The sequence below is a fragment of the Pseudomonas sp. 5P_3.1_Bac2 genome (assembly GCF_025465995.1).
Lineage (GTDB): Bacteria > Pseudomonadota > Gammaproteobacteria > Pseudomonadales > Pseudomonadaceae > Aquipseudomonas.
The window spans coordinates 508,506-565,326 of sequence record NZ_JANLNY010000006.1; the positions used below are offsets into that span (position 1 = coordinate 508,506).

The 56,821-nt window shown below is 60.6% G+C and carries 50 protein-coding genes (1 of these 50 running past the window's edge); 20 read left to right on the top strand and 30 right to left on the bottom strand.

The window, feature by feature from the left end:
• Positions 1-576 precede the first annotated feature (576 nt).
• A complete protein-coding gene (gene gltP, locus NTD81_RS06710; protein WP_262180785.1) occupies positions 577-1,905 on the top strand; it encodes a glutamate/aspartate:proton symporter GltP in 1,329 nt (442 codons plus the stop codon).
• 36 nt (positions 1,906-1,941) lie between these two features.
• Here the strand turns inward: gltP and NTD81_RS06715 are convergent, their stop codons facing one another.
• Positions 1,942-2,721, bottom strand: a complete 780-nt coding sequence (locus tag NTD81_RS06715; RefSeq protein ID WP_262180787.1) for a DeoR/GlpR family DNA-binding transcription regulator — start codon at positions 2,719-2,721, stop codon at positions 1,942-1,944.
• 449 nt (positions 2,722-3,170) lie between these two features.
• On the opposite strand from NTD81_RS06715, the gene eutH reads away from it, so the two are divergent.
• Both eutH and NTD81_RS06725 read left to right on the top strand, forming a co-directional pair.
• Complete coding sequence (gene eutH, locus NTD81_RS06720; RefSeq protein WP_262180789.1) at positions 3,171-4,403, top strand: ethanolamine utilization protein EutH; 1,233 nt, start codon at positions 3,171-3,173, stop codon at positions 4,401-4,403.
• A 46-nt stretch (positions 4,404-4,449) separates the two neighbouring features.
• Positions 4,450-4,806 carry a DUF1937 family protein gene (locus tag NTD81_RS06725; protein WP_262180791.1) on the top strand — a complete coding sequence of 119 codons (357 nt, stop codon included), beginning with the start codon at positions 4,450-4,452 and terminating at the stop codon, positions 4,804-4,806.
• 312 nt (positions 4,807-5,118) lie between these two features.
• Here NTD81_RS06725 and NTD81_RS06730 read toward each other — a convergent pair whose 3' ends face one another.
• Positions 5,119-6,468, bottom strand: a complete 1,350-nt coding sequence (locus NTD81_RS06730) for an MFS transporter (protein ID WP_262180793.1) — start codon at positions 6,466-6,468, stop codon at positions 5,119-5,121.
• Positions 6,469-6,813: 345 nt separating this feature from the next.
• Here NTD81_RS06730 and pqqF point away from each other — a divergent pair, with 345 nt between their 5' ends.
• From pqqF to nahK, 5 genes are all read left to right on the top strand, one after another.
• Positions 6,814-9,303 carry a pyrroloquinoline quinone biosynthesis protein PqqF gene (gene pqqF, locus NTD81_RS06735; protein ID WP_262180795.1) on the top strand — a complete coding sequence of 830 codons (2,490 nt, stop codon included), beginning with the start codon at positions 6,814-6,816 and terminating at the stop codon, positions 9,301-9,303.
• Positions 9,304-9,877: 574 nt separating this feature from the next.
• Positions 9,878-11,059 (top strand): porin, encoded by a 1,182-nt coding sequence (locus tag NTD81_RS06740; RefSeq protein ID WP_262180797.1) that lies wholly within the window; start codon positions 9,878-9,880, stop codon positions 11,057-11,059.
• A gap of 159 nt (positions 11,060-11,218) precedes the next feature.
• Positions 11,219-11,611 carry a hypothetical protein gene (locus NTD81_RS06745; protein ID WP_262180799.1) on the top strand — a complete coding sequence of 131 codons (393 nt, stop codon included), beginning with the start codon at positions 11,219-11,221 and terminating at the stop codon, positions 11,609-11,611.
• Positions 11,612-11,708: 97 nt separating this feature from the next.
• Positions 11,709-12,863 carry a nitric oxide-sensing protein NosP gene (gene nosP, locus NTD81_RS06750; RefSeq protein ID WP_410017119.1) on the top strand — a complete coding sequence of 385 codons (1,155 nt, stop codon included), beginning with the start codon at positions 11,709-11,711 and terminating at the stop codon, positions 12,861-12,863.
• Positions 12,802-15,441: a hybrid sensor histidine kinase/response regulator NahK/ErcS' gene (gene nahK / locus NTD81_RS06755; RefSeq protein WP_262180802.1), complete on the top strand. Its 2,640-nt coding sequence runs from the start codon at positions 12,802-12,804 to the stop codon at positions 15,439-15,441. The genes nosP and nahK overlap by 62 nt, the downstream gene beginning before the upstream one ends.
• Before the next feature lie 75 nt (positions 15,442-15,516).
• On the opposite strand, the gene NTD81_RS06760 is transcribed toward nahK, so the two are convergent.
• From NTD81_RS06760 to NTD81_RS06785, 6 genes are all read right to left on the bottom strand, one after another.
• Positions 15,517-16,182 (bottom strand): response regulator transcription factor, encoded by a 666-nt coding sequence (locus NTD81_RS06760; protein WP_262180804.1) that lies wholly within the window; start codon positions 16,180-16,182, stop codon positions 15,517-15,519.
• A gap of 95 nt (positions 16,183-16,277) precedes the next feature.
• Entirely contained in the window at positions 16,278-16,781 is a 504-nt protein-coding gene (locus NTD81_RS06765; RefSeq protein WP_262182065.1) for a PQQ-dependent catabolism-associated CXXCW motif protein, read from the bottom strand.
• 193 nt (positions 16,782-16,974) lie between these two features.
• The gene (locus NTD81_RS06770; protein ID WP_262180806.1) at positions 16,975-17,769 is read right to left on the bottom strand and encodes an ABC transporter permease; all 795 of its coding nucleotides are present in this window, start codon (positions 17,767-17,769) and stop codon (positions 16,975-16,977) included.
• A 5-nt stretch (positions 17,770-17,774) separates the two neighbouring features.
• Positions 17,775-18,512, bottom strand: coding sequence for an ABC transporter ATP-binding protein (locus NTD81_RS06775; protein ID WP_262180809.1), 738 nt, complete (start codon positions 18,510-18,512; stop codon positions 17,775-17,777).
• Positions 18,509-19,474, bottom strand: coding sequence for a YVTN family beta-propeller repeat protein (locus NTD81_RS06780; protein WP_262180811.1), 966 nt, complete (start codon positions 19,472-19,474; stop codon positions 18,509-18,511). The genes NTD81_RS06775 and NTD81_RS06780 overlap by 4 nt, the downstream gene beginning before the upstream one ends.
• A 69-nt stretch (positions 19,475-19,543) precedes the next feature.
• Positions 19,544-20,665, bottom strand: a complete 1,122-nt coding sequence (locus tag NTD81_RS06785) for an ABC transporter substrate-binding protein (protein WP_410017133.1) — start codon at positions 20,663-20,665, stop codon at positions 19,544-19,546.
• A gap of 666 nt (positions 20,666-21,331) precedes the next feature.
• Between NTD81_RS06785 and NTD81_RS06790 the strand changes: the two genes are divergently transcribed.
• Genes NTD81_RS06790 through NTD81_RS06800 form a run of 3 tightly spaced genes read left to right on the top strand, consistent with a single transcriptional unit; the run spans position 21,332 to position 23,693 of the window.
• Positions 21,332-21,769 (top strand): copper-binding protein, encoded by a 438-nt coding sequence (locus NTD81_RS06790; RefSeq protein ID WP_262180815.1) that lies wholly within the window; start codon positions 21,332-21,334, stop codon positions 21,767-21,769.
• Positions 21,770-23,029, top strand: coding sequence for a histidine kinase (locus NTD81_RS06795; protein ID WP_262180817.1), 1,260 nt, complete (start codon positions 21,770-21,772; stop codon positions 23,027-23,029).
• A 13-nt stretch (positions 23,030-23,042) separates the two neighbouring features.
• Positions 23,043-23,693: a response regulator transcription factor gene (locus NTD81_RS06800; protein WP_262180818.1), complete on the top strand. Its 651-nt coding sequence runs from the start codon at positions 23,043-23,045 to the stop codon at positions 23,691-23,693.
• Positions 23,694-23,702: 9 nt separating this feature from the next.
• Here the strand turns inward: NTD81_RS06800 and zapE are convergent, their stop codons facing one another.
• The gene (zapE, locus tag NTD81_RS06805) at positions 23,703-24,818 is read right to left on the bottom strand and encodes a cell division protein ZapE (RefSeq protein WP_262180820.1); all 1,116 of its coding nucleotides are present in this window, start codon (positions 24,816-24,818) and stop codon (positions 23,703-23,705) included.
• A 392-nt stretch (positions 24,819-25,210) separates the two neighbouring features.
• Here zapE and NTD81_RS06810 point away from each other — a divergent pair, with 392 nt between their 5' ends.
• Both NTD81_RS06810 and NTD81_RS06815 read left to right on the top strand, forming a co-directional pair.
• Positions 25,211-25,600 (top strand): helix-turn-helix transcriptional regulator, encoded by a 390-nt coding sequence (locus NTD81_RS06810; RefSeq protein WP_262180822.1) that lies wholly within the window; start codon positions 25,211-25,213, stop codon positions 25,598-25,600.
• A 1-nt stretch (position 25,601) separates the two neighbouring features.
• Positions 25,602-26,921 carry a type II toxin-antitoxin system HipA family toxin gene (locus tag NTD81_RS06815; RefSeq protein WP_262180823.1) on the top strand — a complete coding sequence of 440 codons (1,320 nt, stop codon included), beginning with the start codon at positions 25,602-25,604 and terminating at the stop codon, positions 26,919-26,921.
• A 172-nt stretch (positions 26,922-27,093) separates the two neighbouring features.
• On the opposite strand, the gene NTD81_RS06820 is transcribed toward NTD81_RS06815, so the two are convergent.
• The 6 genes from NTD81_RS06820 to NTD81_RS06845 form a co-directional block, all read right to left on the bottom strand.
• Positions 27,094-27,747, bottom strand: coding sequence for an HAD family hydrolase (locus tag NTD81_RS06820; protein WP_262180825.1), 654 nt, complete (start codon positions 27,745-27,747; stop codon positions 27,094-27,096).
• Positions 27,747-28,736 carry an ABC transporter ATP-binding protein gene (locus tag NTD81_RS06825; RefSeq protein ID WP_262180826.1) on the bottom strand — a complete coding sequence of 330 codons (990 nt, stop codon included), beginning with the start codon at positions 28,734-28,736 and terminating at the stop codon, positions 27,747-27,749. The genes NTD81_RS06820 and NTD81_RS06825 overlap by 1 nt, the downstream gene beginning before the upstream one ends.
• A 27-nt stretch (positions 28,737-28,763) precedes the next feature.
• Positions 28,764-29,558 carry an ABC transporter permease gene (locus NTD81_RS06830; protein WP_262180828.1) on the bottom strand — a complete coding sequence of 265 codons (795 nt, stop codon included), beginning with the start codon at positions 29,556-29,558 and terminating at the stop codon, positions 28,764-28,766.
• Positions 29,545-30,384: an ABC transporter permease gene (locus NTD81_RS06835; protein ID WP_262182066.1), complete on the bottom strand. Its 840-nt coding sequence runs from the start codon at positions 30,382-30,384 to the stop codon at positions 29,545-29,547. The genes NTD81_RS06830 and NTD81_RS06835 overlap by 14 nt, the downstream gene beginning before the upstream one ends.
• Positions 30,384-31,190 carry an alkaline phosphatase family protein gene (locus tag NTD81_RS06840; protein WP_262180830.1) on the bottom strand — a complete coding sequence of 269 codons (807 nt, stop codon included), beginning with the start codon at positions 31,188-31,190 and terminating at the stop codon, positions 30,384-30,386. Before NTD81_RS06840 ends, NTD81_RS06835 begins: the two co-directional genes overlap by 1 nt.
• A 70-nt stretch (positions 31,191-31,260) precedes the next feature.
• Positions 31,261-32,319 (bottom strand): ABC transporter substrate-binding protein, encoded by a 1,059-nt coding sequence (locus tag NTD81_RS06845; protein ID WP_262180831.1) that lies wholly within the window; start codon positions 32,317-32,319, stop codon positions 31,261-31,263.
• Positions 32,320-32,634: 315 nt separating this feature from the next.
• On the opposite strand from NTD81_RS06845, the gene NTD81_RS06850 reads away from it, so the two are divergent.
• Positions 32,635-33,351, top strand: coding sequence for a UTRA domain-containing protein (locus NTD81_RS06850; RefSeq protein ID WP_262180833.1), 717 nt, complete (start codon positions 32,635-32,637; stop codon positions 33,349-33,351).
• 60 nt (positions 33,352-33,411) lie between these two features.
• Here the strand turns inward: NTD81_RS06850 and NTD81_RS06855 are convergent, their stop codons facing one another.
• Together NTD81_RS06855 and NTD81_RS06860 are read right to left on the bottom strand one after the other, a co-directional pair.
• The gene (locus NTD81_RS06855; protein ID WP_262180835.1) at positions 33,412-34,701 is read right to left on the bottom strand and encodes a M18 family aminopeptidase; all 1,290 of its coding nucleotides are present in this window, start codon (positions 34,699-34,701) and stop codon (positions 33,412-33,414) included.
• Positions 34,702-34,744: 43 nt separating this feature from the next.
• Positions 34,745-35,467, bottom strand: coding sequence for a 4'-phosphopantetheinyl transferase (locus NTD81_RS06860; protein WP_262180836.1), 723 nt, complete (start codon positions 35,465-35,467; stop codon positions 34,745-34,747).
• A gap of 116 nt (positions 35,468-35,583) precedes the next feature.
• Between NTD81_RS06860 and NTD81_RS06865 the strand changes: the two genes are divergently transcribed.
• From NTD81_RS06865 to NTD81_RS06880, 4 genes are all read left to right on the top strand, one after another.
• Positions 35,584-36,762, top strand: coding sequence for an MFS transporter (locus NTD81_RS06865; protein WP_262180839.1), 1,179 nt, complete (start codon positions 35,584-35,586; stop codon positions 36,760-36,762).
• A gap of 109 nt (positions 36,763-36,871) precedes the next feature.
• Positions 36,872-37,477, top strand: coding sequence for a hypothetical protein (locus tag NTD81_RS06870; RefSeq protein ID WP_262180841.1), 606 nt, complete (start codon positions 36,872-36,874; stop codon positions 37,475-37,477).
• Between the two features lie 60 nt (positions 37,478-37,537).
• A complete protein-coding gene (locus NTD81_RS06875; RefSeq protein WP_262180844.1) occupies positions 37,538-38,215 on the top strand; it encodes a response regulator in 678 nt (225 codons plus the stop codon).
• Positions 38,212-39,576: an ATP-binding protein gene (locus tag NTD81_RS06880; protein ID WP_262180846.1), complete on the top strand. Its 1,365-nt coding sequence runs from the start codon at positions 38,212-38,214 to the stop codon at positions 39,574-39,576. The genes NTD81_RS06875 and NTD81_RS06880 overlap by 4 nt, the downstream gene beginning before the upstream one ends.
• A 65-nt stretch (positions 39,577-39,641) precedes the next feature.
• Here the strand turns inward: NTD81_RS06880 and NTD81_RS06885 are convergent, their stop codons facing one another.
• Positions 39,642-40,640: an AraC family transcriptional regulator gene (locus NTD81_RS06885; RefSeq protein WP_262180848.1), complete on the bottom strand. Its 999-nt coding sequence runs from the start codon at positions 40,638-40,640 to the stop codon at positions 39,642-39,644.
• Between the two features lie 333 nt (positions 40,641-40,973).
• On the opposite strand from NTD81_RS06885, the gene NTD81_RS06890 reads away from it, so the two are divergent.
• On the top strand, positions 40,974-42,287 hold the full coding sequence (locus NTD81_RS06890; RefSeq protein ID WP_262180851.1) for a dicarboxylate/amino acid:cation symporter: 1,314 nt from the start codon (positions 40,974-40,976) through the stop codon (positions 42,285-42,287).
• 79 nt (positions 42,288-42,366) lie between these two features.
• On the opposite strand, the gene NTD81_RS06895 is transcribed toward NTD81_RS06890, so the two are convergent.
• From NTD81_RS06895 to NTD81_RS06940, 10 genes are all read right to left on the bottom strand, one after another.
• Positions 42,367-43,686 (bottom strand): LLM class flavin-dependent oxidoreductase, encoded by a 1,320-nt coding sequence (locus tag NTD81_RS06895; protein WP_262180853.1) that lies wholly within the window; start codon positions 43,684-43,686, stop codon positions 42,367-42,369.
• Positions 43,687-43,721: 35 nt separating this feature from the next.
• Positions 43,722-45,146 (bottom strand): NAD-dependent succinate-semialdehyde dehydrogenase, encoded by a 1,425-nt coding sequence (locus NTD81_RS06900; RefSeq protein ID WP_262180855.1) that lies wholly within the window; start codon positions 45,144-45,146, stop codon positions 43,722-43,724.
• 51 nt (positions 45,147-45,197) lie between these two features.
• On the bottom strand, positions 45,198-47,687 hold the full coding sequence (locus NTD81_RS06905) for a TonB-dependent receptor plug domain-containing protein (RefSeq protein WP_262180858.1): 2,490 nt from the start codon (positions 47,685-47,687) through the stop codon (positions 45,198-45,200).
• A gap of 312 nt (positions 47,688-47,999) precedes the next feature.
• Positions 48,000-49,589 (bottom strand): ABC transporter substrate-binding protein, encoded by a 1,590-nt coding sequence (locus NTD81_RS06910; RefSeq protein ID WP_262180860.1) that lies wholly within the window; start codon positions 49,587-49,589, stop codon positions 48,000-48,002.
• 81 nt (positions 49,590-49,670) lie between these two features.
• Positions 49,671-50,432 carry an ABC transporter ATP-binding protein gene (locus NTD81_RS06915; RefSeq protein ID WP_262180863.1) on the bottom strand — a complete coding sequence of 254 codons (762 nt, stop codon included), beginning with the start codon at positions 50,430-50,432 and terminating at the stop codon, positions 49,671-49,673.
• Positions 50,420-51,253 (bottom strand): ABC transporter ATP-binding protein, encoded by an 834-nt coding sequence (locus tag NTD81_RS06920; RefSeq protein ID WP_410017134.1) that lies wholly within the window; start codon positions 51,251-51,253, stop codon positions 50,420-50,422. The genes NTD81_RS06915 and NTD81_RS06920 overlap by 13 nt, the downstream gene beginning before the upstream one ends.
• A 20-nt stretch (positions 51,254-51,273) precedes the next feature.
• On the bottom strand, positions 51,274-52,179 hold the full coding sequence (locus NTD81_RS06925) for an ABC transporter permease (RefSeq protein WP_262180867.1): 906 nt from the start codon (positions 52,177-52,179) through the stop codon (positions 51,274-51,276).
• Positions 52,176-53,258 carry an ABC transporter permease gene (locus tag NTD81_RS06930; protein ID WP_262180869.1) on the bottom strand — a complete coding sequence of 361 codons (1,083 nt, stop codon included), beginning with the start codon at positions 53,256-53,258 and terminating at the stop codon, positions 52,176-52,178. Before NTD81_RS06930 ends, NTD81_RS06925 begins: the two co-directional genes overlap by 4 nt.
• A 10-nt stretch (positions 53,259-53,268) precedes the next feature.
• A complete protein-coding gene (locus tag NTD81_RS06935) occupies positions 53,269-54,657 on the bottom strand; it encodes an aminotransferase (RefSeq protein ID WP_262180871.1) in 1,389 nt (462 codons plus the stop codon).
• 468 nt (positions 54,658-55,125) lie between these two features.
• Complete coding sequence (locus NTD81_RS06940; RefSeq protein WP_262180874.1) at positions 55,126-55,671, bottom strand: DUF3087 domain-containing protein; 546 nt, start codon at positions 55,669-55,671, stop codon at positions 55,126-55,128.
• 134 nt (positions 55,672-55,805) lie between these two features.
• Here NTD81_RS06940 and NTD81_RS06945 point away from each other — a divergent pair, with 134 nt between their 5' ends.
• The gene (locus tag NTD81_RS06945; RefSeq protein ID WP_262180876.1) at positions 55,806-56,375 is read left to right on the top strand and encodes a hypothetical protein; all 570 of its coding nucleotides are present in this window, start codon (positions 55,806-55,808) and stop codon (positions 56,373-56,375) included.
• Positions 56,376-56,378: 3 nt separating this feature from the next.
• Here NTD81_RS06945 and NTD81_RS06950 read toward each other — a convergent pair whose 3' ends face one another.
• Together NTD81_RS06950 and NTD81_RS06955 are read right to left on the bottom strand one after the other, a co-directional pair.
• Complete coding sequence (locus tag NTD81_RS06950; RefSeq protein WP_262180877.1) at positions 56,379-56,723, bottom strand: YdbL family protein; 345 nt, start codon at positions 56,721-56,723, stop codon at positions 56,379-56,381.
• A 29-nt stretch (positions 56,724-56,752) separates the two neighbouring features.
• Positions 56,753-56,821 carry the final stretch of a YnbE family lipoprotein gene (locus tag NTD81_RS06955; protein WP_262180879.1) on the bottom strand. Its footprint extends 123 nt past the window's final position, so the window shows 69 of its 192 coding nt (coding positions 124-192); its start codon lies beyond the right edge, outside the window; the stop codon is at positions 56,753-56,755.

Genomic DNA, 56,821 nt, shown 5'->3' on the forward strand with positions numbered 1-56,821 from the left:
TGGACTGCTTTCACCCTGACGCAGGCCCGGGTGACACACAGGCAAGTTTTTGCCTTATTGCTGGACAATACACGGATTCAGCCTTTCTTGGACCAGTGTGGCGTCCATTTCAAGCCGTGCCTGAGTCTTGTTCGTCAATGACTCTGTTGTTGCGACCGTGCTGCTGGTAACCGTACGTCTTATTTTCCGGGCAAGGTCGCAAGCTCAGTTGGGGCCGCAAAACCATTCGGAATCTCGAACGATTAGGTTGGGCCGCGCCGTGGCTGCCGCTACAACGGCTTAAATGCGCTTGTTTAGCTTTGTTCGGGATTCCGACCCTTATAAATCAATAACTTAACTTTTGTCGGTGGTGGCTGAATGGCTATGTCGAAGCGGCATGGGGCATGCGCTTCCGGCATTAGCTTTCATCCTGGCCCGTCGCAATAGTTGCCGCCTTTTCGCTAACCCGAGCGCCCAGTGCTCGCGGTTTCCTTCATGAGGTTTCCGCGCGGAAGCCAAGGCTCTCTGACATTGCCAATGGCTCTGTTACCTGTGTTTCCGATCGCTACCTCTGAACACTAGAACAAAGGTAAAGATATGAAGAAGGCAAAACTAAGCCTCGCTTGGCAGATTGTGATTGGTCTGGTCTTGGGGGTTGTAGTCGGCGCGCTGCTGAACCACTTCAGCGCAGAAAAGGCCTGGTGGATCAGCAACGTCCTCCAACCTGCCGGTGATATCTTCATTCGTCTGATCAAGATGATCGTCGTCCCCATCGTGATTACCTCGTTGGTGGTGGGCATTGCCGGGGTTGGCGATGCGAAGAAGCTGGGGCGTATCGGGGTGAAGACCATCCTGTACTTCGAGGTGGTGACCACTCTGGCCATCGTCGTCGGCCTGGTACTGGCCAACCTGTTCCATCCGGGTACGGGAGTCGACATGAGCACCCTGGGCACTGTCGATATCTCCAAGTACCAAAGCACTGCGGCCGAGGTATCCCATGAGCACGCGTTTATCGAAACCCTGCTCAACCTGATTCCATCGAACATCTTTGCCGCATTGATGCGTGGCGACATGCTGCCGATCATCTTCTTCTCGGTGATGTTCGGCTTAGGTCTGTCGAGCCTTCAGGCTGAGCTGCGCGAGCCCTTGCTGCGGACCTTCCAGGGCGTGTCGGAGACCATGTTCAAGGTCACCCACATGATCATGAACTACGCGCCGATTGGGGTGTTCGCCCTGATCGCCGTGACTATCGCCAACTTCGGCTTCAGCTCGTTGCTGCCGCTGGCCAAGCTGGTGCTGCTGGTGTACTTCGCCATCGCCTTCTTTGCCTTCATGGTGCTGGGCATGGTGGCGCGCCTGTTCGGCTTCTCGGTGATCAAGATCATGCGCATCTTGAAAGATGAGCTGATCCTCGCTTACTCCACCTCCAGCTCCGAGGCAGTGCTGCCGCGCGTGATCGAGAAGATGGAAAGCTACGGTGCGCCGAAGGCGATCTGCTCGTTCGTGGTGCCGACCGGTTACTCGTTTAACCTCGATGGCTCGACTCTGTACCAAAGCATCGCGGCGATCTTTATTGCCCAGCTGTACGGTATCGACCTGTCCTTGGGGCAACAGCTGTTGCTGGTGCTGACCCTGATGGTCACGTCCAAAGGTATCGCCGGTGTGCCGGGCGTATCGTTCGTGGTGCTGCTGGCGACGCTGGGCAGCGTGGGTATCCCGCTGGAAGGACTGGCCTTTATCGCCGGTGTCGACCGCATCATGGACATGGCCCGCACCGCCCTAAACGTTATTGGCAACGCGCTGGCCGCGTTGGTGGTTTCGCGCTGGGAAGGCATGTATGACGCGGCCAAAGGCGAGCAGTACTACGCCTCGCTGATGGTCGCCAAGCCGGAAGCGACGGTGACTGGCCAAGTGCTCAAACGTTAAGCCGTAAGCCCTGCGCTGCGGCGCAGGGCGACTGCTTCAGCGGCTGTTTTTCACCAGCAGTGGTGCCTCGTGCACTTCCACGTTGGCCTCGGCCAAGGCTTCGGCAAGGGCGCCTAGGGGTTTACGATCGATGATTAAGCGATCAATGCGCGCCAGCGGAAACACCTCAAACAAGGCGCGCCGACCCAACTTCGAAGAGTCGGCCACCACGGTCAGATAGCGGGTACGGGCAATCATGGCCCGGGTGATTTCGGCTTCTTCGATGGAGAAGTCGAAAGCGCCATCGGCATTCAGTGCACCAATGGTCACCACCGCATGCTCGGCGTTAAACCGGGCGATCTGCTCCATGGCCAACGCCCCGGTGTTTTGCGCTGACTCTGGGCGATATTCACCGCCAATCATAAACACCCGATTGCCACTGGCACCGATGCTCGCCGCGATTTGCAGAGAGTTGGTGATCACCGTAATACGGCTCAGGCGGGCCAGCTCCTTGGCAAAGAACAAGGTGGTGGTGCCGGTGTCGATCAGGATGCTGTCGCCCGGCGAGTACAGGCCGGCGGCATAGCGGGCCACGGCCTTTTTCTCCGCCGCGAACTCATTCATCCGTGTTTGGAAGGCGTTCTCGTGCTCGCCGCTGGGGGGCAGGGAAGCACCGCCATGAAACTTAGTGACCTTGCCTTGCTCGGCCAGCTCGGCGAGGTCGCGGCGGATGGTTTCCTGGGAGGTGTTTAAGCCCCGCGCGAGTTCATCCACGGAGACCCGTTCGCGTTGGCGCAGTTGTTCAAGAATATGTTGGCGGCGCTCGGTGGGGCGCATGGCTGCTCCTAGTGTTGTTACCGTTTTGGCACAAAGTTGGGCAAAAAACTGTTACCGCTGCACACCTTCATACCGCCGGTTTTTTTTCGCTGCTCGCATAAAGCCATTAAGCTGCTTTAGCCTGCGGCTTTCGATCATTTGTCGGATTGTCGGAATGCCTACTGCGGCGGGCAGTATAGACCGAAAGTGAGGAATTAATGACTGATTAGCCAAGGTTTATCAGTCAAAACAACAGATAAACCTCAATGTGGCACGCATAGTGGTTGTTACTGATGTGCCAGCACTCTGGTTTTTGCCCACTGAGCGGGTCGTCTCGACTCACTTAGGGGCCCGCCAGCGGTGCCGCGTGGACCAACACACAAAAACAGCAGCGTCGTCTTCAGGGCGCGCACATACAACAAGCTTGCGTCGGCGTGCCGAACGACAGGCGATAGGGCGAGGGGGTTTATATGGCAGAGTTCGGTAACTTCGTTATCTACCTGATAATGATCGGCGCGGTGGTGGGCGCCTTCGCATCGGTGTTCAAGCCGCAAAGCGGATTGGGCAATGAGTTTATTAACGGTATTCATTCGATTGGGCCGGTGTTCCTCGCCCAAGCGGGGATCATGATTTCGATCCCGTACCTGTCGAAACTGATCACTGTGCTGCTTGGCCCACTGTTCGCAGCCATGGGCTCGGACGTGTCGATTGCCGCGCTGGCTATCATCGCCGTGGACATGGGCGGCTACCAGCTGGCCGATGCCCTGACCACCAACCGGGATATGTGGATTGCGGCCATGGTGGTCGGTTACACCTCGGGCGCGGTGGTGGTGTATCTGATTCCGGTCGGCTTGATGATGCTTGATCGCAAGGATCACAAATACCTGGCTCTGGGCGCCATGGCGGGTTTTATCAGCATTCCGTTCGCGGTCTTGGCGGCGCTGATGATGATCACTTTCTTCAATCTGCCCGTGCGGGAGATTGTCTCGACCAGTGCCGAGGCGACCCACCTGTTAACCCTCGACTTTATCGGTGCATTGACGCTCTTGGCGCCGCTGTTCCTGTTCTGCTTCCTGCTCGCTGTGGGGCTGCGTTACCGCGCCAATATGATGGTGGCGGGCTTCCTGATCTTCGGCAAAGTTCTCGATGGCTTTATCAAGATCATCCTGGCTTTGGCCATCGTTGAGCACTTCACCGGTTTGTTCTCGAAGACCATCGGCTGGGGCTTTGACCCGATGTTTGCCGATGAAAAAGAGCTGTTCCGCGCCATCGAGATCGCCGGTTACATCGGCATCATGCTCGCCGGTACGTTCCCCATCTGCTACCTGTTTAACAAGCACTGCCGGCGTCCGATGGAAGTGCTGGGGCGCCAGCTGGGCCTGACTGCCCCCGGTGCTGCGGCCTTCGTGATGGTGTTGGCGAACGTCATCGCCGTGTACCACATGTTTAAGAAAATGAATGCCCGCGACAAAGTGCTGTGCGTGGCCATGGCCATCTGTGCCCAAGCGGCCATCGGTGACCACCTGGCATTCACTGCCAACTTCCAACCTTCGCTGATCATGCCGATTCTGCTGGCCAAGTTGTTTGGTGGCCTGCTGGCTGTGTTCATCGCGATCAAGATCTCGGTGCCGGTAGCGCTGCGCTACGAGGCCCAAGATCAGCAAGCCCAGCCAGCGCCCAGCGGCGCTCTGCAAGCAGCCTGATTGACCGGGGGCTGTGGCCCCCACCTGCCAAGTACCTGAGGATTTTATGCGTAAGATTTTTCTCGCCTGCCCCTACAGCCACACGGACGCCAAGGTGATTCACGAGCGCTTTATCAAGTGCAACGAAGTCGCCGCGACCATCATCGAGTCGGGCCATTGTGTGTTCAGTCAGGTGTCCATGTCGCACCCGATCAACCTGGCCTTTGAAGGCAAAGACAGCGCCGCCATTGGCAAGCTGTGGGGCCCGGTGGATGCGGTGTTTATGCAGGCCATGGAGGAGCTGATCATCCTCGACCTGCCGGGCTGGGACCTGAGTTCGGGGATCAAGCGCGAGATCGAATGCTTCAAGAACCTGGGGCGCAACGTCAGTCTGTGGTCTGAAGTGGCTGAGCAGTTTAACTAATCCGTGTGAGGCTCTTGCCCTCGGGCAAGAGTTTAAAGTGGTTGCTTTAACCCCCTCTAGTTCTTTGCGGAGCTGGAGGTTTTTTTTGCCTGCGAGTCAGTACTGAGCGGCAGTGGTGCGGGGCCAGCAAAGCGCAGGCAGAGGAGTAGGCCCGCACAGCTAAGCGGGCAATGCCAAGAGTTATTGGTGCTGCGGTTATAGCGCAGATAGGTTTGAGCCTTAGCTCGGGCAGCGCCTCGGTTAATTGCCCAAGCGGTCGCTCGCTTGGGCAAGGCTTGGGCAGCGCAATTAAGGCTGCGCTGCCCAGATGCTTTAGGTGGCGTCAGCGTGGCTGACCAGGCCTTTGATCAACACCCCAGCCGTGGCTACGGCGGCCGGCACCAGCAAAGCCGTCAGCACTTGCTCAAAGTTCCAGCCCAGGCCCAGCAGGGTGGCGCCAATCCACGCACCAAGCACCGCGCCAAAGCGGCCAATGCCAAGCATCCATGACACCCCGGTTGCGCGGCTCTGGGTCGGATAGAAGCGTGCGGCGAGGGACGGCATCGCCGATTGCGCGCCGTTGATGCACATACCGGCCATCAGCACCAAGGTCGCCAGCAGGGCCATATTGCCCAGGCTTTGCCCAACCAAGTAGGCCAGCACGCCGGCCAGCAGGTAGAAAATGCCGATGACTTTATGTGGATTGAAGCGGTCCATGGCCCAGCCTAAACCGACGGCGCTGAGCACGCCGCCAAATTGGAACATGGCGCCGATCAACGCGGCGCTTTCCATGCTGGCGCCGTTATCGCGCATCAGGGTCGGCAGCCAGCTGGTCAGCAGATAGACGATGACCAGCCCCATAAAGTAGGTCAGCCACAGCAGCAGGGTGCCGGCGCCGTAGGTCTTGGAGAAAATGCTGCGCAGTACGTTGCTGCTGGTCGCGGTGTTCTGCTCGGGCAGGCTGAAGCCGCTGCACGCCGCGACCGCAGCCGGGCCAATGGGGCTAAGCAGCTGGCGGATTTTCTCCACGGCCTTGTTATGCACCACCATGTAGCGCGCCGACTCTGGCAGCCACAGGATCAAAGCCAAAGCCAGCAGTAGCGGCAGGACACCGCCCAAGACCAGCAAGCTGTGCCAGCCGTAACTCGGGATCAGCGAGGCTGAAATCAGACCGCCCGAGGCCATGCCCAGGTTAAAGCCGCAGAACATGCTGGTCACCAGCAGCGACTTGAGACGCTCCGGGGTGTATTCGGAGAGCAGGGTGGTAGCGCTGGGCATCCCGGCGCCTAGGCCCAGGCCGGTTAAAAAGCGCAGTACCAGGAGTTGATCAAGGCTGCTGCTAAAGGCCGAAGCCAGGCTAAACAGACCGAAGATAAACACCGCACTGACCAGCACCAGCTTGCGCCCGAATTTATCGGCCAGGGGGCCAGAGCCCAAGGCGCCGAAGATCATCCCGACCAATGCCGCGCTCATCACCGGGCCTAAGCTGGCGCGGTCAATGCCCCAATCCTGGCTCAGGGCCGGGGCGATAAAGCCCATGGCCGCAGTGTCGAGACCGTCGATAAATACGATCAAAAAGCACAGTAAGACGATGCGCCACTGGTAGCGGCTTAGCGGCTGTTCATTGATAAACGCTTGCACATCGAGGGTGCTGGATGGGCGCGCAGAGGCAGGGCTGTTCATGGACCATTCCTAGTCATAGGGCACCCCGTGGCGGTGGCCGCCACGGGTCAGGCTGGGCGTTAGCCGGGCTGATGCGTACAGCGGCACCAGGAGCAACGCCCGTTATTGTTATGGCCGGGCCACAGCGCTAGGCGTTATGGCTTGGCCAGCACAGCTTAACGAGGCGTATGCCGTTTGCCGCAGGCAGTGGCCGATGATCGAACATATCTGCTGGTTTAACCCCAGACCTTCGGCGCATTGCCGCCACAGGCCGGGCTGAATGGGCCAGTTCCTCCCAAAGAACTATTGCCATGCGCGGGGCGCGCCTTGATCCTCAGCGGGATTAATCTGCCTGGGCCTTGTGCCATGTCTATAGCCACTGCCAGTACCACGGCCCCCGATCTGCAAGCCACCCGGCGCTTGGCCAATGGCGTGCGGCTGCAGGTGCAAAGCCAGCCCTGGCTGAGCAGCGCGGCCATCTGTGTGCGGGTCAATGCCGGCAGCCATGATGAGCCCCTGGCCTATCCTGGCTTGGCGCATTTTCTTGAGCATCTGCTGTTTTTAGACTGCGCCGAGTTCACCGGCGAACAACGTTTGTTGCCTTTTATCCAAGCCTGCGGCGGCCAGGTGAATGCCACCACCCAGGCGCGTTATACGGAATATTTTTGCCAGTTGCCGCCGTTGCACTTAGCCGCAGGCTTAGCGCGCTTATTGGCGATGTTGGCCCAGCCGGGTTTAAGCACGGCAGAGCAACTGCGCGAGCGTGAGGTGCTGCATGCGGAGTTTCTTGCCCGCAGTCAGGACCGCGAAACCTTGCTGCTGACTGCCCTTGGCCAAGCCTTGCCCAAGGGGCATCGCGGCGCCGATTTTGTCGCCGGCAATAAACCCAGTCTGCCGGTGCCAGAGTTGCCGTTTCAGCAGGCGCTCCACGAGTTTCATCGGCGCTTCTATAGCGCGGCTAACTGCCAGCTGAGCCTGATCGGCCCGCAACCCTTGGCAGAGTTACTGCACTTAGCGCAACAGCATGCCGCTGTCTTGCCCGGGGCCACGCTTGCTCGCGCGGTAGCGGTGAAGGGCGCGTTGTTGCCGCTGCGCTTTAACCAGGCACGCATTAGCTTGCCTGGCGCTTGCCAGGGCCTCCATGTGGGGCTGGCGCTGGAGCTTGAACAAAGCCAGGCGGATGCCGCTTGGCAGTGCCTACATGACTGGCTGCTGGCAGACGGCGCGGGTTGTTGGGCGTCATTGGCTGGGCAGGGCGCCGGCGCGCAATTGCACAGTCTGTATAGCCATCAAGGTCAGCAATTGTGGCTGCTGAGTTTGCCCCAAGCCCATGAGCCGGGTCGGGTGTTGGCTGCGCTGCAGAAGTGGGCCGGGATTATGGCCCAGCGTGCGGACTTGCCCCAGCTATTGGCCGAGCAGCAAGCGGCGCGCGCTTATCAGTTGGCCAGCCGCTCGCCCTTGGCCCTGGCACGGCTGGCCGCGCAGCAGTTAAGTGGCGAGGGCCAGCCTTGCGCTTTGGCCACGCTACAGCTGTTGTTAAAGCAGTTGCAGTGCGCCAGTCGCACACTCTGTTTACGTGAAACAGAAGGCGCGGCGCTTTGGCCCAATGCGGGTTTTCCCCTGCATATGCAGGTTGAGCCGCGCGCGCCGCTGCCTGCCATTGCGTTGCCAGCCATTGCTCCGCCAGACATTGCGCTGACTGAACCGCCGCGCCTGGGCAATCCCCTGTTAACGGCGCAGCCCTCGCTAAGATTGCCCTGTAGCGCGCAGCTGCGCTGGCTGTCGGCACCCGCTCAGGAACACTGCAGACCGTTGGCGCAGGCCATCTGGTACGGGCGCTGGCGTTTTGCGCAAAGCCTTTGCGCCCGTGCGCTTAAGCAGTTGGCCGAGGCCTGTTGCGCGGGGCTGATGCAACAGGCCGGGCAGTTGGGTATCAGCCTGCAAATCGGCGCTGAGGCGGGCTGTTTACTGCTGCGCATTGACGGTGCCCGGCAACTTTTGCCGTCTGTTATCAGCCAGCTGATGCAAGCCTTGTACGCACCCAGCAGCGAACATTGGCAAGCGCCGCAACAAGCGGCAGCGGCGGCCAGCGGCATGCCGATTCGCCATTTGCTCAAGCACATTGAGTTACTGCTGGCGGTGAATCAGGGGGTTGATTTTGAGCGGCAGAGCTGGCCAATGTTATTGAGCACCCTGCAGGTGGAAGGCTTAGGCATTGGCTTTGATAGCGCCGCGCAGGAGCAGATCAGCGCTCTGTTTCAGGTGGGCAAACCTGCTCCAGCGGCACCGCTCACACCGCTACAGGCGGGCGTGCATTGGCGTCATCTGGCGGCCAGCGGCGAAGCCGCCGTGCTGTTGTTTTGCCCGCAGCCCAGCGCCAGTGCTGTCGACGAAGCGGCGTGGCGGTTACTGGCGCAGCTGCAGCAAAACGCCTTCTATCAACGTATGCGCAGCGAGCTGCAACTGGGCTATGCGGTGTTTTGTCAGTACCGGCAGATCAGCGGCCAGCGTGGCCTGTTGTTTGGCTTGCAGGCGCCGCAGCTGAGCAGCAGCGAGATCCTTGCGCAGATCCAGCTGTTTTTACAGCAGCGCAGCCTGTGGTTGGCGCAGTTGCCGGCCAGCGCGCTGGAGGCTGCCCGCGATTCTTTAAGCCAGCAATGGCGCGAGCAGGCACAAAGCTTGGATGGCCTCATCGAGCAGCACTGGCAAGCCCACCTGGCCGGACTCCCGGCGGAGCACGACACGGCGGTTCAGCAGCAGATCCTGTCCTTGCCGGCCAGCACCCTGCTCGCGGCGCAGCACGGCCTATGCCAGGCCCAGGCCGGTTGGTATGTGCTGAGCAATCAAGCTGTTTAAGGATGGCTGGATCGGCGGCCAAGATCCGCAGCTGTCAGCTGTTTCGGCGGCTTTAGCCGGGCGAATTTAAGCGCTCACACATGCCGATTATTGGGGCTGAAATCCAGGCCGCGTGATGAGCTTTAGAGGCTAGGCAAGCGACCCGTTTCCCGCTTCGGGTGGCTTGGCATACGCGCAGCCGTCATGGGCTATTTCGCGCGCCACCACGCCCAGGCTGGCAGGCACTGAGTCTGCAAGGGCCAAGCCGCCCAATCACTCACTCATTTCTTTGGGCTTCACCCCGGCGCTTGTCTGGGGTTGATCGACTGTGGGCGGCTTACGGCTGGGCCCATGGGCGCTGCTTAGCCAATCAGGCTGAGCTGGGACTAATCCTTCTACGACTTTGGGTGGCACACCTTATGGCCTGCGCCGGTTGGAGGGGCAGTCGTATAGCCCTTGGTGGGCCATCCCCAGGCCGCTCCAAAGCAGCAGTAAAGCAGGGCTATGGCAGCGTTTAGGGGGCAGGAGGGCTTTTCGATAATCCGCTGCGCACCGACTGACCTTTGGCGGTCCGTCCTATCCAACGGAGAGTGTTATGAATAACAACAAAGCCAGCACCCGTTTTCTGCCTCTGGCCTTAACCGCTGCCGTCGCCCTGGTGAGCGCCCAACAAGCGGCTGCCGAGATTGTCCTCTACGATAAGGACGACACCACCTTTTCCACCGATGGTTATATCAACGCCTTCTACGTCAACAGCGACGTGGACCGTGATGGTGAGCAATACGACCGGCGCCAGTCGCGGGTCAAGATGGGTTTCCTGCCCAACTGGATCGGCTTTAACTTCAATAAGCAGCTGGATGACTTGAAGGTCAGTGGCCGCTCCTCGTTCTGGGTCACCATCAACGACGGTGAGCAAAACGGCACCAGCACGGACATCGATGTGCGTCAGTTCTACGGCACCGTATCTTCGCCTGAGTGGGGGGAAGTGCTGGTCGGTAAAGACTTCGGCCTGTTCGCCCGTTCCAACATCATGCTTGATGAGTTGTTGGCCGGTTACGGCAACGTCAGCGATGTGCTTGGCCTGGTCGATGGCGGCGGTGTGTCGTTCGGCAATATCGGCACCGGTTATCCCTATCCGTTCCCTAGCTCGCAGATCACCTATCGCAACAACAACCTGGTTGAAGGTCTGCGTGTCGCGGTGGGTATTCTCGATCCGGTCGACACCAACGACCACAGCACCCTGGGCAAGTCCTACCAGGACCAGCCGCGCTATGAGACTGAGGTCAGCTACCAGTTTGAAGTCGGCGGTGCGGCGATTTACTCCTGGGTCAACGCCATGCACCAAAGCTCGGAAAACACCGACAGCAGCGTCGCGACCATTGATTCCAGCGGCGTGGGTTACGGTGTGCAGGCCAAAATGGGCGGCCTTTCGGTGACGGCTTCGGGCTTCCAGGCCGAGGGCATCAACCCGTTCTTCGTCAACAACCTGGGCGAGCCGAGCCTGCGTGAAATCGACAGCACCGGCTACCTGCTGCAAAGCTCCTACACCTTCGGCAAAAACCGCGTAGCGCTGTCTTTCGGTAAGACCGAAGACGACGGTAACGGTCTGGGCCATGCCGCCGACTACGAGACCCGTGGCGTGGCGTACTTTCGCACGATCAATGACAACCTGAAGTTGGTCGCCGAGTACAACCAGTACGAAATCAGCGCCACCCAAGACAGCGCGTTGTCGGAAGACACCAATACCTTCGCCGTCGGTGCCGTCGTCAGCTGGTAAGCCAATGTCCTGCGGGCAGTTAATCCTGCCCGCTTGCTGGAGGTGCTGATGAACGCAGAAGCTTTATTGATCCTCTCGCCGTTGAGCAGCGTGGTATTGGCGTTGCCCTATTTGCTGCGTGGCTACCTTATTCGCTCGTGATCGAGCCCTGGAGCTGAGATGTTAGGTATCTGGTCCGAATATGCTCAGATGTACCTGCTGATCCTCACCCTGAGCACCACCTTGGTGTTCGCTTTACCGCTGTTTCTGGTGCCCATGCTGTGGTCGCGGCTGATGCTCTGGCAGGTGCCTGCAGAAACGGATTTAGCGGTGTATCTGGGGCGCTGCTTAGGCGCCTTTATCCTGATCGTCGAAGCCCTGATGCTGCGTGCCAGTCTGACGGGCGAGGCGTTGCACACCACCTTCGAAGTACTCGCGGCAGTCGCTGTGATGATGATTGGGGTGCATATCTACGGCGCCTTGCGGCGTATCCAACCGCTGACGGAAACCTTGGAAATTGGCTTCTACAGCGCGTTACTGGCCCTCACTTTGCTGTGCTGGCCCGCTACTTAGGAAGTAGGGCGGCGCTACTCAAGTGGCATGGGGGCGCCGCCAGCCGCTGAGTAAAATGTCTGGCCTCAATAGCACGGTTTTTGGGATGGGGCGGGCGATGCCGCATATGCCGATGGACGATGTAATCACTGCCACCTCCAGCGCCACCGAGGTGGAGCTGGTGGCACAGGAGCTGGCGCGGCAACTGATTCATCCGCACCTGGGTTTTGTGTTGTTTTTCTGCTCGGCAGAATACGACCTCAACTCCCTGGGGGAGGCGCTGGATCAATACTTTGGCGGGGTGAGTCTGGTCGGCTGCACCAGTGCCGGGGAAATCACCGCCCAGGGCTATGGCCGTGGCTGTGTCAGCGCCATGGGCTTTGATCACCGCAGCTTCTCGATTGCCAGCGCGCTGATCGATGAGATGGAGCGTTTTAGCCTGATCGACGCCCAGCAGTTGGTGGAGCGTTTGGTCAGCGACTGCCGTAGCAACGAACTGGCCTCCATCAAGGGCCACAGCTTCGCCCTGACCTTGCTCGATGGCTTATCCAGCCGTGAAGAAGTGGTGCTCGGCGCGCTGAGCGCGGCCTTTGGCAGCATCCCCCATTTTGGCGGCTCAGCCGGCGACGATAACCGCTTAAACCAAACCCATGTGTACTACGGCGGCGCCTTCCATAAGGGCGCGGCGGTGGTGGTGTTGTTCAACACCTGGCTGGATTTTGAGGTGTTCAGCAGCCATCACTTAGTGCCCCTCGGCGACAAGCTGGTGGTGACCCGCGCCGACAGCACCAGCCGGCGGGTTTATGAATTGAACGCGGCGCCCGCTGCGCAGGAATACGCGCAGTTGGTCGGCGTGAGCCTGGCTGAACTCAATCACCAGTTGTTTGCCGCCCATCCCTTGGCCGTGCGCATTGGTGAGCAGTACTACGTGCGTTCGATCCAGCGGGTTAATCCTGATCTGAGCCTGAGTTTTTACTGCGCCGTGGAGAATGGCATTGTCCTCACCGCCATGCGCCCCGGCACCTTGCTGGCCGATATGCGCCAGCTGTTTGCCGGCTTGCAAGAGCGTCTCGGGCCGTTGCTGCTGACCATCGGCTGCGATTGTTTTTTAAGGCGTCTGGAGATCGAGGCTAACCAGCAGGTTGCTGAGGTTTCGCAAGTGCTGCGCGAGCAGCATGTCATTGGTTTTAACACCTACGGGGAGCAGTTCAATGGCATGCACATCAACCAGACCTTCACCGGAGTTGCCATTGGCCGACCCGCACGGGGCTGAGCTGCTGGCACTGCAAACACGTTGCGCGCAGCTGGAGCAACACAACCGCAAGCTTAAGCAGATCAATGCGGCGCTGATCGAGCGGGTGGAGTCGGTCCACAGCCGTGGCGATGACGCCTACGCGGCGTTCCAGCATTCCGTGGTGCTGGCCGAGCAGGTGCGGGAGCGTACCGATGCGTTGAACCAGGCCATGGCCGAGCTGAAGTCGAGCAATCAGTTGCTTAGTGACGCGAGGCTGCGGGCGGAAACCGCGCACCAGCATTTGATCGATGCCATCGAAAGTATCTCGGATGGCTTTGTGCTGTTTGATCGCGACAAACGCATCGTGCTGTTTAACAGCCGCTTTAAGTCGTTCTGGTCCGGCACCCGGGCGCGGATCACGGCAGGCACCCGCTTAGCTGAGATCAAGCGCTTAAGCCGCACCACGGGTTTAGTGGTGGAAGAGCAGCGCAGCGGGCGCGACGACAATATTCTGTTTCGCCTGCAAGACGGCCGCTGGGTGCAGGTCAGCGAACGACCGACCCGCGAGGGCGGTCTGGTGATCCTCTATACCGACATCACCGAGGTCAAACTCAACGAAACCATGCGCCGCGAACAGGCCCTGGCGCAGAAGTCGCGGCTGTTGCAGCGGGCCATGGATAACCTGTCGCAAGGCATGGCCATGGTCAACGCCGACGGCCAGCTGGAGTTATGGAACCACCGTTTTCTCGACCTCTGCGGGCTGGCGCCAATAAGCGCGCACCGCGAGTTTGCCGAGGTGATGGCGGAAAGCGAGCTGCAACTGCTCACCCCCGCATCACGGGACGAGCAGGGCCGGCCGATCAAAGAATTAGAGCTGTGTTTATTCGATGGCCGCATGCTCGAGGTGCGTACCCATCCGCTGCCCACGGGGGGCTTCGTCAACACCTTTACCGACATCACCGAGCGCCACCGGCATGCCGAGGCGTTAAGCGAGAGTGAGCGTTGGATTCGCCTGATCACCGACCATGTGCCGGCGTTGATCGCCTATTTAAGCGCGGACTTGGTCTATCAGTTCACCAACAAAGTCTACGAGGAATGGTATCGCTGGCCCCGTGGCGCGATGCTCGGCCAGAGCCTGCGTGAAGTCCACAGCGAGGAGCATTGGCGGCGCCTGGAGCCGTTTGTCGAACGCGCTCTGTCCGGCGAAAGCGTGACCTTCGAGGTGGCCGAGAACAACCACAAGGGCCAGGAGCGCTACATGCTGCGCTCCTACGTGCCCAATCGCGTGGCCAGCGGCGAGGTGGTCGGCATCTTTGTGCTGATCCGCGATATCACCGAGCGACGGCGCACCGCTGAGGCGCTGCATCAGGCCTATCAGCACCTGGAGCAACGGGTGCGCGAACGCACCATCGAGCTGACCGAACTGAACAGCCAACTGCGCCGCGAAATCGATGAGCGCAGCCAGGTCGAAGCGCGCCTGCGTGAGGCCAAGAGCGAGGCCGAACAGGCCAACCTGTCCAAGACTAAATTCCTCGCTGCCGTTAGCCACGATCTGCTGCAACCACTCAACGCCGCGCGCCTGTTTACCAGCGCGCTGCTGGAAAAACCGCAGCAGTGCGACAGCCCAGCCTTGGTGCGCAATATCAGTAACTCCCTGGAAGACGTAGAGAACCTGCTCGGCACCCTGGTGGATATTTCCAAGCTGGATGCCGGGGTGATCAAGCCGGATATCGCGCCTTTTGCCGTCAGCGAGTTGCTGGAAAACCTCGCCATTGAATACCGTCAGGTGGCTTTAAGCGAAGGTCTGCATCTGGACTTTGTGGCCAGCAGCGCCTTGGTGCGCAGCGACGTGCAGTTGCTCGCCCGGATTTTGCGCAACCTGCTGAGCAATGCCATCCGCTACACCCCCAGCGGGCGCATTTTGCTTGGCTGTCGGCGTCGGCGGCAGAGCTTATCCATCGAGGTGTGGGACACCGGCATGGGCATCGCGCAAGACAAGCTCAGCGAGATTTTCCAAGAGTTCAAGCGCGGCGATGTGCAGCACCACAAGCCGGATCGCGGCTTAGGTTTGGGCCTGGCCATCGTCGATAAAATTGCGCGCATGCTAGGCCATCGCATCAGTGTGTCGTCCCGCCAAGGCCATGGCTCGGTGTTTGCCGTGGAAGTGCCACTGACCACCCGCGCGCCACGGGCCAAGCTGGTGTTGGATACCCCCGATGCGCTGGTGGAACGCCTGCGCGGCTCAAGGATTTGGGTGCTGGATAACGACGCGGCCATCTGCGCGGGCATGCGTACCTTGCTCGAGGCCTGGGGCTGTCAGGTGGTCACCGCGCGTTCCGAGGAAGACTTGGCGCGGCAGGTGGACAACTTCCACGCCGAGGCCGATTTGCTGATCGCCGACTATCACCTGGATGACGATAAAAATGGCGTCGATGCCGTGGCGCAAATCAATGCCCGGCGCAGTTCGCCGCTGCCGGCGCTGATGATCACCGCCAATTACAGTAATGAGCTGAAGCAGCAAATGCGTCAGTTAGGCCATACCCTGATGCATAAACCGGTGCGGCCAATGAAGCTGAAAACCGCCATCAGCCATTTGCTGGAGCGGGCTCACGGCTAGCGTTGCTGCGCTGTGTGGCTGGAGAACCTTAGGCCCTGGCACTCCTTGCCATGGGTTAAGGGGTGGGCGAGGGGCCTAGCGGCGCAGGTAGGCGGCGAAGTCGATATCGCCGGCGCTGAGGATGGCTTGCACGCGGTTGTGCACATTGAGCTTGCGTAAAATCGCCGAGACGTGGGCCTTCACCGTGGTTTCGGCAATATCCAGGCTGTAGGCGATTTGCTTGTTCGACTCGCCCTTGGTCATGCGCTCCAGCACCAATAATTGCTTGCGGGTCAGGGCTTGCAACAGCTCCGGGGGGAAGCTGTGGTGGTCGTTGTGGTGGCGCTGCGAGCCGCTTTTCTGGGTGCGGATAATATCCGGTGGCAGGTACACATTGCCGTTGAGAATCTGTTCGATGGCCTCGGTCATCTGCTGGCGTGGCGACGACTTGGTGATAAAGCCGACGGCGCCATAGGTGATGGCCTGCAGCACGATTTGCTTGTCCTGCTCGGCGGAGACAATCACCACGGGGATGGTCGGTGCCTCGTTACGCAGGTTGATCAAGCCGTTGAGGCCATGCATGCCGGGCATGTTCAGGTCGAGCAGAATCAGATCGAGATCATCGTGCTCTTGGGTCAGTGCCAGGGCGCTATCCAGATCAGCGGTTTGGCTGATCTCGCTGCCCGGAAAACCATCAGCAATCACGTTGCAAATGGCTTCGCGAAACAGCGGATGGTCGTCGGCAATTAAAATCTTGTACATGGCCTGCCCCTCATTGTTGTTATGGCATAGGTGTGTGCGGCATGGGTGCAACAGGGCTCAGTGCGTCAGTTGGGTAAGCCGGCGCCGGTGAGTCATCAATCTCGTGTCAGTGGCTCGGGTTGAGCCGTTACCAAGGGCAGGCCGGCCTGTTGCCAGGCGTCGATGCCATCGCGATACCAGTACAGCTGGCTGTAGCCCAGAGCATGGGCGCGTTTCACCGCATTCCAACCCAGCCAACAGTCGGAGCGGCAATAAAACACCAGGGGCCAGGCTTTATTGCCCTGGCTTAAGCGGCTTAGGTTGTCGGCAAAATAGTCCTGCCAGATGGCGCTCAGCTCACCATCGCCGGTGTTGGCCAGCCAGTGGCTGCCCGGTAAATTCTGGTGGATTTGGTCTTCGATAAACTGCCCGTGCAGCCATTGCCGGCGGTAGACATCAATCAACTGCACCTGCGCTTGCTGCTTGAGTAACTGTTGTAAGGCCGGCGTATCGAGGGTGATGGCCACCTCGCTGCTGGGCGGCGTGGGGCTGCGGTAATGGCTGGCACGGTAGCCCTCAGCCGTGAACAGCTCAGGTGTCGCCCAGCTCGGCGCAGCCATGAACAGACTGGCAATAACGGTTAGGCCGAGGCCTTGGCAGAACTGCATCACCTGAAGTCTCAATGCTTTTTATTGGGGTATTACAGGTTAAAGCTGCTGCTTTGGGAATCCTACGATGGAGAGCCTATGCAGTACCAAAGTATTAGTCAGCGCAGGCACTGCATAAGTCACAGCCCCGCGCCTTGGCCCAAGCCTAGCCTTTGCTTTTGCGCAGCGCGGCGTGTTGCGGGTTAAAGGTCAGTACTGCCAGCACGCTGAACAACAGGGTCAGGCCCAGGCACACCAGCAGCGCCGTCAGGCTCAGGCGCTGATAGAGGGCGAAACGTACCAGCTCCACGGCGTGGCTGAACGGATTGAGCGCACACAGCCAGTACAGCCACTGGCTGGCCTCCTGCATCTTCCACAGCGGGTACAGCGCTGAGGAGAGAAAAAACATGGGAAAGATGACGAAGTTCATCACCCCGGCAAAGTTCTCCAACTGACGGATGCCATTGGACAGCAACAAGCCCAAGGCACTGAGCAGCAACGCCACCAACAGCAACGCTGGCAGGGCCCACAGCAGCCCCCAGGCTGGTGGTTGCACGCCATACAGCCAGGCCACGGCGAGAAAGGCATAGACCTGTAGCAGGGAAATCAGCGCCGTGGCCAGCAGTTTGCTCACCAGCAAAAACGCCCTGGGCAGCGGACTGGTCAGTAGCACGCGCATGCTGCCCATCTCGCGGTCGTAGACCATCGACAGTGAGCCCTGCATGCCGTTAAACAGCAAAATCATGCAGGCCAGGCCCGGCACTATGTAGGTCTCGTAGGTGATGTAGGTGTCATAGGGCGCGATGATGGCGATGCCCAGCGCGGCCCTGAAGCCTGCGGCAAACACCAGCAGCCACAACAGCGGGCGCACCAGCGCGCTGAAAAAGCGGCTGCGCTGCAAGACAAAGCGCAGCCATTCCCGTAGCACGATGCCTTTAAGGCAATACCAGTAGGCACTCATCACAATCATCCTGCGGCAGGTTCGCGGGTGGCGGTCAGGCGGGCGAAGCTGGCGGCCAGATCGCTTTCGCCGCTCTGGCGAATGCTTTGCACGCTGCCCTGGGCCACCAGACGGCTGCGGTTGAGCAGCAACAGGGCGTCGTGGTCGTGAATCTCATCCAGCAGATGGGTCGTCCACAGCACGGCCAGGCCGCTGTCGCCACACAGTTGCCGCACGTGTTGGTTGAGGGCTAAACGGCTGGCGGGGTCCAGACCCACGCTGGCTTCATCGAGCAGCAGCAATTGCGGACGGTGCAGCAGCGCCCGGGCAATCTCGACGCGCCGGCGATGGCCGCCGTTAAGCTCGCGCACTTTGTCGCGGCGCCGCGCGCCGAGCTGTTGACGCTCAAGCTCGGCGTCGATACGCCGCTGCGCGGCCTGCGTGCTTAGGCCATGCAGGGCCGCGTGGTAATGCAGGTTTTGCTCGACGCTTAAGTCCAAATCCAGGGTGCTTTGCTGGAACACCACGCCCAGTTGCGCCAGCGCCTGACGCGGCTGCTGGCGCAGGCAGTGGCCGAACACTTGGATGTCGCCCTGTTGCAGGTCGTAGAGGCGGGTGAGCAGGGCGATCAGACTGGACTTACCGGCGCCATTGGGCCCCAGCAACGCGGCGAACGTCCCCGGGGCAATGGCAAAGCTCACATCCTGCAAGGCCGGCCGGGGGCCATAGGCGAAGCTAACGTCAGCCACCTGTAAGGCCATCATGGGGTGACAACCACGCCCCAGGGGTAGCGTCCGACTTTGATCGACTTGCTCACTTTCAACGAGGCCACGTCGATCACCGATACGTCGCCACTGACGCCGTTGGTGGTCAGCAGTTGGCTTTGATCGGGGGTGAAGGCCATATGCCAAACGCGGCGGCCGACTAACAGGTAGTCGAGGATCTCGAAGGTCTTGGCGTCCACCACTGCCACATGGTTGGCCGGGCCTAAGGCGACGAAGGCGTACTTACCATCGGCACTGAGCTTGACCCCCACCGGCTGGACTTTATCCGGGTGCACGCCCTTGATTTGAAACTTCAGCACCTTCTCAATCTGCCGGCTGGCGACGTCGATCACGCTCACCGTGCCGCCGATTTCCGCCGAGGCCCACAGGCGTTTGCCGGCGGGGTCAAACTCGACATGCCGGGGGCGCTGGTCGACCAGAGTGTTATCGACCAGTTGCTGGCTGCTGGTGTCGATCCAGTGCAGCATGTTGGTGGTTTCGCTGGTATTCACCGCCCACTTGCCGTCTGGGCTGACGGCCATGCCTTCGGGCTCCACCCCCACATCGATCTGCGCCAGCACCTGATCGCTTTGGGTGTCGACCACCGTCACCAGGGCGTCGTCCTCGTTGCTGATATACAGCCAGCGGTCATTGTGGTGCAGGGCGAATTGCTCAGGGTCGGCGCCGGAGGGCAGCTCTTTGATGATCTTGCGGCTGGCCAGGTCCATCACCTGCACCCGGTCCGAGTCGCTGGCGCAGATGTACAGCAGCTTATTGTCGCTGGACAGCAGCAGGCCGCGTGGGCGCTGGCCGACTTTAAGCGTCTCGCTGACTTCAAGGGTGGCCAGGTCAATCACGCTGATGCTGTCGTCTTTTTCGTTGGACACATAGGCCGTGGCCGCCCATGTGGCGCTGCTGGCCAAGGTCAGGCCAATGCTCAGGGCAAGGGTGGTCAGATGCATGGGGGAGGTCCTCTTGTTCTAGTTATGGGTTGCGCAGCGGTGCTGGCTGTTGCTGCGCAGGAGTAGGGGTTACGCCGGGTCGGCCAAGTTGCAGCTGACTTCCGGCTGGTCGTAGCCGAGGCTGTCCAGCTCGCTGCTGGGGTGAAGGAAGCCGTCTTGTGGTGAAGTCGTCACCAGCGCGCGGGGTTGCACCACGGGGATCGGCTGACGCAGCTCGCCGTTCCAGCTGCGGAAACTCAGCTTGCGGCCTTTAAAACCATCCAGCGGCAGGTCGTTGCTGAGGGCCAGCTGGCGGATCGCCGTGACCTCGGTTACGCGCAGCTTGGTGATGGCGCTGGCCAGGCTGCGCACGGCCATCCATGCGGCAAAATCGCGGTCATTCATCCAGCGCTTGGCGTGGGCCTCAAAGCGTTTTTGCAGTTGCGCGGCGCCGTAGGTTTCGACGGTCTTGTGCCAGCCTGTCGGGGTCAGCCCTTGGGTGCCGGCCACCGGACGCGGCAGCCAGGTTTGGTAGGGCACGTACTCGCCAAAGTCGCCGCGTTCATCGGCCACCAGCACCACGTCGTAATCGCCGCCTTGGGTAAACAGCGGCATCTCCGCCTGGGCGCTGCGGCGTTGGTCGTTATCAAAGCTCCACGGTTTTTCCGCGACGATGCTGTGACCGAAGCGCTTGGCCGCGCGCTTTAGGGCGGCGGCATAGGCTTGATCATCTGCAGTGGGCCCGACGATCAGCAGCCAGCGCGTCCACTTACGCACCGTGAGAAATTGCGCCAGGGCATCGGTGAGCATGGCGCGACTCGGCAGGGTGTGCAGCACGTTTGGCAGGCATTGCTGCTGGCGCAGGCTGTCGTCGGCGCTACCGGCATTGATCAGCAGGCTGTCGGGCAGGGCGGCGCTTAGTTGGCGCAACGTAGCAGCCGGCGCGTTGACCACAAACAGGCGCAGGCCTTGTTCATGTTGTTGGCGCGCCGCCTCGAGCAACGCGGCGCTGTCGTCGCGCTCGGCGACTGCAAGCTGATAGCTGTGCTTGAGGAAACGCCCGGTGCTGTTGCTGTCGATAATCGCCAGCTCGGCGCCGCGCAGGCCCGCGTCGGCAGGCTCAGGGATGACGTTAGAGAGCAGCGGGCCATTGTCCGCTACATAGCCCAGATAGCCAATGCGCACCTGCAACTCCTGCGCACTGACCGCCATTGTCAGGCCCAGGCTGGTGGTGAGGCACAGCAAAATACGGCTAAACGACGGCATGGGCGACTCCTTCCTCAGGGTGTCGCCAGCATAGGAAGGCCGTCGGGCTCGGGAAATATGCCCAAGGTCGTGCCGGCTTCCTACTAAGGTCGTAACTCGTTAGGCGCGAAAAACTTGGCGCAAAGTGCAAGGGCAGGCGCTTGCTCGGGTGCCGTCGCCAAGTTGGCGGCTGTCCAAGCGCAGGCTGTGGCGGCGCGCTACTCCATTGGCCGCCAGCCAGCGTGTCGGTTGATTAAGACCTGCTGCACTCGATGGACTCTGGGGCGACAGCTCACGCCGAACGGCGGATTTAGTTTTCTAGACGTATGAGGCCGATTCCTCCTGAGCATCGGCTGATCTCGCTCAGGTGCTGGTCGTGCGCTTAGCTCCTGTCGCCAGCTGAGCGGTTGGGTTTTCCGCAGGCGTTTGTTGGCACTGCCAGCGTCGCGCCCGCCGCCCGCCGCCCGCCGCCCGCTGCCTGCGCTCAGGCCTGGGCGCACTGACATAGCACCTGCTTAACCCTTGCACGGGTTTGTCTAAAGTACCCGCCAGCCAGTACCAAGGTAGTAATCCATGGCGGCGCCTGGCTGCTTAGCATGGGCTATCCCAACAAGAACAACACAGGTGATGCCCATGCGTACTTTCAAAGCTCTGTTATTACCGGCGTTGCTGATCGCCAGCATGATCGGGGTGGACAGCTTGCAGGCAGCGGGTGATCTGAGTCGCCGCACGGAGGCCCTGCCGGACTTGGTGCTAGGTAGCGACGCCAGCGACTACAGCTTGTCGCAGAACGAGTACCAGCTGGAAACTGGCAAGGCCTACCAGCTCAAAATCATCGCCAGTGGCCTTAAGGAATACGCCTTCCAGGCGCCGGCTTTCGCCACCTCGATCTACCTGCGCAAAGTCGAGGCGGGTGGGGTTGAGGTCAAGGCCGTGACCCTGACTGAGCTGGAGTTTGAAGAAGCCGGTGAAGCGGAAATCTTCTTTGTGCCGATTAAGCCCGGCAAGTATCCCTTCTTCGCCAAGGGCCTCGAGAACAAAGGCATGCTCGGCCACTTCGTGGTCAAGTAAGTGTCGGCGTTAGGACGTCTCTACCTGCTGGTGACCTTGCTGTTTGCCTTGGTCACCTGCGTTGCTTTAGTGCTGCTCGCACGCCAGGCGGGCGCCGATGTGCAGCGCGAGCTACAAGCCGCCGAGGCGGTGGTGGATTACCTGTATACCAGTGCCCAGCGCGACCCACAGAGCCTGCATCCCGATCTGACGGCTAATCTGCGCCATATTCGCGTGCAGTGGCTGCGCGCGGATGAGCATGCGCTGCCGGGCGCGCCGAGCTTCGAGCAATGGCTGACGCAGCGGGTGTTTGCCGTGCAGGTGCGCAGCCGGGAGTTGCGTCTGGCGGATGGCCGCGTGCTGCGCATCAGTGTCGACCCCAGAGATGAGGTCGAAGAGGTTGGCGATTCCCTGCTGCAATTGCTTGGTTTAAGCCTGCTGGCGCTGCTGCTCAGCCTGCTGACCATCCATTGGGCGTTGCAACGTGGCCTGCGCGTGCTGGATGAACTGCTGCGCGGCTTGCAGCAGGTTAGCCAAGGCCAGCTCGACACCCGTTTGCCGCTGCACAGCGTGCGGGAGGCGCGGCGTTTGTCCCGTCACTTCAATAACATGGCCACCACCTTGCAGCAGGTGCAGGCCGATAACGACGAACTGACCCAAGCCCTGATGGCTCTGCAAGAGCGCGAGCGAGCGCGCCTGGGCCAGACCTTGCACGATGATTTGGGCCAGTATTTGAGCGGCATTCGCGCCCAGGCCTGCTTGCTGCGGATGATCGCCGATGATCCGCAGCAGGTAAGGGCCACTGCGGCACAACTGGAGCTGCATAGCCAGCGTTTGCAAGATGGTTTTCGCGCGCTGATCCGCGATCTGTATCCGGTGATGCTGGAGCACCTGGAGCTTGATGAAGCCTTGCAACTGCTTAGCCACGACTGGCAGGACAGCACCGGCGTGGCCTGTGTGCTGCACAGCAGTCAACAGCAGCCGCGCTTGGCGCTGCCGACCAAGGCCCAACTGTACCGGCTGATCCAAGAGGCGCTGACCAATGTGGCGCGCCATGCTAATGCCAGCCGGGTGCAGGTGCGCTTGCACTATCAGGGCCGGCGTTTGCGCTTGTTGATTCGCGATAACGGCTGCGGCGCGCAACTGCCGCAGCGCCCCGGGATTGGCTTGCGCTCGATGCAGGAGCGGGCGCGCAGCATCGGCGCGCAACTGCGCCTGCATAGCCGCCCTGGCGCCGGCTGGGCGCTGTGGCTGAGCCTGCCGATTAGCAACGATTACTGAGTGAGGATGGCCGATGAAGATTCTCTTGGTGGACGATCACGCCGTGGTGCGCCAAGGCTATGCCAGCCTGCTGCGGGCCATGCTCAGCGCTGTGCAAGTCAGTGAGGCCTGCGATGGCGAGCAGGCCTTGCAGATGGTCCAGGACGACATCCCCAACCTGGTCATCATGGATATTTCCCTGCCCGGCATCAGCGGTCTGGAAACCACCCGGCGCCTGCGCCAGCGCCTGCCACAACTGCGCGTGTTGTTCTTTAGCATGCACGATGAATTACCGATTCTGCGCCAGGCTCTGGATGCTGGCGCCATTGGCTACCTGAGCAAAACCTCGGCGCCGGAAGTGCTGCTCGAAGCGGTCAATCGCACTCTGGCCGGGCATGCTTATATCGAGCAGCGTCTGGCCACGCACCTGGCCTGTCATCCGCAAGCTGACGGCCATGCCGACCCGCGTTTGCGTGGCATGACCCAACGTGAGTTTGAGATTTTCGTGATGCTGGCCAAGGGCACGCCCAACAGTCAAATCGCGGCCAAGCTGTGTATCAGCAGCAAGACCGTATCCAACTACCTGACCCTGCTGAAAAGCAAATTGCAGGTCAGCTCCCAGGCTGAGCTGGTGCATCTGGCCATCGACACCGGGGTGATCCGCCTGGGCCTGGAAAGCGCCTAGGCGGGCGGTCTACTGGCCAAAGCGCTCTAACTGCATCTCCTGCAAGCGGCTCAGGGTGCGGCGAAAGGCGAAGTCCAGATAGCCCTCGGTATACAGCTCGGCCATGGGCACGGCGGCCTCCAGATACAGCGGCACCTTGCGGTCGTAGCATTCATCCACTAGGGCGATAAAGCGCCGCACGCTGTCGTCGTTACGCGACAGGCTAGGCAGTTGCCGATCGCCGGCGGCGACGCGTTCCACAGCATCCTCCGTGCCGCGAGCGATCTTGGCCGGCCGCTGCGCACTGCCCAGTTGCGGCACCTCGCTGATTAAGATGGCGCGGTACTGATCACACAGGGCGATAAAGTCCTGGGCTGCTAAGGGTTGCTGGCACAGCTCGGCGAAGCGGCTCCAGAACACCGTGGGGCAACGCTTGACCACCTCGATATGGCGGCTGCCTAGTTCCAGGGGCTGGCTGGTGCTGACTTGCCCGGCGCTCAGTTGCTCGTAGCACATTGCCAGGGCGCTAGGCTGAGCGCTGTCGGCCAGCCAATAGCGGATGTGCTCGGCGCCTGGATGCAGGCGGTGATCCTGTTCGCCATCGACGCACACCACCTGCATATGGGCTTTGATCGCGCTGATGGAGGGGGTAAAGCGCTCGCGGTTGTAGCCTTCGGCGTAGAGCTTATCCGGCGGTTGGTTAGAGGTGCAGACCAGCACCACGCCCTGATCGAACATCACTTGGAACAAGCGGCCGAGCAGGGTGGCGTCGCCAATATCGCTGACAAACAGCTCATCAAAACACAACACCCGCACTTCATTGGCCAGCTCTTTGGCCAAGGCTTTAAGCGGATCAGGCGTGCCAGTCAGCTCGAACTGACGCTTATGCACCCAGCGCATAAAGTGGTGGAAGTGCTGGCGCCGCGCCGGCACTTGCAGGCTTTGGTAGAAGATGTCCATCAGCCAGGTTTTGCCGCGTCCCACGGGACCCCAGAGGTACACCCCGGGAATGCCGCGGCGGCCTTGATGCAGGGCCTCTTGGCAGGTTTGTAGGGCCTCGGCGGCCAGCTGTTGTTTGCTGTCGGGGTAAAAGCCATTGTCTGCAACGGCTTGTTGATAGGCCGCAAGCGGGCCAAGCGCAGTCATGTTGATTTCTCGCCAGTGCGGAGTCGCGCCACTCTCTGAGAGCGGCGCCACTGATAATAGAGCGAGGCTTAAGCCTGGGGCTCAAGCTAGAGGCTTTTGCTGGGGCTGTCTAGACGACCATGGGTCGCGCTCGGGTGCTGGGTTGCTGGCGCTGCTTTTAGTGGACAGGGGGCAGGCCCGCTGCCACTTATGGATCAGCGTATGGGGCTAAGCAGGTCGATCTTTCTGTATTTTAAATAAAGAAATATTGGTCTTATCTGATTTTATATGGGTTATATAAAATATTATTTATGTTAGTCGCGGTTTTTAATTGGTGCTATGCTTTGCTCAACTAAAATATTTATTTGTGTTAAATCATGGTTTTCTAGTTAAGAAAAAGAAAGGTTTGCCTTATGCGTGTTCAGCGACTTAGCGACGATGGCATTGCTCAGCAGCTAGGCGAAGCCCTGCGCGAGCGGCGCCTGCGCAAGGACATCATTCAGGAAGACCTGGCCGCGCGGGTCGGTGTCAGTGTGCCGACGCTGCAGAAGCTGGAAAAAGGCCGTGGCACTGTGCAACTGCTGATCGCCGTGCTGCGTGAACTGAATAGCCTGGATCTGCTCAGCAGTCTGTTGGCGGCGCCACGGGTCAGTCCCTTGGCAGTGGCGAAATCCGGTAAGGTCAGTCGGGTGCGGGCCAGCGGCAGCCGTGGCCAGCAGGCGCGAGTTGCAGCCGATGAGCAAGCAACTGGCGCGCAGAGCGCTGCGGGTGCGGCGAAGCCCTTGCTGATACCGAGGAAGTGATATGGCCAAAATAGCCCAGGTGTATCTGTGGGACACCTTGGTCGGCGCAGTGCTTTGGGATGAAAACCAGTCGCCTGCCACTGGCACCTTTGAGTTTGATCCGGCCTTTACCGAGATTGGCCTAGAGATCGCGCCGCTGACCATGCCGGCCATTGCCGGTGAGGTGTATGCCTTTGCCGGGCTTAATCCAGGGGCCTTTAAGTCGTTACCGCCGTGCTTGTCCGATAGCCTGCCGGATGACTTCGGTAATGCCGTGATCGACGCCTGGCTGGCTGCCAGTGGCCGCGATCCGCAGCAGTTCAGCCCTGTTGAACGCTTGCTGTATATCGGCTCGCGCGGCATGGGCGCTTTGGAGTTTCGCCCGGCGCTGGAGAAGGCCGCTAACCTTACCGAACAACTGCAGCTGGAAGCACTGGTCGAGCTGGCCGGACGCATTCTGCAAGAACGCACCACGCAGTTCGCCGGCTTGCATCTAGAACTGCAATCCGAGGCCGAAGATGAGGCGCTCAAACACCTGTTCCAAGTGGGCTCCTCAGCGGGTGGTCAGCGCCCGAAAGCGATCATTGCGATTAACAAGGCAACCGGAGAAATCTGCTCCGGGCAGATTGAGGCGCCCGAGGGTTACAGCTACTGGCTGTTTAAGTTTGATGTGGGCAATGGCGCCAGCGCCTTGGGCGACCCCGCCGGCTTTGGCCGGGTGGAGTATGCCTACCATCTGATGGCGGTGGCCGCCGGGGTGCAGATGAGCGAGTGCCGTTTGTATCTCGATGGTCCGCGCGCGCACTTTATGACGCGCCGTTTTGATCGGCTGGAGGATGGCGACAAGCTGCATGTGCAGACCTTGTGTGCCATGGATCAGGCCGACTACACCCTGCCTGGCGGCTATAGCTATGAGCAGGCGTTACAGGTATGTCGCGACTTGGGCCTGCCGCGCCAGGAGCAAATCGAGCTGTACCGGCGCATGGTGTTTAACGTGATCGCCCGTAACCAGGATGATCACACCCGCAATATCGCCTTCCAGGTGTGGCGTGACGGGGTTTGGCACCTGACCCCGGCCTACGATATGTGCTGGGCCTACCGCGCCGATTCGCCTTGGGTGTCCAGCCACCAAATGAGCCTTAACGGCAAGCGCGATAACTTCAGCCGTGAAGACCTGCTCAGCGTGGCCAGGCAAATCTCACGGCTGGATGGCTCTAAGATTATCCATGAAGTGGCCGCGGCGGTACGTCGCTGGCGCGAGTTCGCCGGGCAGGCGGGGATGACGGATACGAACTTGATTGGCCAGATCGAACAGACCCACCGGCTCTATTTGGCTGACTGAGGCCGGAGGCAGTTAGGCTTAGACTGGCAGCCGGCATGGATCACCGAGACGGGGCAGACGTGCTGCAATCAACCGTTTGCCTTGGCTGGCAAGCAACTAGAGCTATTAGCGGGTTGCTTCGGGTTTAAGTCGCCCAACCCCTAAGCCATCTAACTGGGGTTGAGCGTGGGGCTTATTGCCAGCGCAGGATCGGCCAGCCAGCCTGTTGGGCGCGGGCCAATAGCACCGGGTCGGGGTTGACCACGTGGGGCTTGGCCACGACTTCGAGCAGGGGCAGATCATTGCGCGAGTCGGAGTAGAAGTAAGCGCCTTCTAGGCTTTCGTTATGCTCTTGCAACCACTGTTGCAGGCGCGCCACTTTACCTTCGCGGAAGGTCAAAATGCCTTGGGTTTGTCCGGTGTAAAAGCCGCGCTCAAGCTGCGGTTCGATGGCCAGTACCTCGTCGATTTTCAAGCGCGCGGCGATGGCGCTGACCAGAAAGTGCGCGGAGGCCGAGATCACTAAAATGCGGTCGCCGGCGGCGCGGTGGTTGGCCAGACAGCGGGTGGCATCGCTGTAGAAGATCGGCTCGATAACGTCTTCGACAAAGGGCTCAACCACATGCTCGACTTCCTCAGCGGTGCGCCCAACTAAGGGCGACAGGCTGTAGTTCATATAGTCCTGCATCGACAGCTCGCCGCTGGCGTATTGGCTCATCAGTTCTTGCTCGCGGGGCAGGTAGCTGTCGCCATCCGCCCAGCCGAGCTTGACCATTTCCTGGCTCCACAAACGGGCGCAGTCGCCGCCAATCAGGGTTTCGTCCAGGTCGAAAATAGCTAAGGCCATCAGGCCACCTCACAAATAGCGTTATCAGCAATCGACAGCTTGATGGCTTGGCCGTTGCTTTGTAAATCTTCTGGCGCGCGGTTCAGCACATCCACCAGCAGCTCTACGCCGCGGGCTTCGACCCGATAACGGATGACGTTACCGAGCAGGCTATGGCTGCGAATCTGTGCTTCGATGGTGCCGTTGGCCGCCAGTTCAATGGCCTCCGGACGAATCGCCACGCGGCTGCCCACCGGGCGGCCGAGCAAGCGGCTGGCTTGCTCGGCATCCAGCAGGTTGTAGTTGCCGATAAAGCCGGCAGCGAAGGCATCCACCGGCGCGCTGTACAGCTCGGTGGCCGCGCCGCTTTGGACGATGCGCCCGGCGTTCATCAGGACGATGCGGTCACTCAGGGTCAGGGCTTCTTCCTGATCATGGGTGACGAAGAGGGTGGTCAGTTTCAGCTCTTGCTGGATGCTGCGGATCTGCTCGCGCAGGTGCTTGCGGATACGCGCATCCAGTGCCGACAGCGGCTCATCGAGCAGCAGCAAGCGCGGGCGGGTGACCAGCGAGCGGGCCAGGGCCACGCGTTGGCATTGGCCACCGGAAAGCTGGTGTGGGTAACGAGTGGCGAAGTCGTTCAACTCCACCAGCTCCAGCACCTGTTTAACCCGTTGCGCGCTCTCGTTAGCGCTGACCTTTTGCATGCGCAGCCCAAAGGCGACGTTTTGCTCCACGGTCATATTGGGGAACAGCGCATAGCTTTGGAACACCATGCCGATGCCGCGCTTCTGCGGCTTTAGCGGTAGCAGATCGTCGCCATCGAGCAGGATGCGCCCGCCATTAACCTCGGTAAGTCCGGCGATGCAGCGCAGCAGGGTCGACTTACCGCAGCCGGAGGGGCCGAGCAGGGTGATAAATTCGCCTTGGTTAATCTCGCAATTGATGTCGCTGAAAATGCTCGTGGCGCCGTAGCTTTTGTGCAGACCTTGAATACTCAAAAAACTCATGACAATTCCTTAGCTGGCGAATACGGCTTATGCCTTGTCCCGGTTCAGGCGGTTGGCCGCCCAGGTCAGAAGCACCACAAAGACGAAGTAGGAGATCACCAAGGCGCTGGTGAAGTGGCCGCTGTCGTTGCGCATGTTGTACAGGTACACCTGCAAGGTTTCGTAGCGGCTGCCCACCAGCAGGTTGGCAAACACAAACTCGCCAAACAAAAAGCTAAACGACAGGAACACCGACACCAGCAAGCCCTTGCGCAGGTTCGGCAGCACCACCAGCCAGGCGGCGCGCCAGGTGCTGGCGCCGAGCAGGTGGGCGGCGTCCATCAGGTCGCGCAGGTTGATGGCCTGCAGGTTGTTGCTGATGGCACGGTAGATAAAGGGCAGGGCGATGGTGAAGAAGCAGCCCAGGAGAATCCAGGGTGTGCCGAGAATCGGCAGCGGGCCGCCGGCAAATAACTGCATCAGGCCCACCGACGACACCACCGGCGGAATGGCGAACGGCAACAGAATCAGCACGTTCATCAGCGCATCCAGCTTGGGGAAGTGGTAACTGACCACAAACAGCAGGGGCAGCACCAGCAGCAGCGACAGCAGCAGCGCGGCGATGCACACCAACAGCGACCGGCCAAAGGCGGCGAGAAAGCGCATATCGCTCCACAGCGCGATATACCACTTCAGCGTCAGGCCGCTGGGCAGGATGCTTGCCGACCAACTCGTGGCGAAGGAGTAGAGCAAGGTGCCGAGCAGCGGCAACAGCATCAACAGCAACAGGCTGTAGACCACCAGGCGGTGCAACAGCGGCGAGGATTTTTCAGCGGCTGACATGGTAGCTCCGGCGCAGCATCCATTGGTGAACCAGGGTGATCAGCGTCATCATCCCCACCAGAATCATGGCCAGTGCGCTGGCCATATTGGGATCGAGGAAAATATCCCCCGAGACCATCGCCGCGATGCGAATCGGCAGCACGTTGAAGTTGCCCGTGGTCAGCGCATACACCGTGGCGTAAGCGCCCAAGGCGTTAGCCAGGAGAATCACGAAGGTGCCCAGCAGCGCCGGCAACAACACCGGCAAGCCGATATGGCGCCAGAACTGCCAGTTGCTGGCGCCGAGCAGCGCGGCGGATTCGCGCCAGTCTTCGCGCAGGGCATCGAAGGCCGGATACAGCAGCAGGACGCCCAAGGGAATCTGGAAGTAGCTGTAGAGCACGATCAGGCCGGTTTTCGAGTAGAGGTTAAAGTCCTCGATCACGCCCATCTGCTTGAGCAGGATGGTCAGCGCGCCGTTAAAGCCGAGCAGGATGACAAAGGCAAAAGCCAGCGGCACGCCGGAGAAGTTACTGCTCATATTGGCGAAGGCCATGACGAAGTCGCGCAGACGCCCATTCACTTGACGCAGCGAGTAGCTGCCGAGAATCGCCACACTGATGCCGATCAGGCTTGAGTAGAAGGCGATCTCCAGGCTGTGGCGCATGGCCTGGCGATAAAACGGCGAAGCGAAGGCCTGGCTGTAGTTGGCCAGGCTCCAGCCTTCGCTGGTGTGCAGGCTATTGCTGGCCACCCACAGCAGCGGGGCGATTTGAAAAGCACAGAAAAATACGGCAAATGGCAGCAGGCACAACAGTGCCCAGCCTTTGCCGCGCAGGGCGGCGATCATGCGAGAAGCTCCCGGCAGACAGGTTGATCGTGGGCCACGCCGAGCAGCGCGCAGACCGTGCCGCACAGCTCTAATTGACGCGGCTGCGCGGCGCTATCCCGGCTAAACGCGTCACCCAGCACAAACAGCGGCACTTCGCGTTCTTCCGCGAGCAAGCCGTTGTGCGAGCGGTCGTTATTCATGCCGTGGTCGGCGCTCACCAGCACTTGGTAGCCAGCCTCCAGCCAGGTTTGCAGGTAGTTGGCCAGCAGCACATCGGCGCTGCGCGCGCTGTTGCGGTATTGGCTGCTGTCGAGGCCGTGCTTGTGCCCGGCGTCGTCGATATTCATCGGGTGCACCAGCAAAAAGTCGGGACTGTGCTGCAAACGCAAACTTTCGGCGTCGGCGAACAGATGGGAGTCGGGGTAGTGGTCGGCGTAATAAAAATGACCATGCTGGATCGGCAGGCGCGTATCGCTGGTGTGGCGATCACGGGCCGGCTCAAACGGCGTGCGGTTATACAGCTCGCTGATCCAGTGATAGGCCGCCGCAGCCGTAACCAAGCCGGCTTTGCTGGCGTAATGAAAGATACTGCGGTGGTTGGACAGGCGGTTGATGCTGTTATTGACGATGCCGCTGTCGAGCGGCGCCACGCCGGTGAGGATCGCTTCATACAGCGGTCTGGACAGCGCCGGTAGCTCGCATTCGAGCTTATACAACGCGCCGCGTCCGGCCTGACAGTAAGCTTGCAGATGGCCTAAGGCATGCTGTGCGACGCTAAAGCTGAGTCCATCGAGAAGCACCAGGATAACCTTGTGCGCCATGCTTGTTTTCCTTGCCCAGTACGACTTCCCAAGCGCCAGGCCCCGACATTGATGCCGGGGCCGGCAGTGCTTAGTTCATGTTGAGGATGACGTTTTCTTGCCACAGACGAGGCAGGGCTTTGGAAGTGGCCTCCCAAGCCGCGGCATCTTTAATCGGCTGGACCTTGGCGTATTGCTCTTGTGGCAGCAGCTTGGCCTGGACTTCCGGCGGCAGGCTCAGGTGCTCGGCGCGGATCGGCCGGGCGTTGCCTTTGGCCAGGTTGATTTGCCCGGCATCGCTCAGGATGTACTCGCGGGCCAGCTTGGCCGCGTTAGGGTGCTTGGCGTATTTGTTGATGATGGTGGTGTAGCCGGAGATCACCGAACCGTCGGAGGGGATCAGCACTTCAAAGCGGCTAGGGTCGATCTGATCGCGGTACGACAGGCCGTTGAAGTCCCACACCACGCCGACTTCCACCTCACCTTTCTCCAAGGTTTGGATGGTCGGGTTGGCCAGCGACAGACGCCCTTGTTTGGCCAGCTCGGCGTAGAAATCCAGGGCCGGTTGGATATTGCTCTCGTTGCCGCCCATGGCAATGGCGGCGGCCAGGACGCCGTTGACCGCTTGGGCCGCGGTGCTGACGTCACCGGCAGCGACTTTGTACTTGCCGGTTTTCAGGTCGGCCCAGGAGCGGGGGATGTCTTTGACCAGTTGCTTGTTGACGATAAAGGCGATGGAGCCGGTGTAAGCCAGCAGCCAATGGCCGTCGCTGTCCTTGGCCCAATCCGGTACTTGTGCCCAGGTGCTGGGTTTGTAGGCTTGGGTAACACCTTGTTGCACCGCGATGGGGCCGAAGGCTGCACCGACGTCGCCAATATCGGCGGTGGCGTTGTCTTTCTCAGCGGCGAATTTGGCGATTTCCTGCGCCGAACTCATGTCGGTGTCGCTGTGTTTGAGGCCGTACAGCTTGCCCAGATCGATCCAGGTGTCTTTCCAGTTGGCCCAGCTATCGGGCATGCCCACGCTGTTTACCGCACCTTCTTTACGTGCCGCTGCTTCCAAGGCCTGCAAGTCAGCGTCTGCTGCCATGGCCGAAGTGGCCAGGGCAATCGCCGAACCCATCAGTGAAGCCATTAGTATTTTTTTCATTGGTGACTCCTTGGTGAGAAAAACGTGTTGGTCTAGATCAGCAATACTTGCGCCAATCTAGGCAGGGTTTGTGACGATTTCGTGTACGCACTTCCCATTCCCTGCGTCTGCCCGTGGACAAACGCCTAAGCAAGCAGCCTAGCTCAAGGATTTATGGCCGAAATATTGCTGGTAAGCCCGCTGTTGAGCGGCGCAGATCCGCTCTGTCACAGACCAGTCATCAAGCGTGCTTAATCTCGCAGCTAGAACTGCAGCCAGAGTCGGGGCGGAAAACGCCCTGATTTGGGGCTGGACTAGGCCAGATTTGGGGGTGCCATGGGCGAGGTGTTACCACGGGCGGTTACCGCCATTAGCCGCGCGTTAACCGAGCAGATTGAACACGGCTTGCTCAGTGCCGGCTGCCAGTTGCCCGCCGAGCGCAAACTCAGCGAACTGTTTGCCACCACGCGCATCACCTTGCGTGAAGCCCTCGGCCAGTTAGAAGCTCAGGGTTTGATCTATCGCGAGGAGCGGCGGGGTTGGTTTGTTTCGCCGCCGCGCCTGGCGTACAACCCGCTGGTACGCAGCCACTTCCACGCCATGGTCGCGCAGCAAGGGCGGCTGCCGGCGACGCAGGTGCTCAGCGCTAAGCTGATTCCGGCCACTGCGCAGATCTGCCAGCTGCTGGAGTTGCCGGCGCTGTCCAGCGTGTATCAGATCCGCCGCGCGCGCCGTGTCGATGGGCGGCTGGTGCTGTATGTCGAGCACTACCTCAACCCGCGCTACTTCGCCAACATCCTTGAATTCGATTTAACCCGCTCGCTGACTGAGCTGTATGCCAGTGAGTACGGCATCTATTACGGTGCGGTGCGCTTCGATATGGTGCCCACCGCCTTGCATGTGGAGGCTGCAGCGGCGTTGCGGGTGGCGCCTGGCAGCCCGGCCCTTAGGATTGTGCGGATCAACCGCGACCAGCATGCGCGGCTGATCGACTGCGATCTGGAGTATTGGCGCCACGATGCGCTGCATGTCAGCGTCGAGGTGCCGCAATAAGCGCCTGCGCCGGGCAGAAAAAAGGGCAGCCGAGGCTGCCCTGGTGAGTGGCGTTGTCGCTTACGGCAGCTCAGGGCTGGCGTAGAAGGCGCTGAGCACTTTGACCAAATGAGCAAGGTCGTGGCTGCCGGCCAATTCGCGGATCGAGTGCATGGCGAAAGTCGGCAGGCCGATATCGACGGTGCGCACGCCGATCTGACTGGCAGTGATCGGGCCGATGGTCGAGCCGCAACCCATGTCGCTGCGGGTCACGAAACTCTGCACCGGCACTTCGTTTTCCAGGCACAGGTGGCGGAAGAAACCGGCGGTTTCGCTGTTGGTGGCGTAACGCTGGTTGCTGTTGATCTTGATCACCGGGCCGGCGTTGAGCTTAGGCCCATGGTTTTGATCATGCTTGTCGGCGTAGTTAGGGTGCACGCCATGGGCGTTGTCGGCCGAGACCAGCAAGGAGCGCTGGATGCAGCGGACGAACTCTTCACCGTCCGGCAGCAGGCGCCGTAGCACTTGCTCAAGCATCGGGCCGTCGGCGCCACAGGCCGAGCAAGAGCCGACTTCTTCGTGGTCAGTGCAGACCAGCAGACAGGTTTCGTCATCCGACGAGGCGAGCAGGGCACGCAGGCCGGCATAGCACGACAGCAGGTTGTCCAGGCGCGCGCCGGCGATAAAGTCGGCGTTGAGGCCGATCACCGCTGCGCCCTGTGTGTCGTAGAAACTCAGTTCGTAGTCGAGCACCGCATCGGCGCTGAAGTCGTGCTGCAGGGCCAGCTGGTTGGTGAGCAGGGCGCGGAAATCCGGAGCCTCGCTGCCGGCCAGTTGGGCCAGAATCGGCGGCAACTCATTTTGGGCATTGATCGCCCAGCCTTGGTTGGCTTCGCGATTCAAGTGGATGGCCAGGTTGGGAATCACCGCAATCGGCGTCTGGAAGTCGATCAGTTGGCTCTCGACCTTGCCGTCGCGGCGGTAGGTGACGCGTCCGGCCAGCGACAGGTCGCGGTCAAACCACGGCGCCAACAGTGCGCCGCCATACACCTCGACGCCCAGTTGGAAGAACCCTTGGCGTTGCAGCTCCGGCTGCGGCTTAACGCGCAGGCAGGGGCTATCGGTATGGGCACCGACCAGACGGATGCCGCTTTCTACCAGCGGGCGTTTGCCCAACTTGAAAGCAATAATCGAGGAGTCGTTGCGGGTCACGTAATAGCGGCCACCGGCTTCGGTGTACCAGCTGCTGCGCTCATCTAAATGTTGAAAACCCGCCGCTTCGAGGTGCATCGCCAAGCTGGCGGTGGCATGGAAAGGGGTTGGTGAGCTTTTCAGGAAATCGATCAGGCCGTTGTTTAAATCTGCACGCATAACTCACTCCAGGCAGCAATGCCGGCAGTTTAGCGGATTTGCCTTATTTTTTGGCGCTTTGCTCAATGCTTATCAGGCTCAAGAGATAGCCCTCGAACTCAGTGAATTGCCCGTTCAGCAACGCGCCGGCCTGCCACTCAGGACTCAGATCGAGCAACAGGCGCAGTTGTCCCTGCTGCGCATCGACTGTCAGCAGTTCGGCGTCGTGGAAGTAGAAGCGCTTGAGCGTGAGCGGGTAGAGCGCCTTAAACAGGCTTTCTTTCAGGGAAAAAGTCAGGGTGATCAGCTGTGCTTGCGCGCTTTCGGATAAGCCTTGCAGGCGCTCCAGCTCCGCCGCGGTGAGGATCTCGCCGGCCAGGCGCTGGGCGCGTTCTGCGGGGATCAGTTGCTCGATATCCAAGCCTAAACTTTGCCATTGACGGCTTAAGCCGACCACCGCGCCAGCCCAGCCAGTGCTGTGGCTGATCGAGCCGCAAGTGCCTGCGGGCCACTGCGGCGCGCGGTCGGCCCCACTGGCCGGCACGTGGCCTTGGCCGGTAACGCGGCGCAGCGCTTCGCGGGCGCACAAACGGCCGGCCAGGTATTCGGCCTGGCGTTTGGCCACGGCCTTAATCGGCTCAATGGCGCAGCGATTGAAGTCATCCGCCTGCAGCTGACTGGGGTCGAAGCGCGTGCTCAGCAGGCGCACTCCGGGCACCGCCACAGGCAGTGGCCAGTGGTCGTTAAGGGCAGTACAGCAAGCGGGGAGGTAGTAGGGGGTAGTCATGGCCGCTAGTTTGCCTTGCCCCGGCAGCGCCAACCAGTGCTTAGGCCTGTCTACGGAATGTGCTTAGCATGCTAATCTTTGCCCACTGGCGTTCTAGAGCTGCTTGCGAGATTCCGATGTCCATAGAAACCACCCACCTGATCCAGGGCAGCGCGGCCTACCGGCGTGCCACCCTGGCTCTGTTCTGTGCCGGATTTGCCACCTTTGCCTTGCTCTATTGCGTGCAGCCGTTGCTGCCGTTATTGGCCGGGCATTTTCATGTCTCCGCCGCTGTCAGCAGCTTGGCGTTGTCTTTCACCACCTTAAGCCTGGCCCTGTTTTTGTTGATTTCCGGCGCTCTGGCCGAAAGCTGGGGGCGCAAGCCGGTTATGGCGGCGGCTCTGGGGCTGGCCTCGCTGCTGGGGATCGCCTGCGCCTTTGTCGATAGCTGGAGTCATCTGCTGTGGCTGCGTGCCTTGCTGGGTTTGGCCTTGAGCGGTTTGCCGGCGCTGGCCATGGCGTATGTGGGGGAGGAGTTCGATCCCCAATCGCTGCCGGCGGCCATGGGCCTGTATATCGGTGGCACGGCTTTGGGTGGCCTGCTTGGGCGCTTACTGGCCGGTTTGCTCAGTGATATCGGTGGCTGGCAGTTGGCCTTGGGCGGTATCGCGCTGTTGGGCTTGCTTGCCATGGGCCTGTTTGTCTGGTTGTTGCCCGCCTCGCGGCATTTCACCGCGCAGTCGTTATCGCTGCGCGGCTTGCTTGGCAACTTCGCCCTGCATTTACGTAACGCACAGTTGCAACGCCTGTTCCTGCTGGCGTTCTTGTTGATGGGTGGCTTTGTCGCGCTATTCAACTATGTGGGCTTCCGCCTGGCCGGGGCGCCGTTCAACCTGTCCTCGACCGTGATCGGGATGCTGTTTACCGTTTATTTGGTCGGTATCTTCAGCGCCGGCTGGGCAGGGCGCTTGGTTCCGCGCTTGGGACCACGGCGGGTGATGCTCGGCGGCATTGGCCTGATGCTGATCGGCGTGGCCCTGTGCGCGGGGCCTTGGTTGGTTTTGGTGGTGCTGGGTTTGGGGCTGTTTACCTTGGGCTTTTTTGCGGCTCACGCAGTGGCCAGCGGGCAAGTCGGCCAGCGTGCCCATGGCGCTAAGGCGCAGGCCTCGGCGCTGTATCTGTGCAGTTATTATTTGGGCTCCAGCGCCATTGGCTATGGCGCGGGCTATCTGTGGCAGCACGCCGGCTGGTTACCGATGCTGGCGGCATTGGCTTTGGTGTTTGTGTTGGCTGCTTGGGTGGTGCGCAAAGTTTAAGCGTGATTTTGTTCAGTGAAGGTTCAGTGAGAGTTCAGGGGTGGTTCAGGCTCTGGCGTGCAATCTAGCCCCAGAGTTAAACGAAGCAACCCCTACTGAGGAACACACCATGAAACTGACTCTGAACAAACTCGCGATTGCAACTTCCCTGGCTTTTGTCGCCGTAACCGCTAATGCCTCCGACACCTTTGTCGGTACCACCTACGGCACAACCAGCAACAACATCCAGAAGTCTAAGTCGCTGAACCAAAACCTTAACCACCCCAACCTCGATAAGGTTATCGACGACAGCGGCACTTGGGGCATTCGCGCTGGTCAGAGCAACGACATGGGTCGTTACTACATGACCTACGAGTACACCTCGGACACCAACAAGGGCTACAAACTGCGTCAGCAAAACCTGTTGGGCAGCTACGATCTTTATCTGCCAGTGGGCAGCTACGGCACTAAGTTGTTTGGCGGTGGCACCGCGGGTTTGGTTAAGTTGGATCAAGACAGCCGTGGCATGAAACGTGACAGCGACGTTGGTTACGCCATTGGTTTGCAGACTGGCCTGCTGCAGCCGATCACCCGCAATGCCTCGATCGAAACTGGCTACCGTTACCTGCGTACCAATGCCGGCACCGAGATGGCACCCCATGGCCAGGGTAAAGCCGGCTCCCTCGATCTGCACAGCAGTGGAGAGCTGTACCTTGGCACGAACTGGCAGTTCTAACCGACAACCCAAACAGCTGGTCGGGCCTCAGGCCCGGCCATTACCCGTAGGAGTTGTGGCATGAAATTACTGGTTGTAGAAGACGAGGCCCTGCTGCGTCATCACCTCTACACCCGCTTAGCCGAGCAGGGTCATGTGGTCGATGCGGTGGGTGATTCTGAAGAAGCGTTGTACCGTAGCGAAGAGTACAACCACGATCTGGCGATCATCGATCTGGGCTTGCCGGGCATGGGTGGGCTGGATCTGATCCGGCAACTGCGCAGCCGAGACAAAAGTTTTCCGATTTTGATTCTGACCGCCCGTGGCAATTGGCAGGACAAGGTCGAAGGCCTAACTGCCGGTGCTGACGATTACGTGGTCAAACCTTTCCAATTTGAAGAGCTGGAGGCGCGGCTTAACGCTTTGTTGCGTCGCGCTTCGGGCTTTACACAAGCCACCATCAGTGCGGGCGAACTGCAGCTGGATCTCAACCGTAAACAAGCTACGGTGGCCGGCAGCAGTCTGGGTCTGACCGCATTTGAGTACCGCATTCTGGAATACTTAATGCGTCATCAGCAGCAGGTGGTGGCTAAAGAGCGCCTGATCGAACAGCTGTATCCCGATGACGAAGATCGTGATCCCAATGTGATTGAGGTGCTGGTCGGCCGCTTGCGGCGCAAGCTGGACGCGGCTTTGGGCAATAAGCTGATCGACACCGTACGTGGTCAGGGCTATCTGTTCACCGAGCGTTGTCGATGACTTTGCTATCCCGCTCCGGAGGCTCCTTACGCCTGCGCCTGATGCTGGGGGCCGGCGCTTTGGCCGTGGTATTTATGCTGGCGTTGTTGCCGGTGTTGCGTGGCGCCTTTGTCATCGCCTTGGAGCAATCCATTGAACAGCGCCTAGCCGCCGATGCGGCGGCGTTGGTCTCGGCAGCGCGCAGCGAGCATGGCCAGCTGCGCATGCCGGATAAGCTGCCGGATGAAGAGTTCTCCGGCCTGCAGTCCAAGCTGCTCGGTTTTATATACGACCGCCAGGGCAAGCTGGTGTGGCAGTCGCGGTCAAGCGAGGGGCGCGGTTTAAGTTACCAGCCCAGCTATGACGGCAAGGGCTATATCTTTACCGAGGCCCGCGATGCTCAGGGCCAGCAATTCTTCGTCTATGACGTGGAAATCGACCTGCTGCGTGGTGAAACCGCCGCCTACAGCGTAGTCACCATGCAGCCGGACACCGACTTCCAGCTGATGTATTCGGGCTTTGCGCACCAACTGTATCTGTGGTTGGGCGGTGCCTTGGTGGTGCTGTTGGGGCTGCTGTGGTTCGGTCTGACCTGGGGCTTCCATAGCTTGCGTGGTCTGCGCGCCGAGCTGGACGCGGTGGAGGCGGGCACTCGGGCTGAGTTAAGCGATCAACACCCGCGGGAAATGTTGCGCTTAACGGGCTCGCTAAACCGTTTGCTGCTCAGTGAACGGCAGCAGCGTGAGCGTTATCGGCATTCGTTGGATGATTTGGCCCACAGCCTGAAAACCCCGCTGGCGGTGCTGCAAGGGGTGTCTGAGGGCATGGCCGAGCAGGTCGAACAGCGCGATCAGGCGCAGGTCCTGCAGGCGCAAATCGAGCGCATGAGCCAGCAGATTGGCTATCAGCTGCAACGGGCCAGTCTGCGCAAAAGTGGTTTGATCCGTCACAGCACCTGCTTAGCGCCCTTGCTCGACACCCTCGGCGCGGCGTTGGTTAAGGTTTACCGGGACAAGCACGTCACCTTAGAGCGCCAGTTTAGTGTTGAGCAGTTGCTGCCCATTGAGCAGGGCGCCTTACTGGAACTGCTCGGTAACTTGCTGGAAAACGCCTACCGCCTGTGCGTCAGCCAGGTGCGGGTGAGTGTGCGCAGCTTGCCGGGTTACTGTGAGCTGTTGATCGAGGACGATGGCCCTGGCGTACCGGTAGCGCAGCGCGCGCGTATCGTGCAGCGCGGCGAACGCATGGACACCCAGTTCCCTGGTCAAGGCATCGGCCTGGCGGTGGTGCAGGATATCGTCGAAAGCTTTGCCGGCGAGATGATCATCGAGGACTCGGACTTAGGCGGCGCACTGTTTCGTCTGCGCTTTAACCTGAAGTAGCCGTTGGCATCCTGACAAGAGCCTGGCCGCGCCGGCGGCTGGGCCCGGCGAGCAGTCAGCTGCGCTTAGCTTTCCTGCGCGCGGTAAGCGCCGGGGGTCAATCCGGTCCACTTCTTAAACGCCCGATGAAACGCCGACGGCTCAGAGAAGCCCAGTTGCTCGGCAATATCCTGAATAGGCAATTCATGGCGGCCCAGCAGGTAGATCGCCAGGTCGCGGCGCAGATGGTCTTTGAGTTCCTGAAAGCTGGAACCCTCTTCACGCAAATGCCGGCGCAGGGTTTGTGAGCTCATATGCAACTGCCGGGCGACCGCATCCAAGTCTGGCCAATGCTGGCAATCGCGACCGAGCAGGCGGCGGATCTGGCTGATCAGGCTATCGCCGCCATCGGGGCGCGCGAGCAGATCCGCCGGTGAGTGCTCAAGAAAGTGCTTAAGGGTGCGTTCATCTTGCAACAGCGGCATGCTCAGGTAGCGCGCATGGAACAGCAAGCTGGTGCGCCCCGCACCGAAGCGGCGGCTACAGGGGAACAGCAGCTCGTACTCGCTGGCGTGCTCGGGCTGCTGGTAGGTAAAGGTGGCTTCTTCCAAGCGGATACGTTGGCCGATCAGCCAACTGGCGAGGCGATGCCAGATCACCAGCAGGCTCTCGGTGAGGAAGTGATCCGGGTCCCACAGGTTGGAGTCGTCCACCGCCAAGCGCACCCAATCACCTTCGCGGTGCAGGCTGATGGTCGGGGCATCGGGGAACAAACCGTAGAACAGCGCACCACGGCCCAGGGCCTTCTCCAGAGTGCGGCAATGGATGATGGCATGGCACATCATGGCGAAAGTGCCGCGTTTACTGCGTTGCTGGCCAAAGCCCAGGTATTCGTCGTCGAGACTTTGCCAAATCAGCTGCAACAAGTGGGCGAACTGCTCCGGGGCGATACGCGCTTTGCTCTGCTCCAGCAGCGCCGGCTGAATGCCGACTTGGCGCAATAGCGTATTGCTGTCGCGGCCCATGCGCAGGGCGCCGCGCAGGGCGGCGCGGACAAAGTGGCTGGCAATGGTGCGTTCACGCATGGTTAAGGCTCTGGCACGGACGCTTGGATCTTAGCCAGCGGGGTGCGGTCTCAACAAGGCATCGGCCTGATTTGTTCAGCAATCGGCGTGGGATTCCCGCCACTTGGCCGGTATGCCTTAGGCGGGAATCCGCCAACTATGCCCTCGAAATTCATCTTATAAGTTTATAACTCGATGAAATATAAGGCTTTGTCTGGTTTTTCAGGGGTTGGCATAAGCCTTGCGATAGGGCTACCACGCTGCGCTTGGCGCAAGCACAACAATAGCCTCCCAAGACAGGGAGGTAGCCGGCCTCGATTGGCTATGCCTACGACCCACGCTGAGGAATGATTCATGACTGCCACGCCGCTGGATACTCCGCGCAAACCCTTTTACAAGATTCTTTATGTACAAGTGCTGACGGCCATTGCCATCGGCATTTTACTCGGCCACTTCTACCCGGAAACCGCAGTCACCCTTAAGCCTCTGGGCGACGGTTTCGTCAAGCTGATCAAGATGGTCATCGCGCCGATCATCTTCTGTACCGTGGTCAGTGGTATCGCCGGCATGCAGGACATGAAAGCCGTGGGTAAAACCGGCGGCTACGCGCTGATGTACTTTGAGATCGTCTCGACCCTGGCCTTGCTGATCGGCCTGGTGGTGGTCAACGTGGTGCAGCCTGGCGCCGGCATGCATGTCGACCCCAGCACTTTGGACAGCAGCTCGGTAGCCACCTATGTGAGTGCCGGCGCGCAGCAATCCACCGTGGCCTTCTTGCTCAATGTGATCCCCAATACCGTGATCGGCGCCTTTGCCAGCGGCGACATTCTGCAGGTGCTGTTCTTTGCCGTGCTGTTTGCCTTCTCCTTGCAGCGCATGGGTGACTACGGGCGGCCGGTGCTGGAGTTTATCGATCGCATCGCCCATGTGATGTTCGGCATCATCAACACCATCATGAAGCTGGCGCCGTTGGGTGCCTTCGGCGCCATGGCCTTCACCATCGGCCAATACGGCGTGGGCTCGCTGGTGCAACTGGGTCAGTTGATGCTGTGCTTCTACATCACCTGCATTCTCTTTGTACTGCTGGTGCTGGGCAGCATCGCCCGTATGCATGGCTTCAGCATCCTGCGTTTTATCCGTTATATCCGTGAAGAGCTGCTGATCGTACTCGGTACTTCGTCTTCCGAGTCGGCTCTGCCAGGCATGCTGAAGAAGCTGGAAAAACTCGGCGCCAACAAGTCGGTAGTCGGTCTGGTGATCCCCACGGGTTACTCGTTTAACCTCGACGGCACCTCGATCTACCTGACCATGGCGGCGGTGTTTATCGCCCAAGCCACCGATACCACCATGGACATCACCCACCAGATCACCTTGCTGTTGGTGCTGCTGATTGCCTCCAAAGGTGCGGCGGGGGTGACGGGCAGTGGCTTTATCGTGCTGGCGGCGACGCTTTCGGCAGTCGGCCATCTGCCGGTAGCCGGCTTGGCGCTGATCCTCGGTATCGACCGCTTTATGTCCGAAGCCCGTGCCCTGACCAACCTGGTCGGCAACGGCGTGGCCACTGTGGTGGTGGCCAAATGGTGTAAGGCGCTGGACGAAGACACCCTGCAGCGTGAGTTGGGCCACGGCGGCAAGTCGTTGAGCGAAGACACGAGTCGCAACAGCTAAGCGGCTGCGCTGAACAAACACCCCGCCAGGCTGCGCTTGGCGGGGTGTTTTTTTATTTAGCCTGCATATTGTGTGTGGCTTAGGCCGGCAGGGCTAAACCCAGATTCTCGCGCAAGGTGCTGCCGCTGTATTGGCTGCGGAACAGACCACGGCGCTGCAACTCCGGCACCACCCGTTCGAGGAAGTCATCGAGGCCTGCCGGCATATAGGCTGGCATCAGGTTAAAGCCGTCGCAGGCGCCTTCTTCCAGCCACTGCTGCATATGGTCGGCAATGTGCTCAGCGGTGCCGACCAGGAGGTTGTGTGAGCGGTTGGCTGCGTAGTTTTGCGCCACTTGGGCGAGGCTCAAGCCGCGCTCGCGGGCGTCGCGAATGACAACCTCAAAGCGGCCACGGCTGCCTTTGAGCTTGTCGATGATATCCGGGAACAGCTCATCCAGCGGGTGCTGGGACAGGTCGTAGTTCATGCTCGCCGACATAAAGGTCAAGCCCGCCAGCGGGTGGGTGCGTTCCTTGAGCTGCGCTTGCAGTTCCTCGGCCTGGGCCTGGCTACGGCCTACCAGCGGCACCAGCCCGGGCATGATTTTCAGGGATTCTGGGGCGCGCCCAGCGCGTTGCGCCCGCGCTTTGAGGTCGGCGTAAAAGTCTTTGGCGCCGGCCAGAGTCGGCTGCACAGTGAAGATCACATCCGCCTCGCTGGCGGCCAAGTCGCGGAAGTCTTCCGATTGCCCGGCCTGGATCACCACTGGCCGGCCTTGCGGCGTACTCGGCACATTGAGCGGGCCGCGCACCTGGAACCATTCGCCCTGGTGGTCAAGGTAATGCACCGCCTGCGGGTCATAGAACTCACCGCTGAGTTTGTCGGCCAGCACCGCATCCTTGCCCCAGCTTCGCCACAGACCTTTGACCACCTGAATAAACTCACCGGCGCGGCGATAGCGGCTGGTGCGTTCCAGATGCTCGCTGCGGCTGAAGTTATGCGCTTCGCCATCGCTGGTCGAAGTCACCGCGTTCCAGGCGATACGGCCACCGCTTAAATGGTCGATGCTGGCAAACATGCGCGCCACATGGAACGGTTCGTTGTAGGTGGTCGAGGCGGTGGCGGCCAGGCCGATATGGCGGGTCAGGGCGCTGAGTGCGGCGATCAGGGTAATCGGCTCGGCCGAGGTGGAAGGACGGTAGCGCACCGCTTCGCGGAAGTCGCCGGCATAGATGTCGTCCACCGCCAGACGATCGGCGATAAAGATCATGTCCAGGCAGGCGGCCTCGGCCTTGCGTGCGATCTCGGCGTAGGCCTGCAAGTCGAGGTGGCGGGTGACCTCGGCCTGGGGATGGCGCCAGCCACCAAAGTGGTGACCGTTGGCCATCAAAAACAGGCCGAGGTGAAGGGTCTTGCTCATGGCGGGTCCTTAGCTGTGATCAGCTTGGGTTGTTATTAGAGTTGCGAGACGTATTTGCGCACCAAGTAGCCGTCAAAGGTTTCGCTGCCGCCTTCGCTACCGATGCCGCTGTCTTTAATGCCGCCAAACGGGGTTTCCGGCAGGGCGATGCCGAAGTGGTTGATGCCGATCATGCCCGCCTCCAGTGCCGCCGAAGCCTGGTTGGCCTGGCGCAGCGAGTTGGTGAAGACATAAGCCGCAAGGCCATAGGGCAGGCTGTTGGCGCTGCGGATGGCTTCCTGCGGGTCGCTAAAGCGCAGCACCGGCGCAATGGGCGCGAAGGGCTCGTCATGGAGGATGGCCGCATCGGCGGGCACCTCAGTCAGTACGGTCGGCGCCAAGAAGTGCCCGGCACTGCCCAGTTGCTCGCCGCCCAAGGCAATCTGCGCGCCTTTGCTGCGCGCGTCTTCAATCAAGCGCAAGCTGGTGTGCAGGCGGCGCTCGCTGACCAGTGGGCCCATCTGCGTGCCAGGCTCCAGGCCATTGCCGACTTTGATGCTGGCGAGGGTCTTGGTGAAGTGTTCGAGGAAGCGTTCGTAGACTTGTTCCTGAATAAAAAAACGCGTCGGCGAGATGCACACCTGACCAGCGTTGAGCACCTTAAAGTGGGCCAGATGTTGCGCCGCTTGCTCGACATCGGCGTCGTTAAATACCAGTACCGGCGAGTGGCCGCCCAGCTCAAAGGTGGTGCGCTTCATGTATTGGCCGGCCAGCGCCGCCAGCTGTTTGCCCACCGGAACCGAGCCGGTAAAGGACACTTTGCGCACGATCGGCGAGCGAATCAGTTGCTCGGACACCTGCGCCGGTTCTCCCCAGACGATGTTCAGCACCCCGGCCGGCAGCCCTGCGTCGTGCAGCAGTTGGGCCAAGGCCACCACGGCACTGGGCGATTGTTCCGGGCCTTTGAGAATGATGCTGCAACCGGCGCCAATCGCCGCGGCGACTTTCTTCACCGCCTGCGACAGCGGGTAGTTCCACGGCGTGAAGGCGGCGCATACGCCGACTGGCTCAAGCGTCACGCTCTGGCGCACATGGGCTTGGCGCGCGGGAATGATGCGGCCGTAAATGCGCCGGGCTTCTTCGCCATGCCATTCCAAGTGCTCGGCGCTGCTGTGCACTTCACGCAGCGCTTCGGCCAAGGGTTTGCCTTGATCGAGGGTGAGGTTATGGGCGATCTGCTCGGCCCGTTCCCGAGCCAGTGCCGCGGCACGGCGTAGCACCGCCGAACGCTCGGTGGGCGCACTGGTGCGCCAGCTGGCAAAGGCTTGTTCGGCACTGCTTAACGCCAGCTCCAGGTCACTGGGCAAGGCGTGGGGCAGTTGGCCAATCTGGCTGCCGTCGGCTGGGTTAAACACCGCCTGGCTGGGGCGGTTTGTGTGGATAAATTCACCTGCGATATACAGCGCCAAGGGTGGGTACATGGGGCGTTCTCCAAGACGCCCCGTTCAGCCGGGGCGTGGTTGCGGTGCGGGTTAGAAATCCAGTGACAGGCGGCTGTAGTAGTAGCCACCGGTCAAACCATAGGGCGAATACAGGCCGTAACCGTTGACGCCTTGGCCGGTAATCGGGCCGATCTTGTCGGGGTATTTGTCGAAGAGATTGTTGGCGCCAATCGCCACCTTGAGCTGGCTGGTGATGGCGTAGTCGATATCCAGATCGGTGATCCAGGTCGGGCTCCACGTGCGGTCATAGGCGCGCCCGCCAGCACTGGCCTGGAAGTATTCGCCATAGCGGGTGCCGCGCAGGTTGACGGTGAAGTCGCCGACTTGCCAGTTACCACTCAGGACAAACTTGCTGGTCGGTGAGCCCTTGCTCAGATCACTTTGCGCCTCATAGTCAAACAGCGTGTAGCTTGAGCCCAGGGCGGCCAAGGCCGCTGGGGTGTCTTTCACATCGGTGACCTTGGTCTTGTTCCAGTTCAGCCCTGCGCTCCATTTCACCGAGCCGAACTTGCCGTAGTTCTGCAGGTAGTCGAGCACCACGTCGACGCCATGGGTGCGGGTGTCGATGGCGTTGGTGTAGAACTGCGCGGCGATATCCGATTGCAGGCCGTTGGCGGCGAGGATGTCGCTGACCGCAGGCCCAGACAGCACGCTGGCCTCGACGATGCGATCGGTAATTTTGATCAGGTAGGCATCGGTGGTCAGGCGCAGGTTAGCGAGGGGCTCATAGGTAAAACCGACGCTGTAGTTCAGCGACTTCTCTGGCTTTAGCGCCTCGGCGCCAAGGGCTTTGGCGGCCGGTGAGTCTACCGGCAGCACCTTGACGTCATAGGAGGTGCTGGTGCCCGGGCCGGTGACCAAGGTGCGAGTCCAGGACGAGGCATAGATCGACTGGGCAATCGATGGCGCACGGAAGCCGTTACTGACGGTGGCGCGCAGGGAAAACTGCGGGGTCAGCTCGTAGCGGGTCGACAGCTTGCCGCTGGCCGAGTCGCCGGCGTCGTCATCGTAATGCTCCAAGCGCCCGGCCACGCCGACGTACCACTTGGCCGTGGGGTTAAAGCCCAGATCGAGATAGCCGGCGTAGTTGTTGCGGCTGTCGCTGTTGGCTTCCTCGGGGCGAAAGCCACTGCTGGCGGTGGAGCCGGCAGGCGGGGCAATGCCGGCGTAAGGGCCGGTAGGAATGACATAACCGCCGCTGGCGTAGGAGTCTTCATCACCGGCGCCGATGCTGAATTTCTCGTAGCGGTGCTCCACGCCAAAGGACACATCCAGCGGCTTGGCCAGGCCGATATCGAAGGAGCGGGTGAAGTCGAGGTTGCTGGTCAGTTGCTCGGCGGTTTGGCTGCCTTGGTCAAAGTTCGTGCCGCTGGCATCGCCAAACGAGGGGTTGAAGTCGTTGCGACTGGACAGCCAAGCCTTGTTACGCCCGTAGGTGCTGCTCAAGTCCCAGGCCCAGGCATTGATTTCGCCACGGGCGCCGACGGCGGTCTGCCAGTCGTGCTCTTCGATTTCGCGGATCGGCAGGTAGCCGTCGGGGTAGCGGCTGCTGTTGCCGCTCAGGCTGTTGGGCCGCACATAGGAGGCGCCGGCCTCGGACTTACGAATACTGAAGGTGGAAAACGAATACAGCGAGGTGACATCGTCCAGCGGCAGTTCGGCGTTGTACGAGGCGTTCAACAGCTCGTAACGCGGCTGGCCGTAGCTCCAGGAAATATCACGGCTTACCGTACTTTCCCGTGGGTCAGGGCTGCCATCGGGCAATGGGTTGTAGAAGTCGCCCAAGGCTTTGTCGGCCCGGTTGGCTTTGTTCTGGCTGCGCACATCAAGGGCGAAGTTGATAAAGCCTGAGTTGGGCAAGGCAGTGCCTAAGTTCAGTGCCTGGGTGGTGACGGCGCCGCCGCTGCCGTAGTTGTGGCCCAAGGTGGTGGTGCTGTTGCCGCCTTGGTCGGCGTTTTTCAGGATGATGTTGATCACCCCGGCGATGGCATCGGAGCCGTATTGGGCGGCGGCGCCGTCGCGCAGGACTTCGATATGGTCGACTGCGCTGACCGGGATCAAGTCCAGATCCGCCGGCTGTGAGCCGTTGTTCATGTACGAGGAGATATTCACCAGCGCCGTGGTGTGACGGCGCTTGCCGTTTACCAACACGAGGGTCTGATCGGCATTGAGGCCGCGCAAGCCAGCGGGGCGCACCATGGACGACGAGCCGCCGCCGGGAATCGCCGGCAGGTTAAACGACGGCAGTAGGCTGTTCAGCGCGGCGGTGAGGCCGGCGCTGGTTTGCCGTTGCAATTCTTCGCCTTTGATCACGTCAATCGGTGCCGGGCTGTCGGTGATGGTGCGCTGTGTACCGCGGGCACGGTTGCCGGTGACCACTACAGTTTCCAGCGGTTTGTCGCTGTAACCGGACGGGCCGTCGGTGTCGGCGAAGCTGTGGGCGCTCAAGGTAACCAGGCCTGCGCTGAGGCTCAGGCGGATCAGGTCGGGCACGGGTGTTCGGCGCAATTGGCTATTCACGTGCTTAAACTCCAGTGATCTTAATGTCGGTTGGCTTTGTAGTTATTAGTGCGGCTGCGCGTGCCCGGTGTGGCATGGCTGACATCGCTGGATGCTGCGCCCAGAACTGTTTAGGTGTTTGCACAACAGTTGCGGGACAGGCTATGCGGCGGCCGTTAACTGGCCAGCGTGATTGCCTGAGGGGAGTTTAGGGAGGCTTTAAAGATTCGTAAAAGACATATAGTGCATAACTTAATATGCAAATATATTTTGTATCGGTGGAGTGAAAAAAGCCCCCGCTGTTTGTCATGGCGGGGGCTCTCTAGCGCAGGCTTATTTTTTCACTAAGCCTGAATACACCGGGGTGTCGAACGCCGGGCCCGAGACAAAGCCGCTGAGGTTGTGGCGCAGGGCGGTTTGCTCGTTCTGCTGAAGCAGGAAGATATAGGGCGAGTCCGTCAGCACTTGGCGTTGTAAGTCCTGATACAGGGCGATGCGCTTATCACTGTCGCTTTCCTGCGCAGCCTTATCGACCAGCTCCGGCTGGCTAAACTGCCAATGGGTGCGCCAGGCGGCAGCCTTCATGGGCGAGTTGTCGCTGTCATCTGGGTTGGGGATCAGGAAGCCGGCCGAGGAGTGTGGGTCGCTGTAATCATGGGACCAGTAGAAGAACATGGTGTCGTACTGGCGACTGCGGTAACGGTTCATGGCCTGGTTAACGTCGATCACCCGCAGGTCGACCTTGATCCCGGCCTTGCCGAAGGTTTCCTGTATCGCTTGCGAGGCTTGCAGCCAAGGGAACACGTTGGCGGCGTCGAGGCTGATGCTAAAGCCATCGGGATAGCCGGCCTCTTTCAGCAGTTGCCGGGCTTTTTCCGGGTTAAAGCTATAGGGGTTTTCGTCCAAAGAGCCAAACACGCCTTTGGGCACGAAGGTCTGATGGATGAACCACTGGCCGGAGAGCAGGTGCTCGCTGATGTTCTGGTAGTCGATCAGCCAGCGCAGCGCCTCACGCACCTTAGGCTTGGCCAGCACCGGGTTGCTCAGGTTCAGCGCCAGGTACAGCTCGGAGACTTTGTTCTCTTCGTGCAGGCTAATCTCGGGGTTGTTCTTGAGCGCCTGCACTTGCTCGGGGCGCAGGTCGCGGGCGATGTCGATATCGCCTTTTTCCAGCAGCAGACGCTGCGCCGAAGGCTCCGGCACATGGCGCAAAATCACCCGTTTGACCTGCGGTTTGCCGCGATAAAAGTCGTCGAAGGAATCCAGCACCACCACGTCGCCAGCCTTCCACTGCTTGAGGCTAAAGGCGCCGGAGCCGGCTGAGCGGGTCTTTAGCCAGGCGTGGCCGAAGTCGCCATTCTGAGCGTGTTCGCTGACCAGCTTGGCGTCGACAATCGAGGCCACGCCGGAGGTCAGGGTATTGAGCACCAGGGTCGGTGCCCAGGCTTTGTTCAGTTCAAGAACCAAGCGGTTATTTTCCACCCGCACTTTCTGCTCGACGTTGGCTGCGGTCCAGCCGTATTGATCGAGAATAAATGCCGGCGTCAGGCCCAGTTTGATCACCCGTTGCAGCGAGAACGCGGCATCCTCGGCGCGCACCGGGTTGCCGGATTGGAAGTGCAGGTTCGGGCGGATACCGATGCTGAAGACCTTGCCGTCAGCCGACACTTGCCAGTCGCTGGCCACGCCGCCTTCGAGCTTGCTGAAGTCCTGCGGGTTATAGGTGAAGAGGCGGGTATAGAGATTATTGATCACCTCACCCCCGGTAACCTCAAAGGTTTCTGCCGGGTCGAGGGTGAGGATATTGGTGATGTCTTTGCCCATCACCACGGTGTCTTTAGGCGTGGCGGCATACAGGTTGCCGGTCAGGATAGCGGCCAGCAGACTGAGGCTGGCTACCAGCGTTACGGGGCGTTGCTTCATAGGAGCTCCTAACGAGTGAGGCAGATCGTGCAGTCCCGCGCAGCTTCTATCCTGTAGCGAGGCTTGGGGTTGTTGTTGGGGTTATAGGGCGGCGGCGTTAAACAGCTCGCGGCTGTAAGGGTGGATTAACGTGCCTGCGGCCAGTTGTTCACGGCTGCTCAGCTCGACAAAGCGGCCGTGCTGCATGATCGCCACCTGCTCACAGAGGTGGGCGACCACGGCTAAATCGTGGCTGACCAGCAAGTAGCTCAGGCCTAGCTCACGGCGCAGCTCCAGCAACAGGTTGAGGACCTCGGCCTGCACCGAGACATCCAGCGCCGAGGTTGGCTCATCCAATAACAGCACCTGCGGCTCCACCAGCAGCGCGCGGGCGATGCCGATGCGCTGGCGTTGCCCGCCGGAGAGTTGGCTGGGGAAGCGAAAGCGCAGCGCACGGGGCAGGGCGACGTTATCCAAGGCTTTTAAAATGCGTGCTTCTTGCTGGTCAAAACCATGGATTTGCAGCGGCTCACGGAGAATTTCATCCACCGTATGGGCTGGGTTAAGCGAGGCTAACGGGTCCTGAAAGACCATCTGCAAATGCCGCCGCTGCGCCTTAGTGCGTTGCTGGCGCAAGGGGTTGCCGAGCAGCTGGATGCTGCCTTGCCAATGGTTGTCGACCCCGGCCACGGCTTTGAGCAGGCTGCTCTTGCCACAGCCGGACTCACCGACGATGCCGAGGCTGCCGCCTTGCGGCAGATGCAGAGCTAGATCACTGACCACGGCATGCTGGCCGTGCTGAATATGCAATTGTTCGATCAGCAGCGCCGGGGGGATGAGCTGCGGCAGAGTCAGAGTGCCCATGCAGGATCTCGGCTTAACGTGGACAAGGCTTGGCCGGCGCGGGCCAGGTGCGGTCGGCAGGCCAGTAGGCCCTGGCTGTAAGGATGTTGCGCTTGGTGCACGGCGGCGCCGGGCAGTTCTTCCAGCACGCGACCTGCGTACATCACCAGCACACGGTCAGCGAAGCGGGCGACCAGATCGAGGTCATGGCTGATCAAGACCAAGCCCATATTGCGCTGGCGCACCTGGCGGTCGATCAGATCGAGAATGGTCCGCCGCACGATGCAGTCCAGCGCCGAAGTGGCTTCGTCGGCAATCAACAGATCCGGCTCGCCGGCCAGCACCATGGCGATCATCACCCGCTGGCCCATGCCGCCTGAGAGTTGATGGGGATACAGCGCCGCGACGCGTTGCGGCTCGCGAATATCCACCTCGGCCAACAGCTCCAGGGCGCGGCTTGCGGCTTGGCGGCGTGACAAGGGCCAGTGCCAGCGCAGCATCTCCACCAACTGCTTCAGCACCGGCTGTTGCGGGTTCAGCGCTTGTTTCGGGTCTTGCACAATCATGCCGATCCGCCGGCCGCGCAGTTTGCTTAGTTGTTGCTCTGCCAGACCCAGCAGCGGCGCGCCGTTAAACCAAGCACTGCCGCTGATTTGCGCTTGCTCGGGGAGCAAGCCAAGCAGGGCGCGCAGGCTCACCGACTTGCCCGAGCCAGACTCGCCGACCACGGCCAGGCGTTCGCGCCCCATGCTAAAGCTCACGCCGCGCACGGCTTGGCATGGGCCATTGGGGCCGGGAAACTGCACGCGCAGATCCTTGACTTCAAGCAGTGCGGCCGAGATATGGGTCGTCATCATCACTCCTAGCGTTTGGCTGCGCCGATCAAGTCGCGCAGGGCGTCGCCGCACAGGTTAAAACCGAGGCCGGCCAATAGAATCAATACGCCGGGACAGGTCGCCACCCACCAGGCTTCAAACACCATGGCCCGCCCGTCGGCGACCATGGCGCCCCATTCAGCTTGCGGTGGCGGCAGGCCGAGGCCGAGAAAGCCCAAGCCTGCGACGATCAGGATGATCCCCGGTGCATCCAGCGCGGCGCGCACCACCATCGATGGCAAACACAGCGGCACGGCATGCCGCCACAGCAAACGCCAGGGCGAGGCACCGAGGGTGCGTGCGGCCAGGATAAATTCCGCATGGCGCAGCCCCGCCGCTTCACTGCGGGCAATCCGCGCATAGGGTGTCCAGCCGGTGAGGCTGACGGCCAGCACCGCAGTCCACAGCCCGGCGCCCAGTGCCGCCGCGATGGCCAAGGCCAGAATCAGGCGGGGGAAGGCCATAAAAATATCGGTGACGCGCATCAGCAAGCGATCCAGCCAGCCGCCGAATAACCCCGCCGCCGCGCCAATCAAAGTGCCCAGGGGCGCGCTGATCAGCAGGGCGATGAGCACCACCAACAACGTCGGGCGGGCTCCCCAAATGCTGCGCGAGAAAATATCGCGGCCAAAACTGTCGCTACCAAACCAGTGACTGGCCGAAGGTGGGCTAAGGCGACTGCTGAGTTGCTGGGCCAGTGGATCAGCCAGCGGCAACCAAGGCGCGAGCAGGGCCAGCAAGGCCAGAATGCTGACCAGAATCAGGCCCATAACGCCCATGGGGCTGGCCAGATAGCGCCGAGCAAAACGGTAGGCGCTGCCGAGCTGTGCTTGCAGGCGATGCTGCGGCTCGTGGCTGGTCAGCCAGTTTTGTGTGTGGCTGAGTAGGCTCATAGGGCACGCGCTCGTGGGTCGAGGCGCGTCAGCAAGGTGTCGGCGCACATGTTAAAACTCAGGTAAACCACGCCGACCACCAAGGTTGCGGCCAAGACGGCGGGGATGTCGGCGGAAAATAAGGATTCGGTGATAAACATGCCCAGGCCCGGCCAGGCGAACACCGTCTCGGTTAGCACCGCGCCTTCGAGCAGATAGGCGTAGGTCATCACGCACACCGCGAGGATCGGCCCGGCGGCGTTGGGCAAGGCGTAGCGCCAGAGAATCCGCGCGCGGGAGAAGCCTTTTAAGCGCAGGACCAAGATGTAGTCCTGCTGCAATTGCGCAAGGACAAAGCTGCGGGTCATCCGCGCGATATAACCCAGCGCCACCAGCCCAAGGAGAGTGGCGGGCAACACGATATGCGCCACGGCGTTGGCAAAGGCGGCCATGTCGCCGGCCAGCAGGCAGTCGAGCAACACCAGGCCAGTCACTTCCTCGATGCTGTATTGGTAGGTGACGTCCAGGCGCCCCGGCCCTGCGACCCAATCCAACTTGGCATAGAACAGCAGCAGGGCGACCAAACCGAGCCAGAACACCGGCACCGAGTGACCGAGCAGCGATAGCAGACGGCCCAGGTGATCGAGCCAGCTGCCCTCACGCTGGGCGCACAGAGCGCCCAGCGGCACACCCAGAATCAGGCCAAACAGCATGCCCAGAGTGGCCAGCTCCAAGGTGGCCGGAAAGAAGCGCAGGATGTCGCTGGCAATCGGGTTATTGGTCACCAGTGAGGTGCCAAAGTTGCCGCCCAATACGTCGCTGACGTAACGCCAAAACTGTTCCAGCAGCGGCCGGTCGAGGCCCATCTGCAGGAAAACTTTCTGGTACAGCTCGGCTGAGGCGCGGTCACCGACCACACTCAGCACGGGGTCTGAGGGCAGCAGGCGGCCAATGGCAAAGGTCACGAACAATAAGCCGAGCAGGGTGCCGGCAAAGGTCAGCAGGGTGCCGGCGAGCTTTAGCGCGCGACGCCCAAGCCGGTTCGCCAGACGCCTAAACGCCGGAGGCGCAAGCGACGGCAAGGTGTGAACGCTGGACACTATGCGGACCTCAGGCCGATTGCGCAGAGAGTTGGCGCACATGCTCGACGGCGGCGTCGAGGCTGCGGCTCAGGCTATCGAACAGCTCATCCACCAGTGGTTGGTCGATGATCAGCGGCGGGCACAGGGCAATCGCGTTGCCGATGGCGCGCACGATCACCCCTTGGCTGAGCGCGTGTTGCTGAATCCACTCGCCGAGGCGCCACTGCGCCGGGAAGGGCTGGCGCTGGGCCTTATCGGCGGCCAGCTCCAAGGCGCCAAGCAGGCCGACCCCGCGAGCCTCGCTGACCAACGGATGGTCGCTGAGTTGCTGCAGGCGTTGTTGGAAATACGGCGCGATGCTCTGCACGTGGCCGACGATATTGCGCTCTTGGTAGATCTTCAGGGTTTCCAAGGCCACTGCGGCACACACCGGGTGCGCCGCGTAGGTGGTGCCGTGGGTGAAGCCGCCGAGCTTGCGGCTGGCCTGGCGCAGCACTTCTTCGATCTGATCGCTAACCAACAGCGCCGAGATTGGCTGATAAGCCGAGGACAGCCCCTTGGCCACCGACATCAAGTCCGGTTGCAGGTCATAGGTGTTGCTGCCAAACAGCTGGCCGGTGCGGCCAAATCCGGTGATCACTTCGTCGACGATAAACAGGATGTCGTACTTGCGCAGCAGCGCCTGCAAGCGGGGGAAGTAATTCGGCGGCGGCAAAATCACCCCGCCGGAACCAATCACCGGCTCGGCGATAAAGGCGGCAATGGTTTCAGGGCCCTCACTGAGAATTTGCTCTTCCAGGTTGGCGATGATGCGCTCGCTAAAGGCCTCTAAGCTCTCCCCTGGCAGGCCGGCGTGGTAATAGCTGGGGCTGTCGGTGTGGATGATCCCGGCAATCGGCAAATCGAAATTGGTGTGCACCGGCGCAAGCCCGGTGAGGCTGCCAGAGGCCACGGTGACACCGTGATAACCCTGACGACGGGCGATGATTTTTTTCTTCTGCGGGCGACCCAGCAGGTTGTTGTAGTACCACACCAGCTTGACGGCCGAGTCGTTGGCCTCGGAGCCCGAGTTGGCAAACAACACATGGTTCAAATGCCCGGGCGCCAACTGCGCCAGTTTGCTCGCCAGCTCAATGCCCGGCACATGGCTGCGGTGGTTAAAGCTGTGGTAGTAGGGCAGCACTTGCAACTGGGCATGGGCCGCATCGACCAAACGTTGCTCGGAGAAGCCCAAGCTGGTGCACCACAGCCCCGACATCCCTTCGAGATAACGCCGGCCTTGCTCATCAAACACATGGCAGCCCTCACCGCGCACGATCACCAGCGGCCCCGTAGTGGTGTGGCTGTCGAGGTTGCTGTAGGGGTGAATGAAGTGGGCGATGTCTTTGACTTGGTTGTCGCTATGGACCTGGCTCACGGACCTGCTCCTGTTTGTGATTGTGTTGAGGCTGGGCACGCTCGCAGGCTTATAGGTGCTGCCGATGGCCTGGCGGGCGCTGCTTGAAACGAAGAGTGCTGGCTACTCTGGACGGGATGCTCGCAGCGGGCTAAGTCATGCTGCTAGTCGTAGAAGTCACCACTGCGCGCTGTCGATTAAGCGCTGTGGGTTTGTACGAGATTGCCAATGGTTCAAACTTATTCGTATATTTTTTGCTTGTGAAATTCTATTTTTATCTAAGCTAATTATTAAATAAATGCATTTAAATATTTAATAAATATGCGTGATTTTGTTTGTGTGATGGGCTTGGGGTGCGCGGTGGGGCTCACTACGCTTGCGCTGAGCGATCGGCTCTGGGCTCGTTAGGCTGCAGATAGAGACGCGAGGAGGGAATGGCGAGCAGGGGGCGTGCAGGGCTGGCAGCGCTGCACGCGAGTAAGGCGGGGGTTACTGGCGGCTGGCGGGAATCTGTTTAACCGCCTCCAGCCATTCGCTGTACAGCGTCGGTTGTTGCAGATCCAGCTTCGCTTCCTGCATGCGTTCGCTGTGCTGATTGATCTCGGCCACCGCTTCGCTGAGTGAGCTGCTATTGGCGTCGAGCTGGTGCATCTGGGTCAGGCCCAAGTGATAAAAGCGCAGCACTTGCATCGCGGTGTGATCACGGGCAGCTACCCCGGCTTTAACGTGATGCATCAGGTTAGTGACGCGCATCAGGCTGCGTTTTAGCCGCCAGCCGTAGACGGCGGATGCCATCAGCGGCTGCCGCCATAACAGGCCACGCACCAGGGCGAAGCTCAGCGCCACGGCGAGCGCTACACCTGTGGCATTCCAGCGAAAGTTATCGCCACCTGGGGTGCCAAACAGCAGCACGGCGCTACTGGAAAGCAGCATGGCCAGGGCGATAAAAATCACCGCGATGATCAACGTACTGCGGCGGGTTTGTTGCCGGTATTGCTCCGGGTTTTGCGGCTCGATGGTAAAGAGTGCAGGCACGGGATATCTCTCGCAGGCTAAACAGGGCGTCGCGGATCAGGCGACGGATTAATCTGTGGCAAATTATGCGCCCTTAGCCAGCAAAGGGTATCTTTGCCGGCATCGCTGAATTTGCTGAAAGGTTATGGATGGGTATGGCACGTCGTTTCTGGCAACTGTTAACTCTCTGCGCGGCGCTTGGCTGCATCAGTCCAGCCATGGCTAAGGTCGAGGTGGAGGCGGGCACTCATCAAAAACTCGGCAAGATTCTGTTGGCTAAGGTTTCTGAAACCATTGCCCCGGGCGACTATGAGTCGCTGCTGGTGGGCATCCGTAATCACCCTGGCAACTACGCGAAGAAGATCGTCATGCTCGACAGCATCGGCGGCAGCGTATCCGAGGCGATCAAGCTGGGGCGATTGCTGCGCGAAACCGGCTTTGACTCCTTGGTCCCTTCCACTGGCATTTGTCAGGGCAGTTGCGTGTATCTGCTGGCGGCCGGCAAAAGTAAAATCGTGCGGGGCTATGTGGGTGTGCACCGCCCGTATTATCCGGGCAGCGACTCGGTGCATTACGCTTCGCGGCTGAGCAGCAATCCAAGCCCGGCGACCTACTTCAAGCAAATGAATGTGGCGCCGGGGTTGTTGGAGTTGATCAACAGCACCGACCCTGCGCGGATGCGCGTCCTGACCCCCGCCGAGCTGGCGCGCTACCGCTTGAACTAAGCGCTATTTACGCTGCCACTGGCCTTGCTGCTGGATATATTGCCCAGCCGGGGTTTTGTCGATGGCTTTCTGCCCGGCGATGCTCTCCACATCGCTCAATTGAATGCCGTTTTGTCCGGCCAGTTTTTGGTACTCGGCGCGCCGTGCCGCGTTGATCAGTTTGGCGATTTCACTGGCTTGGCCACCGGGCGTCACCACCCCTAAATAGCCGTTGGGCATCTCACCGACTTGGCCGCTGGCTTTGGCATCGCTTAAGGCCGACATGGCTTGATTAAGATTCAGCGCGGCGGCTGGCAGGCTCAGGCTGGCCAGCAGTAACAGGCCGGCGAGACGTTGATACAAAGGCATAGAAATTCTCCTTAAGGCATTCGGCTGAGTTAGAACAAACCGCTGGAATCGCTAAACATACTGTCTAGGGCTTTATCGACCTTGATGTAAATCTCGTG

Coding starts and splice junctions, on each gene's coding strand:
- NTD81_RS06900 (WP_262180855.1), bottom strand. CDS start 45,146: ATGTACCCACCCTTGGCGCTGTATATCGCAGGTGAATTTATCCACACA.
- zapE (WP_262180820.1), bottom strand. CDS start 24,818: ATGACTGCGCTTGGCCCGCTTGCGGCCTATCAACAAGCCGTTGCAGAC.
- NTD81_RS06840 (WP_262180830.1), bottom strand. CDS start 31,190: ATGGCGCACAAGGTTATCCTGGTGCTTCTCGATGGACTCAGCTTTAGC.
- NTD81_RS06860 (WP_262180836.1), bottom strand. CDS start 35,467: ATGACTACCCCCTACTACCTCCCCGCTTGCTGTACTGCCCTTAACGAC.
- NTD81_RS06870 (WP_262180841.1), top strand. CDS start 36,872: ATGAAACTGACTCTGAACAAACTCGCGATTGCAACTTCCCTGGCTTTT.
- NTD81_RS06865 (WP_262180839.1), top strand. CDS start 35,584: ATGTCCATAGAAACCACCCACCTGATCCAGGGCAGCGCGGCCTACCGG.
- NTD81_RS06945 (WP_262180876.1), top strand. CDS start 55,806: ATGGCACGTCGTTTCTGGCAACTGTTAACTCTCTGCGCGGCGCTTGGC.
- NTD81_RS06850 (WP_262180833.1), top strand. CDS start 32,635: ATGGGCGAGGTGTTACCACGGGCGGTTACCGCCATTAGCCGCGCGTTA.
- nosP (WP_410017119.1), top strand. CDS start 11,709: ATGCCGCATATGCCGATGGACGATGTAATCACTGCCACCTCCAGCGCC.
- NTD81_RS06810 (WP_262180822.1), top strand. CDS start 25,211: ATGCGTGTTCAGCGACTTAGCGACGATGGCATTGCTCAGCAGCTAGGC.
- NTD81_RS06845 (WP_262180831.1), bottom strand. CDS start 32,319: ATGAAAAAAATACTAATGGCTTCACTGATGGGTTCGGCGATTGCCCTG.
- NTD81_RS06790 (WP_262180815.1), top strand. CDS start 21,332: ATGCGTACTTTCAAAGCTCTGTTATTACCGGCGTTGCTGATCGCCAGC.
- eutH (WP_262180789.1), top strand. CDS start 3,171: ATGGCAGAGTTCGGTAACTTCGTTATCTACCTGATAATGATCGGCGCG.
- NTD81_RS06760 (WP_262180804.1), bottom strand. CDS start 16,182: ATGTACAAGATTTTAATTGCCGACGACCATCCGCTGTTTCGCGAAGCC.
- NTD81_RS06815 (WP_262180823.1), top strand. CDS start 25,602: ATGGCCAAAATAGCCCAGGTGTATCTGTGGGACACCTTGGTCGGCGCA.
- NTD81_RS06825 (WP_262180826.1), bottom strand. CDS start 28,736: ATGAGTTTTTTGAGTATTCAAGGTCTGCACAAAAGCTACGGCGCCACG.
- pqqF (WP_262180795.1), top strand. CDS start 6,814: ATGTCTATAGCCACTGCCAGTACCACGGCCCCCGATCTGCAAGCCACC.
- NTD81_RS06950 (WP_262180877.1), bottom strand. CDS start 56,723: ATGCCTTTGTATCAACGTCTCGCCGGCCTGTTACTGCTGGCCAGCCTG.
- NTD81_RS06890 (WP_262180851.1), top strand. CDS start 40,974: ATGACTGCCACGCCGCTGGATACTCCGCGCAAACCCTTTTACAAGATT.
- NTD81_RS06895 (WP_262180853.1), bottom strand. CDS start 43,686: ATGAGCAAGACCCTTCACCTCGGCCTGTTTTTGATGGCCAACGGTCAC.
- NTD81_RS06770 (WP_262180806.1), bottom strand. CDS start 17,769: ATGAGTGCCTACTGGTATTGCCTTAAAGGCATCGTGCTACGGGAATGG.
- NTD81_RS06925 (WP_262180867.1), bottom strand. CDS start 52,179: ATGAGCCTACTCAGCCACACACAAAACTGGCTGACCAGCCACGAGCCG.
- NTD81_RS06730 (WP_262180793.1), bottom strand. CDS start 6,468: ATGAACAGCCCTGCCTCTGCGCGCCCATCCAGCACCCTCGATGTGCAA.
- NTD81_RS06775 (WP_262180809.1), bottom strand. CDS start 18,512: ATGATGGCCTTACAGGTGGCTGACGTTAGCTTCGCCTATGGCCCCCGG.
- NTD81_RS06715 (WP_262180787.1), bottom strand. CDS start 2,721: ATGCGCCCCACCGAGCGCCGCCAACATATTCTTGAACAACTGCGCCAA.
- NTD81_RS06725 (WP_262180791.1), top strand. CDS start 4,450: ATGCGTAAGATTTTTCTCGCCTGCCCCTACAGCCACACGGACGCCAAG.
- nahK (WP_262180802.1), top strand. CDS start 12,802: ATGGCATGCACATCAACCAGACCTTCACCGGAGTTGCCATTGGCCGAC.
- NTD81_RS06875 (WP_262180844.1), top strand. CDS start 37,538: ATGAAATTACTGGTTGTAGAAGACGAGGCCCTGCTGCGTCATCACCTC.
- NTD81_RS06745 (WP_262180799.1), top strand. CDS start 11,219: ATGTTAGGTATCTGGTCCGAATATGCTCAGATGTACCTGCTGATCCTC.
- NTD81_RS06915 (WP_262180863.1), bottom strand. CDS start 50,432: ATGGGCACTCTGACTCTGCCGCAGCTCATCCCCCCGGCGCTGCTGATC.
- NTD81_RS06800 (WP_262180818.1), top strand. CDS start 23,043: ATGAAGATTCTCTTGGTGGACGATCACGCCGTGGTGCGCCAAGGCTAT.
- NTD81_RS06740 (WP_262180797.1), top strand. CDS start 9,878: ATGAATAACAACAAAGCCAGCACCCGTTTTCTGCCTCTGGCCTTAACC.
- gltP (WP_262180785.1), top strand. CDS start 577: ATGAAGAAGGCAAAACTAAGCCTCGCTTGGCAGATTGTGATTGGTCTG.
- NTD81_RS06765 (WP_262182065.1), bottom strand. CDS start 16,781: ATGGCTGCGCCGAGCTGGGCGACACCTGAGCTGTTCACGGCTGAGGGC.
- NTD81_RS06910 (WP_262180860.1), bottom strand. CDS start 49,589: ATGAAGCAACGCCCCGTAACGCTGGTAGCCAGCCTCAGTCTGCTGGCC.
- NTD81_RS06780 (WP_262180811.1), bottom strand. CDS start 19,474: ATGCATCTGACCACCCTTGCCCTGAGCATTGGCCTGACCTTGGCCAGC.
- NTD81_RS06880 (WP_262180846.1), top strand. CDS start 38,212: ATGACTTTGCTATCCCGCTCCGGAGGCTCCTTACGCCTGCGCCTGATG.
- NTD81_RS06820 (WP_262180825.1), bottom strand. CDS start 27,747: ATGGCCTTAGCTATTTTCGACCTGGACGAAACCCTGATTGGCGGCGAC.
- NTD81_RS06785 (WP_410017133.1), bottom strand. CDS start 20,665: ATGGCGGTCAGTGCGCAGGAGTTGCAGGTGCGCATTGGCTATCTGGGC.
- NTD81_RS06885 (WP_262180848.1), bottom strand. CDS start 40,640: ATGCGTGAACGCACCATTGCCAGCCACTTTGTCCGCGCCGCCCTGCGC.
- NTD81_RS06855 (WP_262180835.1), bottom strand. CDS start 34,701: ATGCGTGCAGATTTAAACAACGGCCTGATCGATTTCCTGAAAAGCTCA.
- NTD81_RS06830 (WP_262180828.1), bottom strand. CDS start 29,558: ATGTCAGCCGCTGAAAAATCCTCGCCGCTGTTGCACCGCCTGGTGGTC.